The organism is Pseudomonas sp. GW821-FHT04D07 (assembly GCF_059420225.1).
The window spans coordinates 57,672-110,684 of record NZ_JBWKTH010000024.1 but is presented as its reverse complement, the minus strand read 5'-3'; the positions used below and the strand labels follow the sequence as shown (position 1 = coordinate 110,684).

Genomic DNA, 53,013 nt, shown 5'->3' with positions numbered 1-53,013 from the left:
GATCTTCCAGGTGGCCGATTACGGCCTGGTGGCGGACTTGTTCGAAGCTATCCCTGAGTTCGAGAAGCTGGTCTGATCACCGACCGACAGGAGCAATGTGTATGAGCAATATCGATTTTTCGGCCTGGATCGGCCGTCGTCAGGAAAGCCAGGATCAGATCAGTTTCAACTTGGTCAAACGAATAGCCGCGACCTTGGACGAAGAGGTTCCCCTGCCGGGCGAACCGCTGCCGCCCTTGTGGCACTGGGCGTTCTTCCAGGAACCGGTTGTCGCCGGCGAACTGGGCCCTGACGGCCATCCGGCGCTCGGTGGTTTCTTGCCGCCGGCCCATAACCGTAATCGCATGTGGGCGGGTAGCCGACTGGAGTTTTCCCAGCCATTACTGGTAGAGGCCAAGGTGTCTTGCATCTCGACCATCACCCATGTTGAAGAAAAACACGGGCGTACCGGTTCCTTGCTGTTTGTCACCGTACGCCATGAGTATTTCCAGAACGGCCAGCGCGCCCTGCAGGACGAACAGGACATCGTTTACCGGGAACCCTCGCCGCCCAAGCTCAGCGGCACCGAAGCGCTGCCCGAAGGGCAATGGCAGGAACCGGTCGAGCCCTCCCCGACCTTGCTGTTCCGCTACTCCGCGGTCACCTTCAATGGCCACCGCATTCACTATGACTGGCCTTACGTCACAGAGACTGAAGGTTATCCGGGCCTGGTGGTGCACGGCCCGTTGATCGCTACCCTGAACTTGCGCGCTTTTACCCGAGCGCACCCGACCGCGCGCTTGAAGCGCTTCACCTTCCGTGGCGTCCGACCATTGATTTCACCACAACCTTTCGAGGTAGGTGGTCGTCTGATCGACAGCGGCAAGGCGCAAGTCTGGGCAGGCAATCAGGGCGGCACCGCACAGACCGGAGAAATCGAGTTCAGCGAGGAAGAAGCACCATGAGTACGTCGATTGTCCGCTCCGCCCTGTTTGTGCCGGCCACACGTCCAGAACGCATCCCCAAAGCCATCGCCAGCGGCGCGGACCGGGTCATTGTCGATCTGGAGGATGCCGTGCAGGAAACCCTCAAGGAACAGGCCAGAGACAACCTCGAACGATTTCTGAGCGACAACCCCGAAGTACGGATTCTGGTTCGTGTGAATGCCCCGGGGCACTGGGCACACGCCGCGGATCTGGACCTGTGCCGACGCCACGCCGGCGTAATCGGAATCTTGCTGCCCAAAGCCGAAAATGCGGCACAAGTGCTGACTGCAGGCAGAACCGGGAAGCCGATCTGGCCCATTATCGAGAGTGCCAAGGGTCTGGCTGCACTCCGGGAGATCGCCGGAACCCAGGGCATTGAGCGCCTGTCATTCGGCAGTCTCGACCTGGGCCTGGACCTGAACCTGAGCACCGGCAGCCCTGCCGCCGAAGAGTTTCTCAGCCATGCCCGCTATGCTGTATTGCTCAGCACTCGGGTCGCCGGACTCGCACCGGCACTGGACGGTGTATTTCCGTCCATCGAGGACACTGCGGGGCTGCACGGCGCCGTCCAATTTGCCCGAGACATGGGCTTCGGGGGGGCGCTGTGTATCCATCCAAGCCAAGTGACGATCATTCATCAGGCGCTAAAACCCGCACCTGATGAGTTGATCTGGGCGCAACGCATCATGGAAGCGGCCGGCTCAGGTGAAGGCGTCTTCGTGCTGGATGGGCAAATGGTCGATGCGCCGGTCATAGGTCGTGCGCAAGCCATTCTGGCGCTTGCGAGCTGATCCAATGGCGGCACCATGACTAACGAAAACTGACAGCTTCTAATCTATTGGTCCAGCGTATAGCACTCATCTGCTATTCAGAATATACCGGATGAAGGCCATCTGAAACAATCGTCCAACAGAACCCCATTACAAGCACAATAACGTGAACGACAAGTCCTATCAGCCAACCAAGATAGTGATTTTCCCAACGCGCGGGGGTATTGATAAAAAACCGGGCCATACCTGTTAGCGCAGCAGCAACAAACCCAAGCGCCAAAGTACTCCTCATTGAAAGCCTGCCAGCGTTAAATCAACATTTGCGAAGCTCGGTGTCGTCTAACGCCGAGCGGGCAAAGGCCTGGGTCAGACAAAGACCTGACGAAACAATCTGAGGTGTTCATGATGTGGATTATCCCAAGACTACTGAGTGGTGCGATTGCCGCGACTCTTATATGTCCAACGCTAATGGCCACGGAGCTCACCGGTACCCTTCAAAAAATCAAGGAGTCCGGCATCATCATCTTGGGTTACCGCTACTCATCTATTCCTTTCTCCTACATCGCTGATGCCTCGGGCACTCCTATCGGTTACTCTCAGGACATTCAGTTAAAAATCGTGGAGGCACTCAGAAAAGAGCTAAACTTACCCACCCTTAACATAAAATACAATCAAATCACCTCCCAAACCCGTATTCCACTCATGCAAAACGGCAGCGTGGACTTAGAGTGCGGTTCAACCACGAATAATGCCGAGCGCGGACAACTTCTTGACTTCTCGGTTGGCATCTTCGCAATCAGCACACGCCTTTTAACCAAGAAATACTCGCCCTATAAAGACTTCGCAGATCTGAAAATCGAAAATGTAGTGACCACGGCAGGTAGCACTTCAGAACGGTTGCTAAAAGCCATGAATGCCAAGCAGCAAATGGGCATGAATGTCATTTCAGGCAAAGATATTGGTGAATCCTATCAGATACTTGAGAGTGGACGCGCCGTGGCTTTCATGCTAGACGACGCCCAGCTTGCGGGAGAGATGGCGAAGGCAGAAAAACCAGACGATTGGACCATGACCGGTACCCCGCAATCCAATGAGATCTACGGCTGTATGATGCGCAAAGGCGAGCCTGCATTCAAGAAAGTGGTGGATGACACTATCAAAGCAATCTTTTCATCGGGCGAAATCAAATCGCTCTACGATAAGTGGTTCAATCAACCAATCCCGCCAAAGGGGTTGAATCTAAAGTTTCCAATGAGCCCAATCTTTAAAGAAATAATTACAAACCCCACTGACAAGCCCATTTCTGACTAAACGCTCCAAACCGCTACCATCAGCCTCAACGTCTTGGTATCACCGACTGACGTGCCAGGCCGCGCGACGCCCGGAAAAGACACAGTCCGCAGCGGAGAGCCCGCTCACATAAAGATTGGACGGTAGACCAATGGCCGTTCTGCCGGCGGCATACAGCCCACTGATCACCGAACCATCCTCACGCAGCACCTGGCCGGTATCTTCAGCAACCCGCAGCCCTCCCACGGACATCGCAGGACAAGGAAACATCTTGCTGCACTGTGATACATCCACCGCATAGAACGGCCCGTTTCGCAGAGCATGGCACTCCAAAGGGCTCTTGCCGAATTCATCAGGTTCAAGGCCATCCGCGCCGCGGTTATAACGCGCGACCGCCTCCTGCAGTGCCTCGCTCGGCATGTTGAGTTTGCGCGCCAGCTTTTCGAGCCCTCCCAACAGAATCGACAGCCGCTCCCTGAAACAACCCTGGACCCCAGAGAATTTCGACAAGCGCTGGGAACCTTCACCACCGGCGTCACCATCGTCACCGCAAGGGGCCCGGATGGCGCCCCCGTGGGCGTGACGGCCAACAGTTTCAACTCCGTCTCCTTGAACCCACCTTTGGTACTTTGGAGCCTGGCGCGTAAATCACAGAGCCTGGCTGCCTTTGAGAGCGCCAGCCATTGGGCGGTGCATATTCTCGCTCACGACCAGAACGATCTTTCTGGGCGCTTTGCTCGAAGCACCAGTGGTGCGGAGAAATTCGAAGATATCAAGTACGAAGATGGCCTGGGCGAAGCACCACTGCTCTCCGGGTGCACCACTCGGCTTCAGTGCCGTACCGCACATATTTATGACGGCGGCGACCACGTCATTCTGGTCGGCGAAGTACTCAGGTTTGATAAATGCGACACACCGCCGCTGGTGTTCCAAAGCGGCAACTACGCCATCGCAACCAGCACTACCCAGACGGTCATGCCTCCTGATGGCGAGGATCCACGCAATGTCAGTGAAACCAGTTCGCTGGGTTATCTACTGGCCAGCGCCTATTTACACTTCTCTGCAAAGTCGCGCGAGCACGCCAGCGAGTTGGAATTGAACGACATCGAATACCTGATACTCAACGCACTTGGGGCACGAGAGGCGCGGACCTACCACGAACTGATCACATTGGCAGCTTATACAGGCCGCTTCGTGGGACGCGAATCGATCAACGACCTGGCCGCCAGAGGCCTGATCCGTATTGATGATGAGATTGAAGAGACAACCAACCCACCAGAGCACATAGACCATTCACATATTTATCTGACACAGGAAGGCAAAGTACTGGTTACCCGGATAACCAGCCAAAGCCAGCAAGTCGAGGAGAATATGATGCGCCAGTTGGGTATCCCTGAGACGATTGCATTACGTACCCTGCTGAGCCGGTTCGTGAGAATTCACAGTCCATTGATCCCTTATCGCTGGTTCTAGGTGTTCAGTCTCGGAGGATCATGGAGCTGAACAACACTATACCTCAATGATGATCCGGCCCGCCGATGATTACGCAGCACGTTGATTAAGTGCGCGTCAGAATGGGTCACCATTGAGAGAAGAATAAATTTCTTGATCCTCTGTATTTCACCTAACAGCGCCACTGAACCGCATGTGGAGCATCGTGTTACCCTTTGACGAATCAACATATCAAATTGATCGGATTTCCGTCATAGAACCCCATAACATTAGCAACAATGATATCGTCCAGCCTAGCCACACTGCTAGTGCTCGCCCATGCGATGTGGGGTGTAACAATGAGATTGGGATGATCAAGCCCTATCAATCGATGGCCCATGGCGGGCGGCTCTGTATCCAGAACATCGATCGATGCGCCAGCAATGAGTCCTGATGTTAATGCATTTTTCAGCGCTTCCAGCTCAACCAATGGACCTCGAGCTGTATTGATCAATAGAGAGGAGGACTTCATAACTTTAAATGCCTTAGCATCGAGTAAATTATGTGATGCGGTCGTTAAAGGGCAGTGGAGCGTAAGGATGTCAGCTTGACGCAAGACATCCTCGAAAGCCGTATAACCTTTCCGTATGGTGTGAGCCTCTCGATGCTCGGCGAACAGAACTTTCATTCCCAGCGCACTGGCCAGCTCTGCTACAGACTGACCGATAGCCCCGCGGCCAACGATACCGAGAATTGCACCACGGACGTCCCGAATGGCTCCACCATGTACACAAAAATGTTGAGAGGAATGCCACTCTGTTTGGGCGAGGCGCTGGTATTCGAAGAAACGGCGTCTAAGCATAAAAATCGAAGTCATCACGTGCTCTGCCACACTTAACGAAGAGTATCCAGGCGCATTGCTCACCTTCACTCCTCGCGCCTGACAGGCCGCAATGTCAACGCAATCATAACCCGATGCCGCCACGCATACATACTTCAATTTCGGCAGTTGTTCTAAAATTGATGCCGTGAGATTGACCTTGTTCGTGATCGCAATCTCAACATCCAGAAGCGCCGACACAACCTCGAACGGCTTTGTGCTGGATCTTAATACCCATTGAATTGGCCCCTCGCGCTCAAACGAAAGGGGCATAGTATCGCTATCGAGAAATACAGCCTTCATGTCAACCTCTTTCCTGACAACTGCGCGGACCCATGCTGTTGGTCCAGACGATGTTAGTGATCATGAGTGAACGCTCGGGACCATCCAACTCAACACCGGGGTGGATTGAAAGAAAACCAGAACGCTCATGATCATGATCATCAGCAGGGTCCAACCAATGACCTTGCGAAACAGCACCCCCTCCTTCCCTGATATCCCCACAGCTACAGCAGCAATAGTCAAGTTCTGAGGTGAAATAGCCTTGCCCACCACGCCACCAGAGGAATTCGCGGCGGCAAGCAGCACATCTGACAGGCCGGTGTGATGGGCGGTTGTGATCTGCAACACCCCAAACAATGCATTGGCGGAGGTGTCAGATCCCGTCAAGCTAGTAGCAATCCATCCCAGGATTGGTGAAATAAATGCAAATGCGGGACCCGTTTGAGCAGCCCAAATACCCAGCGTTACTATCTGACCGGACAGATTCATCACATAGGCAACACCGACAACAGAGCAAACAGTGAATATCGCCCACTTCAGCTCACCAAGATTTTTCAGATAGACCTTTAAAGCTTGTTTAGCGCTTAACCCCAATACCGGAATGGTCAAACAACCAGCAAACAGTACAATTGAGCCTGCAGAAAGCAGCCACTCAAATTTCGCATTGACGACGCCAAGCGGCCTTCCTTCGGGCGTGACGACGTCCAATAGCGGCCAGTGGAAAGTACTCGTACCTAGTTCAAGTAACTCTTTCAACACTTTTATTTGACTGAGAGCCACCAGTGCAATGACGATGGCATAGGGAGCAAAAGCCCGAAAAAGTTCGATTGTCTCCCGAGCCACAACGAGTGTTCGACCAGAATATCGTCCTGACCCAGAGCTTGTGCCTTGCATAATCCCGGCGCCGCCTCCGCTATTCAAGGTTGAAGCTGATTGCAGCATTTCGAAACGCTCATTTTTCGCGGGAACAAAAATCGCGGGGCCAAAAACAGCTGAGCTTTCAGTTTCGCGGACGCGTTCCGGACTCCAGATTTTGAGGAAAGTTACGACGGCCCCAATACACAGTAATGCGGCGCTGATATCCACTAACTCGATCGGTAAGTACATTGAACCAACGGCCTGGCCGGTTGCGAAGCTAATACCTGCGACGAGCGCTAAAGGCCAAATTTCCTTCAGCCCCCGGCGTCCGTCCGCGATCACAATCAGAATCAATGGGATGAAAAGCGCGAGAATTGGTGTCTGGCGTCCAACCATCACCCCTAACTCATGGACGGGCAAGCCAGTCACTTTTGATAATACTGAGATGGGCAGACCAAGTGAGCCAAATGCAACAGGACTGGTATCCGCGATGAGGCAAATGGCCGCAGCTTGCACCGGCTTTATGCCAAGTGCAATCAGCATCACCGCACAAATGGCAACGGGCGCGCCTCCCCCGGCCAAGGACTCAAGCAGTGCTCCGAAGCAAAAAGCAATGAGTAACGTCTGTACTCGTAAATCGGGGCTGAGCCTTGCGAGTGCCCCTCGAATGACCTTGTCGTGACCGCTTAGCTGCGTCAGGCGGAATAACCAGATTGCATTGATGCCAATCCAGATGATGGGAAAGAAGCCCGTTGCCGCCCCCTCCAGCGTCCCGCTCGCGATTTGAACTGCTGGCATTTCGTAGACCCAGAACGCAATTCCGATCGCAGCAATCAAGGCAGACAACGCCGCCCAGCGAGCGGACACCTTGAGGAGCCCTAGTAAGACAAAGAGAACAAAGAGTGGGATCACTGCGCTTAATGCTGAGAGGCCTAAAGACCCCGTAATGGGCGTGAAGTTCTGTGTGTACATTTTTCACCTACCGGTTCTGAAGAACACTTTTTATTGATTAATCAACATTAGCCAGATCAGCCCAAGCTTGGGAAATACTAGTTTCCATGATGGGGTGCAGGTTCTGCCTATAACCAGCCACATAGGCCAAACCTTGAAGGGGTATCTAAAAAAACTACTTGTGAAGGGCGGCCAGCCTACATAACTTTAATGCATACCACGCTGCATCCTTAGGAATTCGCAGATATGAAATATGATAAAAATAACGTCGGACCGTTGAACGATATCAGGGTGCTAGACCTCTCTCGACTGGTGGCGGGCAACATGCTCAGCGTGTACCTCGCTGACTTTGGTGCCGACGTCATTAAAATTGAGCGGGCGAATACCGGTGATGATTTGCGAGAGTGGAAAGAAAAAGGAATCGATGTTTATTGGAAAATCTATGGTCGCAATAAACGATCACTGGCACTTGATCTGCGATCCTTTGAAGGCATGGACGTGGTGCTGAAGCTAGTTAAGACGAGTGATGTTTTCATCGAAAATTTCGTGCCCGGGACGCTGGAAAAAATGGGGTTGGCGCCGGAAACCCTGCTCGAAATCAATCCCAAGCTGATCATCGTTCGAATCTCCGGATGGGGACAGACCGGTCCTTACAAAGAAAAACCCGGCTTCGGCACGCTGATTGAGGCAATGTCCGGATTCGCGGCCTTAAATGGATTCGCCGACAAGCCCCCCTCACTTCCCCCCCTTGCGCTTGCGGACATGATTGCGGGGGTTTACGGGGCCGCAGGGGTACTCACAGCCCTGCATCAAGTGAATCGTTCGAAGAAAGGTCAAGTCATCGACCTGTCGCTTTTTGAGCCCATCTTCTCGGTTATTTCCTCGGAAGCCGCGAAAATCCAACTAACAGGTATACCTACCGAACGCACCGGAAATCAAGCAAGTCATGCCGCACCCAGAAATATATATATGTGCAGCGACGGCAAATATGTGGCCCTTTCGGGCTCCATGCAGTCGATGGCCATGAAAATCTTCGACACTATTGGCAAGCCCGAACTGAAACGTGACGAGCGCTTCATTGACAACAACGCCAGGGTCAAAAACCGCGAACAGCTCGATGCAATCATCGGCCGATTCATGATGCAGCACACACGGGATCAGGCACTGGAGATCTTTGAGCAGGCAGCAGTGACCGTCGGCCCGGTTTGCACGGTAGCCGATCTGATTGATCACCCTTACACAATGGGCCGTCAGACGATCGTACATTTGCCTGATGAAGACATGAATACAATCCCGATGCATAACATTGTTCCTCGACTTGTGGGAACGCCTGGCGGCTTCAGACGCCCAGCCCCCAAGGTCGGGGAGCACAACGAAGAAATCCTCCGTGAACTCGGCCACTACCCAGCCAATAAGAGTTAAAGCCATGATCCGTTCATTTTTATTCGCACCTGCTGATAACGCCAAAATTATCGAGAGCGCACTTGGTCGCCCTACCGATGTGATCATCCTGGACCTGGAAGATGGTGTTCATGAGAGTCGGAAGTCAGCTGCCCGCCATTCGATTAACGATAACCTTCAACGGATCAAAGCTTCCAAAAAGCTGGCAGCTGTCCGGGTGAATGGACCTCTTAACACCGCTGTCTGCGATCTGAGAGCAGTGATCGGAGAAAACCTGGACATCATTCTGCTGCCCAAAGTCGAGCACTATCGTGATGTCCAGCTCATCAGCCAATTGGTTGGCGACCTTGAAAGAGAAAAGCAGCTTGCTCCGGGCCGGATTCGATTCCTTCTTCAGATTGAATCGTCGATTGCGCTACCCGCACTTCATCAGATCGCCGCTGCCGACCCGCGCATTATGGGAATGATGCTGGGAAGCGAAGACTTTTCCCTTGATTGCGGTGGAAAACCTATCCCATCACTACTGATGGGGCCGAGCATGATGGTACTTTTCGCCTGTCGCGCCGCCGGCATACAGCCCATTGGTTTCATCGGTTCAATCGCGGACCTTGGGGACAGTACCGGCTTCAAGGCAAAACTGGATGAGGCCAAATCTCTGGGGTTTCGTGGAGCGGTAGTCGTACATCCTAAATACCTGGACGCAATTAACGAATGTTATACTCCAAACAGCGCTGCGCTAGCTGAGGCTACCACCATTGTCGATGCATTCCATGAAGCAGACCGCAAAGGGCTGGGCGCTATCAAGGTCGGTGATCTAATGATCGACAAGCCTGTTTACCTGCGTGCAAAGCGCCTGCTTGACGAGTCATCAAATACTCGCTGACACCTCATCACGAACTGGAAGGACTGCTGTTGAACCTGAAGCAAATCACATACTTCATGGCTGTGGCTGAACAGCGGTCTTTCCAGAAAGCCGCTAATAATCTCCATATTTCTCAGCCTTCAATCAGTGCACAGATCAAGCTGCTTGAAGAGGAAATTGGAGTGCTCCTATTCGAACGTCGTTTCGATGGCGTGACCCTCACCCCCGAAGGACGTGACTTTCTTGGACATGCGAAGAATGTCCAGGCTGCTTTCCAAGGCGCAAAGCAGGCAATGCAGCATCTGAGGTCGGCAGAGCATGGCTCTGTCGCGGTCGGGCTGCCCGGTTCCTTGACGTCTTTACTGGCAGTGCCATTGATCAGGGCGGTCAAACGCGAGCTGCCTAACGTTAAGATGCGAATTGTCAGCGGCCTGAGTGGGCATCTTCGGGAGTGGTTGATAACAGGTGAAATTGATCTAGGGTTGATATTCTCGACCCATCAGACAGAAGATCTGGTGACCACGCCTCTAATCACAGAGGATCTTTTCATCGCAGGCCATACGGACAGCTTCCGTCGAGACGCACTTAACAGCGACGGTGAGCTAAGGGCCTCATTGCTGAATCAATTCCCACTCGTGTTACCTGGCGCCGGACACGGGCTGAGGCGTGTTATCGATGATGTGGTAATCGGCCATGGTGTGAGTCTGGATATCATTGCCGAAATTGATGCTCATGAACCATTGCAGCAAATGGTCATCGACACGCAATGCTACACCATATTATCGCTCGCTGCGGTTCACCGCCATCCGGAACACATCTACACAGCTCGCATTGTGTCGCCAACTATCAAGCGCACGATCTACTGTGCCACTCACTCCAAGCGCCCGTTGTCCGGCGCAGCAAGGCGTGTAGAAACGCTACTGAAAATGCAACTATCCAAGGCTTTGGCAGAGGGTTGGTGGAGAAATGCCATCGATATCGGGCTAGGCTAATGCCGTGCAGCGGTTGACGTGCCACACACCAACTGCTCTTGTTGCGGTCCATCTGCAATCCTACAAACTGAAAAATTCAAACTACAGCCACCGCTCCTACTTGCGAGCGCCAAGTACCTCACGTGAGACGACCCACCAAAAACAACTCAACAAAAACAATCAAGCGAAAAATACTCATCAAAAAATATCACTTTTGGAAATGTTGTTTTCGGCACACGATAATTTCTAAAAAAAAATCAACCCCACATTCACAAAACCTTCAGATACGATCCATGCCGCCGATAATTTAGTTGCACCGACATCCCGGCGGTAACACTAATACAGGACTAGACATGAATCTCCGTTCTCTTAAAATAGCCCCTCGCAGCACGTTATGTTTTGGGCTGATAGCCGTTGTAGTCGCCGCACTGGGGTTTTTCGGCCTCCATCAACTGTCCAGCATACGTACTGAAAGTGAGCTGATTGAAAGAGACGCCATACCGGGCATTGTCTCCATTGATAATCTGGCCCTACAGCTGGCAAGGGTTCGAGTAGAGACGCTCCGGTTGGCAGCTGTCCCCTCGGCCGTGGATACCACTCGGGAGTCGATCAAGAAAATTGGCCAGGGCGTTGACGCAGAGTTCGCCAGATACGAGGCCCTGGGCGTTACCGGAGAAGAACGCGCCACCTTTGACCAACTGCAGGCCGCTTATCGTGACTATCTTATTCAAGTAGACCAGCTTACCGCACTCGTCAAGCAAGGCAACCTGGACCAAGCCCGCATTCAGATCATGTCGACCATGGCCAATAGCGGCAACCGGATGAATGAATTCGCCAAGCGGCTCCAGACGCACAGCCTCGACCTCACGGCCTACCATACCCAAGTGGGCGCTACACTTTACAGCGAATCCAAAACGATCACCGCCATTGTAATTGCACTCGCGCTCTTACTGACCCTCCTACTTTCCTGGCGCCTGACTCGCAGTCTGACAATCCCCCTTGATGCTGCCGTGCAGGCGGCTGAAACCATTGCGTCGGGAAACCTGACACAGCACCTGGACACCACCGGCGTAGATGAAGCCTCACTACTCCTCAGGTCAATGGCCTCCATGCAAACCACTCTACGCGAAACACTCGACCGCATTGGTAAATCTGCCGAACAACTCGCCTCCTCGACGGAGGAAATGAGCGCTGTCATGAATGAAAGCGCCCAAGGCCTGCATCAGCAGAACGCCGAAATAGATATGGCCGCGACAGCCGTCACGGAGATGAGCCATGCCGTTGAGGAGGTGGCCTCCAACGCAGTTGCGACCTCCAACGAATCCAGGGCCGCCTCCGACACTGCGCGCCAGGGCCAAGTACAACTGGCCGATACGTTAACGGCTATCAGCGCCCTCACCGATAACGTGGTCGACGCATCGGATCAAGCGCGGAACCTGGCCGAGCAGACACGGAACATCAGCAAAGTTCTGGACGTCATACGGGCTGTAGCAGAGCAGACCAATCTGCTGGCGCTCAATGCGGCGATCGAAGCAGCACGTGCAGGTGAGGCTGGCCGCGGATTTGCCGTTGTTGCGGATGAAGTCCGCTCGTTGGCTCATCGTACCGGAGAGTCGACTCGCGAAATTGAAACCATGATCAGCACCATTCAACAAGGTACCCACCAGACGGTGGAGGCCCTACTCACCAGTGCGGACCAAGCCCGCCAGACGCAGGTGCAGGCCCAGGCGGCCAATGATGCTCTCAGTACCATTGCGCATGCTGTATCAGGGATTAACGAACGTAATATGGTAATCGCCAGTGCGGCCCAAGAGCAGTCGGAGGTCGCCCGAGAGGTGGATCGCAATCTCGTCCGTATACACGACCTCTCGATCCAGACCTCGGCAGGTGCGGAGCAAACGCATACAGCAAGTCAGGAGCTCTCAAGGCTTGCAGGCGACCTCAGTGATTTGGTCAATCGCTTTAAGGTTTGATTGAAGAGTCCCCAGGCGAGTCCTTGATCTCTCCACCCAGCTCGGGTCCACGGCGCCGACCTGCAGGATCACGCGGCGCCAACTCAACGACGAGGTCATGGATCAACTACTGAGATACAACCATGAACGCTTACATTCGATACTTTCTTGCGTAAGCCCTTTGTAATGTTCAGATCCAGGATTTGACCGTCTGTATATTATTACTGCCCTTCCGCGAACTGCTCTAGTAGGGCGATGCCTACCAAATCCACAAATCCGCCTACCCAAAAAATCAGCGCCCCCTGATAGTCAAACGCAGAGCATGGCCTGTAGCATTTAACGCCAATAGCATGTTGCTTCCACTCTTTGGAAACAGAATTAATGACTCCGACACCCACCAGAAAATCCACCATCGAATGAAGAATATGCCATAACAATCACGCCACCAACCCACCCTCAGAAGGCGTAGCTGTGATGTTACTGATTCTGTCAGTTGAGTGCGACTGCCGATGAGCGCCGGAGGGTTTTACAGCCTGCCTAATAGTCAATGGAGTACTAAACGGTCAGTGTTGACTTTCGTACTTTAAACGACTCTGCTCCGCCTCTGAGAACAAAAAAATGCGAGCAAAAATATCCCTGACATTGAAATTGTCGATTATGCCAGCAGTGGCACTTTTTGGACTGTTAGTTTTTGTCGGTTATACATCCTTGCAGTTATCAAACACCGATACTCGTCTGTTCGAATTGGAAAACGGTAGCTATCCAACACTTGAAAAAACAGATGCCGTGATCTTCCAGTTTTCCCGCTTACCGGGCTTGCTCAACAGCGCGGTCACCGCCGGTGAGATAGAGGCCCTCAACGAGGGACATAAAATAGTTGATGACATCGTTGCCAAGCAATCTGAGCTTAAACAGCTTTCCGAGCAGCAGCCGGCACGCAATCAAAAACTGACGACCTGGAACGAGGCGATCAAACGCTACGCGGATAACGCCTTCTCGACGTCCGAGCAACTGATAAAGGGCTCCGGTACCTTCGAAAGCTTACACTCCAACATTGACCGCATGAGCATTGATCTGAAAACCGCCCAAGGGCTGGGTGACACCTTCCGGGCCAATGCCTACCAGGACTTTCAGGCCAACCTGTCGCTGACCCGCACGGATAACGCCACCACCACTCGGGTTGGATACATTCTGACGATGATACTGGTGTTGCTGGTGAGCACAGGTTCAGTGCTTGTCATTCGGCGAATCATGAACAACGTTCATGGCGTGATTGACTCCCTCACAGCAATTGCCAGCGGCGACGGTGACCTGACACGAAGAGTCGATGTGCGCTCGGACGATGAAATTGGGGAAATGATCAAGCTGTTCAACAGTTTTCTCGATAAATTGCAGGCAACGATCCACCAGATCGTCGAGGCGGCGAGCCCATTGGGTGCAATGTCCACGCACCTCTACCGACTGACTCAGAGCTCAGAAGAAAACACTAAGTCCCAGCAAGGTCGTATCGATTCGATCAGTAGCGATATCCATACGATGACGGTCAGCATCCAGGAAGTTGCCCAACGCTCCCAGCAGGCTTCACAGAAGGCCGGTGCGGCGTTCAAGCAGGCCGACTCCGCTCGCCAAAACATCGGCGGGCTATCGAACCATATCAGCGACCTGGGTGTCAGCGTGCTTGAAGCGGTTCAGGCCATGCAACAATTGGAAGAAGAAACCCAGCAAGTGGGTTCGGTCCTGACCGTCATCCGCAGTGTGGCCGAACAGACCAATCTGTTGGCACTCAACGCCGCCATCGAGGCTGCCCGCGCCGGTGAACAAGGACGTGGGTTTGCGGTGGTAGCCGATGAAGTACGCAACCTTGCACAGAAAACCACCGCGTCCACTGCCGAAATCCAACACATCATTCAGCGCTTGCAGAACAGTGCAAACAGAGTGCTCGACATCATGGTGCTCAATGGCGAAAAGGCCCAGGCCAGTATCGAGCGCTCAGTGCAGGCTACCCAGACGTTGGAAGCCATTGCGGGGGCTGTGCACCAGATCAATGAGTTGAACGCCGGTATCGCTCAGTTCACCCATGAGCAAATCGGTCTGTCGAACTCTATCCAGCGAGAGACTGAAGTCCTCAAGCTCGATTCACAAGTATCCGCTAATGGTGCCGACGCCACGGCTCGCCTGGGCGAACAGCTGGTCGGCACAGGCGACGACCTAAGAGCGGCAACCGCTCAGTTCAGCGTTTAACACAACACCAAGAGAGCAATCCGAATGATCAGTACTCGAGTCTTAAGTATCGCTGCGCTGTGCGTGGCGAGCAGTCCGGCGTTCGCGCTGGATCAAGGCGACTATCGTTTTAATGGTTTTGGCACCTTGGGTGTTACGCACCTGGGCGGTGCGGGCGACAGCCATGGTTACGGCATCACCGGTCAGACGAATGATCATTGGCGGGGTGACCAGCTATCGAAACTGGGTGGGCAATTACAGTACGGCATTACCGATACTGTCGGTTTGACCGCTCAAGCGATCATCAAGCCACAACAAGATGAGTGGCAGGGGAATCTGGAGTGGCTATACCTGTCATGGCAGGCAACCGATAAATTGAAATTCCGCGCCGGCCGCCTTGGCGGAACGGCTTATATGTACTCGGACACACTCAATATTGGTTTTACCAACCCCTGGATTCGCCTGCCAGACGAAGTCTACAGCCAGGTCCAAATCACCAACTACGAAGGCGCCGACTTCATCTATACCGAGCCGTTATCGTTTGGTTCACTGACGGTTCAGGCCTCCGGTGGTGCCGCCAACAATCGTAAACTGTTCATACTCGATGAGCTTTACGATGTGAACTACAAGAATTTTTTTGCCGCTAACGCTACGTTGGCCGTCAACAACTTCGGCTCCTTGCGCATTGGTTATGCCCAGACGGATGTAACTTCCGATGACCATGCGCCTATCACCACCCCATTCGGAGTCGTTGATCAGACGTTGGTTAAACTTGATAACACCCACGCGACTTTTACCTCAGTGGGTTACCAATACGATAACGGCATATGGATCACCAGCGACGAATGGACCCGTCGCACTATAGCCGAAGGCTCGAGTCCCGTTGAGGCAATGTACTTCATGGCAGGACGCCGCTTCGGCGACTTCCTCGCTCACGTCACCTATGGTCACATGAAAGATGATTCCGGGTGTGAAAACTCTTGGACCTACGGCCTGAACTACAGCGTTACTCCGTCGGTTATAGTGAAGGGCGAGTTCAAGCGAGTCGACACTCATGGTGGCACTTCGGGAGTGTTCGTCAAGAACGCCCAGGAAACTTTCAACAATGCTCTGTTTTCCCAAACTTCAGGCGCCCTCGGCGCCCCCTCACGAAACTTCGAGGGTGACATCATTAGTATCGGCGTCGATTTCGTATTCTAAGGAGAGCAAAAATGAAACTGATCATTAGCGCTCTCAGCGCCTGCACGTTACTGACCTTCGGCTCGTTAGCAAACGCCGAAGTGGCGGTGATCGTCAATACAGGCGCAAGTTCGGCGCCCACCCAATCGGACGTAGCAAACATTTTTCTTGGCAAGGACAATTCGTTCAAGGCGGTGGATCAGACCGCTTGGAGCCCCACCAAGGATAAGTTCTACCGTGCTGTCACCAATAAAAATGAAGCGCAGTTGAAGTCCTATTGGTCAGGTGTGATATTCACCGGTAAAGGCCAACCGCTGCCCAGCGTAGTGGACGACAACGCCGTCATTACTCGAGTTTCTTCACAGGCAGACGCTATCGGTTATGTGGATAAATCGACGGTGAATGACAAAGTCAAAGTGCTGTTCACCTTACCTTGATCTCTGAAGTTTAATCTAAAGCTTGGCGCCGCACGCCAAGCTGTTTTATATACCCCAAACCGAGCACGCATTGGCCTCCGGATTACATCGACTCGACGGTACTCGTTCAGCCAATTCTAACTAGAGGCGTGAATGCTCAGAGCGACGGCTGGGTCATGGCATAGCGAACGATATCGGCTGTACTGGTGAAGCCCATTTTTTCCATAAGGCGGGCTTTGTGGGTACTGACGGTCTTATGGCTGATGACCAGTTGCATGGCAATCCGCGAGACGCTTAGGCCACAGGACAGCAGACGCATGACTTGCAGTTCCCGGTTGGTAAGCGCGTCATGTTGGCTGCATGGTCCCGGGCCACTGGCGGCAAAAACGATTTGTTCGGCCAAACCGGCGTCGATATAACGCCCGCCGGCAGCCACTTTACGGATAGCCGTAAATAGGGCTTCAGGGTCGCTATCCTTGGTCAGATAGCCGCAGGCACCCGACCAGAGCGCCCGCTGGGCGATCTGTACTTCATTGTGCATACTCAGCACGAGGATCGGTAATTGCCGATAACGGATACGGATGCGCGCAATCAGATCTTCGCCACAGATGCCCGGCATGTTCATGTCAAGCAGGAGAAAGTCTACGTCGTCCTGACGCAGCCGTTCGAGCAACATGACACCGTTTTCCGCCTCGGCCACAACTTTCAGGTCGCTGGCCAAGGCGAAGATCTGTTTCAGGCCTTCACGCATAATTGCGTGATCATCAGCGATCATCAATCGGATCATGGGGCCTCCGGGGCCGGCTGAATAGGGATATGCACCCGAACACGAACGCCCTGTCCCGGGATACTGTTGACGGTAGCCTTCGACCTGCCGCCCACAGAACCGCCACCGATAATGCACACCGCGCCAGCGCAATCGTAGATCTTGTTTTCGTTGTTCACTTTGCACTCCTCGGGATCTATAACCAGAAGCCTAAGTTAGCCAAGAAGTGCAGGAGCAAGCAGGGGCGAAGTGGACGTAAAAGGGGTCGTCAACGGACTTTATAACGAACGCCTTAAGCGCCCTCCCTGTCGCTGACTGATTATGCGATTCACAGAGCAACCTGCTGGTATGCAGGACAATCACCCGGCTGGGGGATGATGGTCTGGGTCTACGGGTCGGCCAGTGCCAGACGGCGGTATCCGGGGGGATCATCAGCGCCTCCCGGCGAGTCGAGTCCTCATCGTTACACAACCCGACTTGAGCTGAGCACATCAGCTGACTTTTCTGAGCGTTTACGAAACAACAACCCATAGAGCACTGGAATCAGCCCCAGCGTCACCAGAGTCCCCAGGGCGAGTCCTCCCATGATCGTAATGGCCATGCCTTTCCACAGCGGACCAGCGAACAGCATCAACGGAATCAGACCAATGATACAGGTCAACTTGGTCATGATAATGGGTCGCAGCCGCTTGACCGCAGCCCCCACCACGGCTTCGTGTAGGGGCAAACCCTCTCTCCGTTCGACCTCGATACGCTCCAACAACAACACCGCATTGTTGACGATGATGCCGGCCAGGGATAGCAAGCCAAAGGTTGCCATGAATCCGAACGGGTAACCGGTCAGAACCAAGGCCGCCGACACACCGATCAAAACAAATGGCACGCTGGCCACCACGATCAACAGCTTTCGAAACGAGTTGAACTGCCAGACGAACAGCAACAACATCGCAACCAGGGCATGCGGCAGGTACTGCAGTAACGCCTGGTTGGCCGCGGCAGAGTCCTCGATCTCTCCGCCCAGTTCGATCCGGTATCCAGGCGGCAGGTCCATGGCATCGACCTGCGGCGCCAGGCGCTCGACAATCGAGCTGGCTGTCAGCGACGGATTGTGCCCAACCACCGTGATCGTCCGCTCCAGGTTGCGACGCAGGATAGTCGACGCTTCGACCTCGGCGCGCACTGTCGCGACAGCAGCCAGAGGTAACGCATCGCCCCCCGCAGCCGGATGGATCAGGGTGCTCCCCAGATCGTTCGTCGGGGTACTGGCGTTCGTGGGTTCGCGCAAGACAATGGGTACGCTCGTCTCGCCATCCTGCATCGAAGACGCCAGCAAGCCCCCGTTGCGCAGCTGCAACGCCTGGGCAATGTCCTGGGTGCTGGCCCCAGCCCTTCGCGCCTGGTACTGATCGACGACGACGCTGTAACGCAGTTGCCGTGAGCGCCAATCGTTACGCACGTCTTGCGTACCAGGCAGCGCCATGAGCGCTGCTTCGATCTTGCCCGCGATACCTCGCAGTACGCTTTCATCCGGTCCGATCACCCGATAGATGGCGACGCCAGCTTCGGTGGTGCCCATTGAAAATCGCTTGGGCTGCGCTTGAACCTCCGGGTACTGGGACAACAGATAGCGGTTTGTACGCGCAATCACTGTATCGATATCAACGTCATCGCGCACACTGACGGTGAAGTAGGCAACATCCGGCGCCGGCAAGGTCGGATTGAGTCCCAGCACAATCCGCGGCCCTCCCTCGGCCGCATAGCCGATACTGTTGACCACATCTTTATCGGCGCTCAACCACTGACTGATATCGCGCACGGTTTGCAAGGTCACACGCGAGCTCGTGCCCGGCTCCAGAGTGATGGGTATCTGAAACTGCTTGCGGTCCGATTTCGGCAAAAAGTCATAGGGCACATGGGTCAGCACGACAATCGCCACGGTTAGCAACGCCAGCATGCTGCCGAGAAAAAGCCAGGGATGCTGCAACAGTCCCTCAATCACTCGGCGATAGCCACGGTAAAATAGCGAGTCGTAGCCGTGTGAATGGGCATCCTCCTTTCCCGGCACCGGCGCCTTGGCAAAGCGCAAACACAGCAATGGCGTCACCGTCACGCTCAGCAGCCAGGACCCAAGCAACGTGATGGCCAGCACAATAGCCAAAGACCGCAGGTATTCATTGGTGCTGGTCTGACCGAGAAAGAAGGGTGAGAACGCCAGGATGATGACCAGAGAAGAGGTTAGCAACGGGATCATCAAACTGCGTCCAGCGTCCTCACAGGCGCGCTGACGCTCTTCCCCCGCCTGCAGCCGACGCTCGATATCCTCGGCGATGACAATGCCGTTATCCACCAGCAAGCCCAATGCGAGGATGATCGCGGCGATCGAAACCGTCTGCAGCTCTACACCCAGGGCACGCATCACGATCAGAGTTCCGAGGATGGTCAGCGGTACGATCACCCCCACCACCAATCCAGTTCGCCAACCGAGAAACAGCATGACCACGGCCATGACGATCACTACGGTTTCCATCATCACGTGTTGCATCTTGGCCATTTCGTGATGCACAACATCGGCCTGGAAGGTCACCACATGCATCGAAAAACCCAGCGGCAACTGTTGCTCCAATTGCGCCAGGCGCTCGCGCAAGGCCTGCCCAAAAGACTGGATATTGAGCCCGGCCTTCATTGAAACAGCCAGCACCACCGCATCCTGTGCCTGGTATACCGCAGCACTGTCCGGCTGCTCGTTGGCTGCTACTGAAATTGTGGCCAACTTCTCCAGTGCCACCGACTGCCCTTTCTCCAGCCGAATCGGCAACTGCTCCAACTGCGCAGCAGAGAGCACCTCACCTGTCACCGTGACCGTGGTTTTCTGCTCGCCCAGCAAGGGGCTTCCCGACGACACAATGACATTCTGTCTCTGAAGCTGCTGCAGCAATTGTTGAATCGAGAGGCCAAACCCCGCCAGGCGTTGGCGATCAAAATCGAGGTAGAGCCGCTCCTCCTGCAAACCGTACAAAGAGATCCGGTCCACACCCGGCAAGGCATACAGCTGGTTACGCAAGCGCTTGATCGGTCCGCGCATTTCATTCATGGCAAATCCGGGCGCGGTGACGGCAATTGACGCCACCGCAACCTGTCCGAAGTCGTCGTCCACGAAGGGCCCCAGGGTACCGGGCGGAAAGCTCGCCCCGGCATCAGCCGCTTTGGCCCTGACCCGCTGCCATAACACCCCCAGGTCCTTGACCTCGTCATAGGCGGTGATCTGGATGATCACGCTGCCCGGCCGTACGGTTGTGATCAGGTTCTTGATCTCAGGCAGCTCCCGGAGCTTGTCCTCCATTGGCTTGGCCAGCAGTTCCTCGACCCGTTCCGCCGGCAACCCGGGAAATGCCACGCTGACCAGCGCGTCACGGATCGTCACCGACGGCTCTTCCTGGGAAGGAAAGCTCCAGAAAATCAGGACACCGGCCACCAGCACCAGGAAAGCGGCAAACAAGGTCAAGCGGCTGGCATCCATCGCACTACGAGTAAGGTTCATGATCTAGTTGTTCGCCAGCCGAGTAGAAGGTTGATACAGGCTCACCGCCTGACCGTTGGACAGAAAGGCGACACCGGCAGTAACTACCTGTTCGCCGTCGGTCAGTCCGCTGTCGATCAAGGCACGGCCTTGCTCGACACCCGTGATCGATACGCTCCTGGTCGTTACGCTGCCAAGCGTTGCGTTCGTCGCGGCTGGCTGGTAGACGAAGACTTGAGCGTTGGCACTGGTCAGCCCCATCGACAGCGCCGACACCGGAATGGAAAGTTGAGGAGGTGTATCCGCGTGCAGTTGAACAAGTACGGTCAAGCCACTGGACAGCGCGACTGATGGATTGCGCAGACGAAAAATACAGGTTTGTAGCAACCCATTTTCCGCCCTGGGCGAGACCCCTTCGAGCACCAGGTCCAAGGACGTGGAGGGTTGCGCTGCAGCATAGGCCTGCGCTGCATCACCTGGCTTCAGTCCTTGGGTCAGCGCGGCGGGCACAGCCGCCACCACCTGCCAGTCATCACTAGATTCCAACTCAAGCACCACCTTGCCGGAGATCAGTTGCGCATAACGATCAGCGAGGCGCGCCACGATGCGCCCACTAAAAGGTGCGACCAACTGAGCGTGTTCAACCTCACGCTGCGCCAAAGCCAGATCCGAAATAGCTCGACGTTGCCCAGCCTCTGCCTGCCCATAAGCCACTGCGGCCGACTCAACAACGCTTTGCGCAACACTGCCGGCGGCATACAATCGCTGTTGGCGCTGATAATTGCTTTTTCGCTCAGCAGCCTGCGCCTGGCTCGCACTGACGCTGGCCCTGGCCTGCTCCAGACGCAGCCGCGCAGACTGAGGATCGAGCGCAGCAAGTACCTGACCTTGTTGAACCCTGTCCCCGACATCAACGCGCAAACTATCCAATCGCCCCGCGGACTCAAAAGCCAGGCTGGCGCGCTGGCGCTGCCGGACTATGCCAGTGAAGCGTCCGCCCACCCCTGCCACAGCCTTTGCCGCTTCCACCTTGACGGCGCGCGTGACAGGCGGTTCTGTGGGCTCGGTGCGGGAACAGCCACTCAAGAGCAAAGCGACAAGGCAGACTACATAAAAGCTGCCGATAAGCGATTCAGTTGCCCGGTAAATCCCCTCGAAACGATGACACATCGCGCTCCCCAACTTCATCAAAGGCTGTCGTTCAACGCCCCCCTTCATCCAGAAAGTTTCGGGTTGTTCAGGGTGACGGTTCATTGCGAAGACTCATTGTCGGAAAGGAGTTGGGCAGGTGCGGTGTCAACACCACAAAGCACGCGATAAATGTCCAGCCGGTTGAGCAATAGCGCCTGACGAGCCTGTTGCCAAACCATGTCCGCCTGAGCCACACGAATCTGCGACGCCAGCAAGAGGGTGCGGTCGGCACCTCCCGCCTCAAGCTCAGTGAGCGTTCGCTGCGCCTTGCTCTGCGCGAGAGCGCTCAGCACCTTTTCGCTACGCACACGTTCCAGCACATGCTGACGCTCGGTCAGTACGTCAGCCATTTCGCGGAACGCGGTTTGCACGGTTTTTTCGTATTGAGCGACGGCAATTTGCTTACGAACTTCGGCCAGATTCAGGTTGGCGCGATTGCGCCCGCCGTCGAACAACGGCAGCGAGAGCTGGGGGCTAAACAACCACGTGCCATTGCCGCCTTCAAACAAAGTGCGCAAGCTATCGCTGGCAATGCCGATACCGGTGCTGAGTTTGATCGAAGGAAAAAAAGCCGCCCGGGCGGCGCCAATGTTGGCGTTGGCGGCTTTCAAGCGTTCCTCGCTCTGTCGAACATCAAAGCGCTCCAGCAGGCGTTGAGAGGGCATATCAACCAGCCACTGTGGAGTGCCAAGGTCAGCAGGCGCCACCTCGACAGACTCAACATTATTCATAGGTGGCAGTGGCTTCGCGTAGCCTGTCACCAACAACAACGCCTGGAGTGAGCGCGCATGCTCTGCCGTTGCAGCGGCCAGTCGCAGGTGTGCGTCTTGTGCCTTTGCATGCTGGGAGGCGACATCGTCAAACGACGCGGCACCTTCGACCTGCAACCCCTCCGCCCTACCCAGTATTGTCTGTTCAGCATCGTCAATCAGCCGCGCATCGACTTGCTGCGCTGCCGTCAGCCGTTCAAGCAAATACAACCGGGCGACTTCAGCGATCAGCGCACTGCGTGCCGATTGCTGGCCATAAATCGTGGCTAGGTAGTCATGTCGCGCTGCTTCGGAGAGACTGCGAACCCGACCGAAAAAATCCAGTTCGAAGTTCGAAATACCGACCGAGGCGAACGTCAGGTCCTGGCCATAGCGTTCGTTGATCGCGGCGTTGTCGAATTGCTGACGATCACGTTCGAAGCCGGCGACCACAGTGGGCGTGCGATCAGACCGGGCCGTACGATAAAGAGACTGAGCTTCCTCGATACGTAAAACCGCCACTCTGAAATCGCGATTGAAGCTCAGAGATAACTGCACCAGTGGCCGGAGCCCCCCTTCGGGTGAAAGCTCTGCAATCAGGTGTTCTTCGTTCTGAGAAAGGTTGATCTCAGTTGGCGTGGACGACAGCCCAAAGCCCTCTACCAGAACGCTCGCCTGCTGCGTTTTCGGCACGGGCAATGCCGGTCGTTCATAGCTGGGCGCCAGGGAACAGCCTGTTAAGCCCAGCGTCAGCGACAACACCACCCAGTAGCGTTGACGCAATCGTATAGTCTTGGACAGCGGTGCGTTCTTCGACATAGGATCAGTTCGTGCTGTGAGGTCTGGATGTGATCCTAGGCGCCGACTATCAATAAACCGTTCGCCAAATATCAAGATTTGATCAAGAGGCCCACCGTGTCAGGAAAACGTATTCTGGTCGTCGAAGACGATGCCGACAGCGCCAGCATTCTCGAGGCCTACCTGCGTCGAGACGGCTTCGAGGTGATACTGGCCGAAGACGGACAACGAGGCATTGAGCTACATCGCCAATGCAAGCCCGACCTGATTCTGCTGGATGTCATGCTGCCTCGGGTGAGCGGCACCGACGTGCTGACAGCTGTCAGACGCTGCGGCGATACCCCCGTCATCATGGTCACAGCGATGGGCGATGAGCCTGAAAAACTGGGTGCCTTGCGCTATGGCGCGGACGATTACGTCGTCAAGCCTTACAACCCCAAAGAAGTGGTCGCACGGGTTCACGCAGTCTTGCGTCGCTCAGGCGTAAGTGCAGTCGCTGAACAGCACCTGCGGTACAAAAACCTGCGGGTTGATCTCAATGCAGTCACTGCCAGTATCGAGACCGTCAATCATGAACCGCGACTGCTGGACCTGACACCTACCGAATTCAAGATTCTGGCCACCTTACTGAGAACCCCCACCAAAGCCTTCACCCGTGAAGAGTTGCTGGAAACCTGCCTACCTGAAAGCGAGGCCCTCGCCAGAGTCGTCGACGCGCATGTCCATAACCTGCGTCGCAAGTTGGAAATTCAGGGCATCGAAGGTGTCTTGGTGACTGTCCGCTCAGTGGGTTATCGATTCAAGTGAACCCATGTTCGATGCTTCAAAAACTCGGCAAAAACCTTCATCCACAACCCGGCCGTTCTCCAGCACAAAAGCGTACTGAGCATAATCCAGGGCGATGTTGAAGTTCTGTTTGGTCACCAGCAGGCTCAAACCCTCATCATGCGAACGACCACCGCCATTGGACAATACCCGTCGCCCGTTGATGAAAAGTCTATCCAGGCAATTCGCCCCTCTTCCAAGGACCGTTTTTTGACGCCTAAAAGTTAAACCGAGTTGCAGCCATGCTGTATCCCAAGCCGACAATCGCTTACTTGGTCTGCGGGACAATCCCGTGGCGCGAGAACAGCAGCCACTTTCCATCCTCTGCAGCAAGTACCGCAGTCAGTGACTCCTTGCTGGGAGCTGTGGCCTCTTGAAACGTGCGCCCACCGTCGAGGCTATGTTTTTGCAGACCGTCCAGACCCACGACCATCACCTCAAGACCGTTTGCATCGATGGAGGTAAGTGAACTCTTACTGCCAAGAGGCACCCGCACCCAACTCTGCCCGCCGTCTTCACTACGCAGCAATGTTCCACGTTGCCCTCCGACCAAAAGCGTCCCGTCGCTTAACTGCACCCCGCACCACAGCGACCCTTCATAACCCGTACTCAAGTAGTCCCACGTGCGCCCAGCGTCTGCAGAGTGCAGCAAGCGCCCTCGTTCAGCTGTCGCGAAAACACCGCCTTTAGCGTCAGGAAATAGATTGATCAAATTGAGGTCAGACAGCCCTTGGTCTTTAGGACTGATCTTCTGTTCAGTCCAGCTCTTGCCACCGTCCTGTGTAACCAGCACGAGCGACCACAATCCAACAGCGACACCACGCTGAGCGTCGAAGAAATGCACGGCGAACAGTGGCCGATCCTCCGCCATCGCGAGCCGCTGGACTCGCCATTTCTCACCACCATCAGTGGTTGCCAGAATGGCACCCCAGTGTCCTACCGCCCAACCGTTCTTAGGGTCGGCAAAGCTGACACCAGTCAGCATGGAACTGACTGGCACCCCTTGAGCCTGGCGGAAGGACAAACCGCGGTCGTCTGACAGCAGAATGACGCCATTGTCCCCAACACTGACTACGCGTGGGCCTGCCCAAGTGGCAGCCAGCATGGCAGCGTCAGTTGCTATAGGTGATATTGCGGCCGGGGTTGGCTGAAGTTGAGCAACGAGCTCAGAGGCTGAAGCTACAGAGGCCATCATCGCCGCCGCAATGATCGCAAGAGCGCAGGCCAGCCGCTTAAACAACGTTTTCATATTTTCTGCTCCGGACATCAATGCACCAACAGGCCAGGTGCGCGCACAGGACCACTGCGCGGGAAAAGCCGTTCAAGCCAAACCGCGAAAGCAGGCAGGACAGTAATCGCCATTACCATGTTTACCAGGAACATAAACGCCAGCAACTTACCCATATCGGCTTGAAACTTGAGCTCTGAAAAGGACCAAGTTGCAACGCCCACGGCGAGGGTGATGGCGGTAAAGATTGTGGCGGTACCAACCTCGAGGATAGATTGCTCCAGCGCCTTGACAATACCAACACCGTTGGCCATATGAAGCTGCAGCCGGTTATAAATATAAAATGCGTAGTCAACACCAATGCCGACCGCGAGCACCATCACAGGAAGCGTTGCGACGGTCAGACCTATTTGCAGCTCCTTCATAAACCAATATCCAATGAAGGTTCCGATCGTGAGCGGAAAACAGCACGCCAGAACGGCACGAAGATCTCGGTAGGTAAAAAGCACCAGCAAGATGATCGTCGCATACACGTAAAGCATCATTGGCAGTTCGCTATGCTCGATCTCTTCGTTGACCGCTGCCAATACTCCCGCATTGCCCGAAGCCAGGCGAATCGTGACACCTGCCAGTCTGTCCTCACTGCGGAATTTCTTGACCGCAGCGATCACGCGATTGAGGGTGGTTGCCTTATGGTCAGCCAGGTAAATGTGTGCGGCGATCATGCTGCAATCTTTGCGCATGATGCCTGGTACTCGACCAATCTCAACACCCAACGCTGCGTAGTTTGCCGGGGCAATCGGCACCACCGACATCTTCGGATTTCCCTCGTTATAGCCTTCGTTGTACTGGCGCATCAGTGAAGAAAAGGAAAGGACCGACATGACCCCTTCAACTGGCTGCATGGCCCAGACAAACCGATCTTGATAGGCACCAATCTGGACATTCTCGCATGACCCAGGAGGCGCCTCGAAAACGACGGTCAACCAGTCCAGCCCAACGTCATAGCTTGAGGAAATCGACACCGCATCCTTGTTGAATCGAGCCTCGGGTCGTAGCTCAGGGGCGCCCGCTTGCAACGTTCCGACTACCCGATCTCGACTCTGCCAAATAGCCGTGGCAAACACCGCAAACACAATAAACAGAACCGCCGCGGCGTTTCGAGGCACTGCGACGCGCGCCAACACACGCAACCAGCGCGCACGTTGCGCCGCCTTCAGCTCTGCGCCCTTTGCATAGCCCTGGCCCATTCGTAACATGGATGCTGCCACCGGCAGCATGATCAAATTGGTGACGATCTTGTATGCCACACCAAGCGATGCGGTGATTGCCAGCTCTCGGACCATAGGGATGGGCATTAAGATCAACGTGACAAACGAAACAAACGCGGTTACTAACGCAAGTGTTCCGGGTATCAAGAGGCCACTGAAACTCGATCTGGCCGCTGACTCCATTGACTTACCGCGTGCGAGTTCACGAACGATGAAGTTGATCTGCTGAATACCGTGTGAAACCCCAATCGCGAACACCAGAAAGGGAACAAGGACACCTAGCGGGTCAAGCCCGAAACCAAGCAAATACAACGTGCCGAATTGCCAGACCAGTGACACAAGAGAGCAGGCTAGCGGCAACAGCGTCAGACGGATCGAGCGGCAATACCAGTAGACCGCCAGGGCTGTGAGCAACAACGCTATGATGCAGAACTCAAGAACCGATGAGGCGCCCTCAGCAATGTCACCAATCTGCTTGGCGAACCCGATAATCTGAATCTCGTATTCGCTGTCCTCAAACTTTGATCGAAGCTTTGCCTCCAGCGCCCGGTCGAATTCAACATAGTCAATATGCTCGCCTTTCGCGTCAATCTCGTTGAGATCCGCCGTCACCATCGCGCTCGTCTGATCACGAGCGACCAGATTGCCAATAAAACCGCCCTGCACCGCAGATCGGGAAATCATCGTGATGGTTTCGGCATCCAAACCATCCGGGGTTACCGTACCCGGAATAATTGGGTCGGCTCTAAAACCGTCCTCAGTGATCTCACTAACGAAAGAGTTTGGGGTCCATAGGGATTGAACACTGCTGCCCGCCACGTTCGGTAAAAACGTGAGGGCCTGCGTGACATCGTAAAGCCGCTTCAACCCGTCCGGCGTCCAAATGGTGCCGTTCCTAGCCTTGACCACAACGATCAGGCGATTAGCACCCAGTAAATCTCCACGATACTGTTTGAACGTTGCGACGTACTCATGACCAATCGGAAGCTGCTTCTCGAACCCCGCATCCATTCGTAACTTGACGGCAAAACAAGCCATCACAAGCGTGAAGCACATAAGCAGTCCGAGCACAAGTCGCTTGTGACCGAAGAGCATATTTTCCAGCATTTTCAATATCCGAATTAGCACCCCGGAATGTGCTAATTCAGCGTCGGGTAATGCCTTCATATAACGCCTCAGAAGTTACGAGATACATTGATGCCAACAAAATCGCGGTCGCGTAGCGGATTAGTCAGAGGATCAGAGGGCCCTAAGAATTTCGTGATATTCATACCCACCTGCCAATTAGCCGGGTTCTGTATGAAGTTAATATACATATTCACCGAGGTAACACCTTCCATAAACTGCTCATTTATATTAGGTGTATAGCCGAACATCCCCCTGCGTACATAAATACCCGGATTAACCTGCCATCCGCTAATGAGCGATCCATCGTAAACCCAGTTGAAATCGATGTCGATCCCACCTGAGTACTTTGTCCCCTTGGAGTCACCGGGGGTATTGAGCCCGCCTGTAGTCACAAGATCGTTCTTCTGATTACCCCAGACCCATCCACCTGAGGAGATCGGTGAACCATCATAACTATCATGCAAGCCAGGATAAGCGATCACAACGGTTTCAGTCGTCAGCGTCGCGGTGTCTGCACCCAGCGCATTCAAGATTCCCCTGGCGTTAGAGGGCTGAAGCGCAAAGAGCGAAGTCAGATGCCATTGAAATTTCTTCTCGTCGACCCAGCATTTCCCATTCTGTGCCACGCAACCGCTCGCTGGATTCAGAGGAACTGCATCCTTGGGGCGATACGAAAGCTCGGTTCCAACAGCCCAGTCACCCACAGGAAAATTGGCACTGACACCGAACATATGGCGATCTTCCGGGAACTGGTAGACCGTCAGACCATTGCTATCCAGCGAAGTTTGTGGAAGCTTGTCGTGGTAGGTAATAGTGTACAAGCCCAAATTCAGGTCGGTACCCTCCGGTTGGTAACGCAGTGCTAGACCATACTGCCCACCTTCGCGCGCATCCTTAGTTCTCACGTTATATGCACTACTTCCCGCACCAACGATGGAGGTGGAGAAGTAACTACCTACCGGTGGCAGGTAGTCCTCATTCCACTTAGTTTGTACGTAAGCCTCTGCGTTAAAACCACCTCCAAGCCCCGTAGCTACGCTGATGATTGGAGCTGGCAGCACAAACTCCTTCACTTGCGCGCCAGGTTGCGATGACCGATTGACATCGATAGCATTCGTCGCGTTGATACCTCCGACCTCGAAAATGCTTTCACCCCAACTGATAACCTGATTGCCCACTCGAACCCTGGTTTGCTGATCGCCAACGTTAAAAGTCTTGCTCACCCATAGATCGAGCAGACGCGTTTGAAAACGCAAATCGTCTTTCGCATTTGAAGCCAGACCATGACTTATATCAGGAGGCGTCGAGTTGAAAGCATCTTGCCCACTCGCCTGCCCGGTCGTTTCAGCCGCCGAAAAATCACGTAACCAAGTGCCGCGCGCCATGAAGGCCAGGCCTTCCGAAGGCATTTTTAGCAACAGTTCGTGACTACCTTTCAAGTAGGTCGTGAATGCATCACCTTTATTGTAGTTAATGTTACCTTGGTCGCTAACTCCACCAGCCTGACCCAGTTGCCCCCCGCCTGTCCTCGTCCCAGTGGCCGAATTATAAGTTGGCGACACCAGGTTACTACTTTGAGACTCCGTACGAATGCCGGTACCCGCCGACACTGTAGAGTCAAAACTACCGTGAATAGTGTCCGTATCATTTGAGAACGTGAAAGCACTTGCACTACCGCTGACGATGCTAAAGATAGCCATCAGTGGAAGTTGAAGAGACAGCCCATATTCATTACTGCGGCGCGCTGAAAAAATTCTCATCATCATTCCCCTCACCGTCCTATTATCGTTCGCTCATCGCCCGGAGGTTTTCAGCTGTATAGTAACCCGGCTTCATACGTGGATCGCTGGCGCCATCAACAATCCACCTAACATCTTTACCACTTGCAAGTGGTGAGTTATCCATAACATATCGACCTTCCGACAAGTTGTACTGAACGAAGGCGAACGAGTCACACGTCCCGGTTTCATACACGGGAATTCCATACCCCTCACGAACTTTCGAGATATTGCCTTGCGCGTCATAGTCGACAGCACCAAGGAGAGTCCAACTGTCTTCGTCGATATAAAAGATCCGCTTCGGGGCGGAGTGACGCATGCCTTGTTTCACTGTCGCTTCAACAACCCATACACGGTGAAGCTCGTAGCGGCGTTGTGAGGCGGCGACAAAGTCAGGCTGCATTACATCCTCATACTTGGCTTTGAAGTCGTATATCCCCAGTGAGTTGTAGGGAACAATCATCTCCTTCTTACCAACCAACTTCCAATCGAAGCGATCTAGCATGCCTGAGAACACGTTCGTTTCGTCAATATTATATTGATTTTCAAAACCGATCTGAGGGGCGTCGTAAGCATAAGCAGGCATACGTCGAGTGCGGCGTTGTCCCGGGAAGTAGTAAAAAACCTCCATTGGCTTGTCAGCCATACCAGTAAACGTTGCGGCTTGACCTGCCACTGCCGTCGGCGACATGTAACTGATATTCACCATACCCTCTACACGGCCGTTCTCAGCGAAGGTTGTTCCGGCCTTCACCGCCCAAGGCATATAAATGCTTTGATCCCCCGTGAGCCTGATCCAGTCCGAGCCCCCTTTTCGCGGCGAAATCGAAGTGATCATGCTGTAACTTTCTATACCCACGCCCCGATAGCGCATTTTTACATTCCACATCGCTTCGGCCCCGGTTTTCGGTTCGATAAACGGCAGACCGGGTGTGTAGGCATCAGCTAGGGCTGAACCGTCTGCGCTTATCTTTGCAAATCCGACGTTCTTCTTTGTGTTCTCCGCAACGAAGTCTGGAACACCGCACGTCCGGCGTGACGGATACACGGGCATGCTGTAACCCTTGATATTCTTGACGACAGCTATCTGACCGGGATTAAGCTGGCCCGCATACTTATCAACGTTGCTGGCGTCAATGGAGTACAGAGGTGCATCAGACTTGTATTGGAAAAAATCTTTCCGCAACTGACCATAACTCCATCCCGGCGTCATCGGCTGTGGTGCCGACCACGCCGGGATGCCACTTGCGGTGCCTGCCTGCTCTGCACCAGACGGGGTCAGACCAACGCCCTGCGCCAGCACCGACGATGTCGCCAGAGCGAAGAGAGTAGCGAGCAAGTGAGTCGTCGCAATTTTATGAGCGGCTGCGAACTGATGAAGGGGTTTGTAAGTTATTGTTATCATGACAATCTCCTCGGGAACGGACTTAGCTAAAGGCCCTTCAGCAACGACAGAAGCCGCAGCAGTTGAGCCAGGTTTGTGGCAGCACGAGAAAGTCTCTTTAAAGTTCGATTCAAATCAGCCCTACCCACGACCGAAATATCCTTCACCACATTCCATGTATGTGTATTTATGGGAGCAACAGGGCGATATGCTGCACAAATCAGCATAGTGAAAACCTCTATGCTAACCAACATCGCATTTAGCTCGATCGCGGTAAACCACGCGTAAAAAAAGCAAACACTCCCTGAAACTCATACAGAACACGCTTTGAACGCTATGTAAGGACATCAAAAACCCTTGGCTTCCCTACTTAACTCTTAAGACCAGGGAGAATACGGTGCAAAATAAAAATCCTAAACTGCCCCTATAGCATTAGTTTCAAGAGTTTCAAACAGCCCCCGTAGCAACTGCGCTATGCACGGGTGCTCACTGAATATCGAGCAGTGGGCCACCGAACACTTGGCGCAATAGGAACAACGCCATGCAAGTATCGCCCAGAGCTTCCACCGAAGGCGGCGTGGATAAGACCACCGCTGCCCGTCAACTAATCCAGCTCACGGGAAACCACATATGCAGAGATATTCCCAGTCAACGTTCTTGACGGTGAAATACGTGCCAGCCATGTCACAATATTATTACTGACTCCGGGCATTATTGCCGTGCGCCCAGCGAGCATGGCCTGGTAGCCGATTGATGCAATTTCATCCGGCTGGCTATAACCAAGTTTGGCCATTCTTCGCTCATCAACGAGCCCCGCCGCGATATAAAAATTTGTTCGTGTCGGCCCTGGCGCCAGGTGGGTACACGTCACCCCGGTGCCTCGCAAGTCATGAGACAACGATTCGGACACGCTTATGACGTAGGCTTTGGAAGCTGCATAAGCGGCTTCCAAGCCATGGGGTACCACGTAGCCAGCCGAGGAACTGAGATTAAGTACTCGACCGCGACCTCGCTCAATCATCGGTTTGACGTAATGCAATGTGAGCTCTGAAAGCGTCACGACGTTTAGGTGCAGCATCGCTGTGAGCTGCACCGCGTCGTAGCTCTGATAAGCGAGGCCTACTATACCCGCGCCCGCACTGTTGACTAGAAACTCAATCGGTACACCGAGCGCATCAACTTGCTTGATCAGACGATCCGCCGATCCGGGCAACGACAAATCCTCACATAGTCCATAAGCATCAATGCGGTACAACGCCTTTAACTCGGCCACCAGCGCATCCAACTTGTCGCGGCTGCGCGGACTGGAACACAACACCAAGCCTACATCGTCTCGGGCGAACAACCTTGCCAAATTGGCCCCTATGCCACCCGATGCTCCTGTAATCAATGCGTAGCGCATGACATCACCTTTCTTCTTATTTTTGAATATACATAGCGGTGTCTGGAGTTTAGAAGCTGAGCCAGTCAAACACGTATAGGCCTAAAGGCCATCTTTGGGTCCGTTCCGGCCATCCATCCGTGAGACCCGCTGACCAGTTCGCCCCCCCCTGCAACCGGTCAACCAGACTACTCTAGCTTCACTCACCAGCCCCCCGTCTTCACGACTGAAGGTGGTCTCGATAATATCTCGGCGGAGATATATGGTATTTACATGCAGCGTCTGGACCTGAACAACCTTACCAGTTATTGGCCAAATCCCTCTGTCACCCTTGGTCATAGACCGGCCAAGTTTCGACGATCTTTCCACCTCGCACAGCGAGCAAATCACCAAACTGCAACAACACAAACTCAGTTTGGGTAGGACGCAAAAACACCTGATCCTCCACATTCAGTGCCACTGCTGGCGAGCCGTTGATCATTTCCTGGTTGGAGCTGCGACCATAAAGTTCATTACTCTGCAGCCCTTTTGGAGATTCAGGTTCGGCCATCCAGTTGCCGCCGTAGATAAAGAAGGTGGCGCGCTGATTGGGATCCCACCAAGAGAACAAGCTGGACTTTCCATCCAACGCCGGAAAGTTTACCGGACCAGTACTTTTAATGACGGGCGTGGCAATGTAGACCGCTGGTACATGTTCACTGAGGGAAGGCAGATCGTAATGGGTGGGCTTGAGCAACGCGGTGCCTACCGAGACTTCACTGCTCAGATGTTCCTGCTCATGAATGCGATAGCTTGGGCTGCCGGCCGTATTAAGCGTGAGCCCATCGTTCCAAAGCGATGCGAAGTTTTCGCGGGCATAATTCACATGACCGGTGTAAATGGCCATGACCTTTTCGAACAGAGCCTGGTGTGATCCTAGAATCCCTGGCACCCCCATACCGACAAAGGGGTCATACCCCATAAAACCAGAAAACTCCAGATGTTGCCCATTAGCACTGATCAGCGTGAGCATCTGATTCAACTGCTCTTTATCGCTGACACCACCACGATGCAAGCCTACATCCAATTCAATATTAACTCGCAATCGAGTTCCCAAGCCCTGGGCGAGTGAAAGGTACTGCTGCAATCGTTGTGGTGTATCCAGCAGCCATTGCAACTGCTTTGATGGGTCAAACGCCCCTTTGTGGCGCTGATAAAACAATTCGGCTGAACGCACTGGTAAAGGTTTGCCCAACAAAATGTCAGCGCTGGGAAACGTCTGTGCATCGTGGTTGAGAAAGGGTTGATGAAACGACATCAGACGCCGGGTATCGGCACGTTTAGCGATGTACGCCAGTAGCCCCGGTGACGGCAGGGACTTCTCCACAAGCCTTAAGTGTTTTCCACCACGGCGCACTGATTGCAAGACCACATCAATATTCTGATCTAACCGATCAAGATCAATCAGCATCACTGGGCGCATAGGCCCGTAGGCCTTGAGCTCCTTGTTCAGCATGCGGAAATATTCGCTGTAGGGACTGCCACGATCACCAGGGCGCAATAATGCAGCGCCGCCTATCAGCAGCGCACTCATCCCGGCAGAACCAAGCATAAAGGTTCTGCGATTCATCAGGCGACTCCAAAAATCGAAGACAAGTGGGCGTTGATAAATTTTCCGCCGGGATCCAGCGCCTGTCGCACCCGCGCGAATTCCTGCCAGCGGGGGTAAACCTGCTCCAGGTTGCGTGCATTCAAGGTATGCAATTTCCCCCAGTGCGGACGCCCACCGTATTTCCAGAAAATTGGCTCCACGGCGGCAAAGTAGTTATGGTGGTCCATCTGGTAATGCTGATGCACCGATATCGAGCAACTGTCACGCCCCTCGAACATGCTCAAGGGAATGTTGTCGGCCTTAACGTAGCGGTATTCGAGAGGAAACCAGGTACGCAGGTCCTGCTCATCAATCAACTTGATGATCTCCCGCAAACAAGTCGGTCCATGCTCCGCCGGCACTGAGTATTCCATCTCGTTAAAGCGCAGAGTGCGCGCGCTCGGGTAGATCTGGAACGATTCCCCCACCCGGTCTTTGAAATCGGCAATAAATCGCAGGCTGTTGAGCAACATGCGCCGCGCCTCTGGAAAGTCACTGCCATACTTATCAAGCTTTTCGACAATCGTCGCGAATTGGTTACCGTTCGCCTCCGCCAGATCGATGGGGGGCGTCTCTTGATCGCTGGTTTCGTTAAGCGCAGTCGACAGTGCGTAGTCTGAATGGGGCAGCACCAGCATTTCCCAGTGTTGGTTTTCTCGGGTGTTTTTTTCTAAATCTTCCAGCAACTCTTCAGTCTTGGCGATCCATTGCCGCTCCCGCAAACGATAGGGTGCGCGGTTTTGCATACGTACTTTGGTCACAACCCCCAGAGCCCCCAGGGAAACACGCGCAGCGTTGAATACCTCGGCGTTACGCGTGGCGTCGCATTCCAATACTTCACCTTGTGCCGTTACCAATTGCAGGCCGGTGACAAACCCCGAGTAAGAGGTAAACCCCTTCCCGGTGCCATGGGTCGAAGTCGAGATCGCCCCGGCGAGCGTCTGATAGTCGATGTCGGCCATATTCTGCAGCGCCTGGCCGACGTCCTTGAGTACTGGTCCCATCTGAGACATGGGTGTACCCGCGCCGAATTCGGCCTGCAGGCTATTGCTGTCATGATCCAGTAAGCCGGTGAAGTTGCTCAGCGACACAATCGTGCCGTCGGTGGGTACTAACGCGCTAAAAGAGTGGGCCGAACCCACCGGGCGAATCTTGCCCGAAGCCTGGCGAATTACCTGAACCAAGTCATCCAGGTCGTTGGGGGCAAGGCGCGCCAACGGCAAGCAGCTTTGCCCACCGGACCAGTTATGCCAGGGTATCAGCCTCGGTGCGCGAGTCAGTTGCGCTAGTGCCGGGTTACTGCTTAGCGCTGCGAACGCACCGACAACCGCCGTGCGTTGCAAAAGTTGGCGTCGCGAGAGATCTATCATCATGCGGCTGACTCCGTCATTCTTATTAAATTTTTTGACCAGACATGAAGGCTGCCAATCCCAAAAACTGCTCTTCTGAACACTGCATGCACAAGCCCATGGGCGGCATACCCTTGTGTCCGTTTATCATGTGATCCAGAAGGGTGTCAGAGCCTTGAGCAACTCTGGGTAACCAAGCCTGCGCATCGCCAGTAAGGGGAGCACCGGAGGCCGGATTGGAGTGACAGAGCTTGCAACTGGTTTCGTAAATCCGTGCAAGCGCTTTATCACCAGGCATCGCGTCGACTGATGCGGAGTGTGTCAGATTTTTATGGTGCTCATCGCCGCAGGCACTGAGCATACCCAGACTGGCTGCCAGCAAACCGATGCGAAGTACAGGGGCGTGCAGCGGGATCTTTGACCACATGGCGGTCCTCTCTTAAACGCCTGTCAGGCAGGCTTTTTTTATGTGACGTAGTCTATGCAATACCAGGTCAAGATTAAGGTAGCAGGCACGATCAGATAGGGTTATTCGGGGCCATAAAGAGGGCTTTAACGGCCATTCTTTGCCACCGAAAAAATATGGATTCGGAGCCGGTGGTTACCGACTTGACGAACGCGGCATCTCAAGCGGTAAATAATTACGTGAGGTCTCAAAAAAGCATTAGGATAAATTGCGATGCCTACCGGTGGTACCCGTTGAGAATCGATTGGGCTGTGCCTGAACCTCAGGTGTTGCAATTATAGGTAACGCCGGATTCGTTCAATCGCTGCATTCAGATCCGCCCCCTCGTGCAAGCTGACGGTGAAATAAGTAACATTCGGAGAGGACAATGGTGAATAAATGCTGTCGCGTATTCTCTGCAGAGTCGTACGTGAATCGGTGCCGGATTCAAGGGTGGCAGGAATCTGAAACCACATGCAGTCCGATTTGGGCGGAAAGCCGTAGGGCATATGAGCCAATACAACGATCGCACCGGCGAATACCCCCCAATATGCTGCCCAGGAAAATGAATGGATGCTTGAGCGAGCCCTCGATCAGACGACGATAGCCACGTCCGCTCCGCTGGCTACCAATTTAGGTGAACCGCATGCTGCACCCGTCAAAACTCAAAAATAAACCCTTGTGGCACTGGGTTGGCATTCGTATGAGCATGCTTGCAATCGGAGCCGTGGTCGTCATCGCGTTCTGTATGTGGTTGCAAGTCACGATGTCAGATCGAGTAAGACTGCAGAAGATTCCTCCGGAAATACGTATCGAGTTCGAGCGATTGCAAACTCAGCCCTCTCTCGATGAGGCCAAACTTCGACAATTATTTGTGCGTTACTACCCCATCGAAAACCTCTCGCCGGGCATCGACAACAAACAATGGTTGATACTGGCAAGCCTAGTGGCTGGCGCGATCCCGATCGTGATCTTGTTTGGCTTCCTGTTTTCACGCCCGTTGTCGAGTCAGTTTTCCTCCATTGCAAAAGGCGCGCGCCAAGTCGCACAAGGCGACTTCAAGACGCGCCTGCCCTCCATCGATAAAGGTCCGGATGAACTTCAAGCTCTCGTTAGCGATTTCAACACCATGACAACCCAGTTGGAGCGCTATGAGCTTGAGGTCATCGAATCCAGCGCAATAATTGCCCATGAGCTTCGCACACCGCTAAACGCTGCAATGGGCCGCGTTCAAGGGATGATTGACGAGGTTTTCCCAACGGACGTGAAGCAACTGGAAATGGTCGGCAGACAGCTTGAACAATTGAATAAACTTGTGAACGATCTTCACCTTCTTTCACTCGCCAGAGCCGACCAGCTTGTCTTAGACAAAACTCGATTTCCCCTCCACAAGCTGGTCGACGAGCGCTTGGCTTGGTTCGGCTCTGCACTCCAAAACGCCAAAGTTGAACCCTCAATTGACGTTCCTTTTTATGTGAACATTGCGGCAGATCGCGATCGAGTTGGTCAACTGATCAACATCTTGATTGATAACTGCCTTCGCTATGCGGCACAAGGGCAAGAACTTCACATTCAGGCGACTCAAACCGATCGGGCAGTCGTGCTGACCTTCTCGGACAGAGGCCCCGGCCTCAATGAGAATTATCTGGAAACCGTGTTTGATCGCTTCTGGCGGGCTGATAACTCCCGAGCACGCTATTCTGGAGGTAGTGGTCTAGGATTGTCTATCGCCAGAGCCATTTGCCAAGCTCATGGCGCAACGATATCCGCACATAACCGGCCGGGGGGGGGCGCCATTATTCGCCTGGAAATGCCAATCTGACTCAACATTATCCGCCATGCTGGCGAGGCAACGACATGAACAAAAAAACATACTCCTTGGCCGCTCCAAGCCCTCTACTCACACTAACCTCGAGCTGTCACGAACGCCTTTATCTCTCAGAGGACCTTCGTGCCATTGTGTGCAGCCACTTGAATCGCCCCGGGTTTCGTAGACACCTCTATGCCTCAGATAACCCGGGGCAATTCAACCTTCACGAGATGGTCCTGCGGATGAATTCATCAACGTCAGACAGGACAGTTTACACAGGACCTGCACAATATAAGTTGCAAAACACCGGGTAAATACGTGAGTTAATCCAACTCACGGGAAACCACATACGCCGAAATATTTCTGGTCAGCGTTCTGGAGAGTGAAATGCGTGCAAGCCAAGTCACGATGTTATTGCTCAGCCCAGGCATCACTGCGGTACGACCCGCATGCATGGCCCGGTAGCCGATCCGTGCAATATCATCCGGCTGGCTGTAACCGAGCTTGGCCATGCGACGCTCATCAACCAACCCGGCGGCCGCGAAAAAATTGGTTCGTGTCGGCCCGGGAGCCAAATGGGTACAGGTAACACCCGTGCGTCGTAAATCATGGGACAACGATTCGGATACGCTGATGACATAAGCCTTGGAGGCGGCATAAGCAGCCTCCAGACCATGGGGCACCACATACCCGGCCGAAGAGCTGAGATTCAGGATGCGACCGTGACCTCGCTCAATCATCGGCCTCACGTAATGCAGGGTGAGCTGCGATAGCGTGACGATGTTGAGTTGAAGCATCGCAGTGAGTTGTGTCACCAACGCCTGCAATTTGTCACGACTGCGCGGACTGGAACACAACACCAGACCGATACCATCACGGGCGAACAACTTGGCCAATTCGGCCCCAATCCCACCAGATGCTCCCGTAATCAATGCGTAGCGCATCACTCTCACCTTTCTTCTTATTGGGGGCCAGTCGTTGGATTCGAGTGTAAAACCAGAGCCTCTTATATCCGCATAGGCCCAAAGGCCAGTTTCGGGTCAGTTCCGGCCACCAGATGCCGAACTCGCTGGCCTGTTCGGACCCCTAGAACGGCCTCGTTTACCCTTGGTAATGGTTACCCGCCCCTCCTATCCTCCTTCCACGACAGCGAGGCATGCCCGCGCCCCCTCTTCGATGATCATGCAGAGAAAGCCCAATGAGCCGTGTAGCCACAAAAACAAAAAAATCCGTTGAAACGCCGATACACGACTACCCCTACTACCGCGCAGCCCTGGCTGATCATCGACTGCCAGCGGCTTTTATCGACCTTGATCACTTCACCATCAACCTGGAACACCTGCGCTTGCGCGCCGGCAACCTGCCAATACGGCTGGTCACCAAGTCGGTTCGCTCGGTGGAGATGATCCGCAGAATCATGTCTGCCGGATCGTTCATGAGAGGCCTGTTGTGTTACTCGGTGGGAGAAGCGGCATGGCTGGCGAGCGAGGGGTTTGACGACATTGTGGTGGCCTATCCAAGCGTGGAAATCACCGAGATCAGAGCGGCGGCGACACAGATTCGAAACGGCCGCTCCATTACGCTGATGGTCGACAGCTTCGAACAAGTGATTCAGATCAATCAAATCGCGTTGAGCGAAGGCGTGGTTATTCCGCTGGCCATCGACTTGGATATGTCCTCATCTTTTCCAGGCATCTACTTTGGCGTACACCGTTCTCCCGTTCATGACGTCTCGACCGCCATCAAGTTGGGACGGGAAATCGCCGAACGTAAAAACGTCGTCCTGCAGGGACTGATGGGCTACGAGGGGCAGATCGCCGGTCTGATGGACGATGTACCGGGAGAAGCCATCAAAAGCGGCGTCATTCGCTACCTCAAGGGCAGGTCGATCATTGAGGTCAATGCCCGGCGCCAGGCCGTGGTGGAAGCCTTGAAAAAGGACGGGCATCTGCTGCGCTTCGTCAACGGCGGTGGCACGGGCAGCTTTGAAAGTACCCGCCTTGACCCTTCGGTGACAGAACTTGCAGCAGGTTCGGGTCTCTATGCGCCGACGTTGTTTGATCACTATAGAGGGTTCAAATTACTGCCCACCGCCGGCTTTGCCTTACCGGTGACACGCGTGCCAAAAGATGGCGTCGTGACCTGTTCGGGAGGCGGTTACATCGCCTCGGGCCCCATTGGTAAAGACCGTTTACCGCAGCCGTGGCTACCGGCCGGGTGCAGCTTGATCGATAACGAGTCCGCCGGAGAAGTGCAGACCCCCGTGCGTCACACACTGGTGAAAACACCGGCCATTGGCGACCCTATCCTGTTTCGCCATGCCAAAGCCGGAGAACTCTGCGAGCGCTTCAACGAGCTGTTGCTGATTCAGGACGGTCGAGTAATCGACAAAGTTCGAACTTACAGAGGTGAAAGAAAGAGCTTCTTCTAACCAATGCCCTGAACGCCTCTCGTGCTCCAACCTTGCGATCCACCGATGGAAAATAAAAATGAGCCACTCCACGCATTCAGTGACACCGCTATTCGACTCAGTCAACGAGCTGCAGTCCCTTTTCGACGCTCAGCGGCACGCCGTTCGACACAACAGCGCACCGTCCTATGTGCAACGTATTCACGCACTGGATACGTTGGCGCAGATGGTCAAGAGCAACCGTCAGAAGCTACTCGAGACGATCTCCATGGACTTTGGCAACCGTTCGTTTGCCGAAACTGAATTGGGCGAGTTGATGCCCATACTGAACAGCATCAAGTATGTGCGCGCGCACCTGAAAACGTGGATGCGACCCCACAAGCGCAAGGTCGGCATGGCCTTCAAACCAGCCAGTGCCTGGGTGGTCCATGAGCCTCTAGGGGTCGTCGGCATCATGGCTCCTTGGAACTACCCTCTGACACTGACCTTGGTACCCCTGATCGAAGCACTGGCAGCGGGCAATCGAGTCATAATCAAGCCTTCTGAGCTCACCCCGCGCACTGCCGAATTGCTGAAAGACCTGATCGGCTCAGCCTTTCCCAAGAATCAGGTCACCATCGTCACCGGCGGCCCGGAAATAGCCGCGCACTTCAGCACCCTACCCTTTGATCACTTGCTGTTCACTGGTTCAACACGGATCGGCCGACAGGTAATGGCCGCGGCCGCCCCAAACCTTACCCCAGTCACCTTGGAGCTCGGGGGTAAATCACCGGTGGTACTTTGCCGTGACTACTCGCTGAAGAAAGCCGCACGAATTATTGCCATAGGCAAGTTCTTCAACGCCGGCCAAACCTGCGTTGCTCCCGACTACCTGCTGGTCCCCCGCGACCTGACCGAGCTATTCGCAGCAGCTTTGCTCGATGAGGCAAAAGCCCTATACCCAACCATAGCGGGCAACAAGGACTACACCTCAATCATTTCCCCACGCCACTACGAGCGCCTGGATGACATGATCGAGCAAGCCAAATGGGCCGGAGCCAAGGCTTGGCAACTGAACCAGGAGGGCTCGGCGCAAGAGCGCAAGATTGTGCCGACGATTCTGACCGAGGTTTCTCTGGAGACCACTGTCATGCGCGAGGAAATCTTCGGCCCCATCCTGCCGATTATTGGCTATGACACCCTCGAACAGGCCATTGAACTCATCAACGACCGGCCCAAGCCACTGGCGCTCTATTGCTTCTCCCATGACACGCAGATCATTAAACAGGTCCTCGAGCGGACCCGCTCCGGAGGCGTGACGATCAACGGCACCATGCTGCATGCCACTCAGGAGGATTTGCCGTTCGGGGGCGTCGGAGAAAGCGGCACCGGTGCCTACCATGGTTATGATGGGTTCGTGCAGATGTCCCATGCACGTGGTGTATTCAAGCTAAGCCGCTTCAATATGTCCCATCGAATCGCAGCCCCTTACGGAAAATTGACCCGTCTCATCACTCACCTGATGCTCGGAAAGTAATTCGTCCTCCCAGAATAACAAGCAAGGTGAAACGATGAATTCAGTTCTCACAGCAACGCCCATGCGTCCAGAACTAAGTTTTGGCGCCGTCATACGACTGGCTCTGGCTTACTCTTTGGCCACCAGTGGACTTGTTCTGACGCCCTTTCTCGTCGCCGCCGTCATGCTGCGATTTCAGCTCGACGAGAGCATCGCCACGCAAATAGCCGGGGTTGAAATACTCGGGGTGGCTCTCAGCTGTGCCTTCATGCCGCGCTGGATTGCCCGTGCATCGCGCAGTTTTACCCATGTCGCCATCTTGGGGGTTATCGCTGGCCAACTGTTCAGCGCCCTCGCCACAACTATTACAGCCATCAGTATTGCTCGCGGTTTTACCGGTATTTGCGAAGGTGTTCTGTTCGTCATTGTCGCTGCTGGTATTTCCCAACGCGTCGCTGCTGATCAACTCTGGGGCAAGATCAATCTGCTCGCAGGGATCATCAACGGCAGCATTCTGGTGATCATTTCCTACCTGCCTCAAGACTGGTTGGGGCGCTGGCTGTTTCTGTTGTTGTTCAGCGTCGCCGTGCTCGCGGCCCCAGCGATCCATGGGATTGGCCGGTTTACCGGTCAAGCGGTTCAATCTCGCCCCTGCAGCCGTATGCCGATTCGCCTGGTACTGACCATCTGGATCGTTACGGTACTGGTCTATGGCATTCAGGCTTCCCAATGGGCGGTTTCCGGCATCGTCGGAAGTCACGCCGGGCTCTCGCCATCAATGATTGGCATCTTGTTGTCGGTGTCGTCCTTACTGGGATTCGCCGGTGCGGTCATCCCCTCGCTGCGTGTCAGTCACCTACATCGATTGACCATCATCTGGCTCGCACAACTGGGTCTGATCGGCTCGATCATCTGGTTCTTTCGCGCTACCGACGGCTGGTCGTACTTCCTGAGTCAGTTGACTCTCAACTGCTCCTTCTTCGTCATCATTCCGTTTATGACGGGCCTGCTTTCCGAAGTTGACCCCGACGGTTCACTGGTAGCCCGCAGCGTTGTGGTCACCTTTATTGGTGCAGGTCTCGGCACGGCAGTGGCCGGATCACTGTTCGCTCAGTTTGGTGGAGTCCAACTCTCCTACGGCCTGGGCCTGGGAATCGCGGCTGCGCTGCCCTTTGTTTGGTTGGCACTGCGCGGCAGCGACCTCCATCTCGCGGGAACATCGACACAACAACTGCCTGACTGATCCGCTCTCTCACTCCATCAGGAAGACTGAACCGTGGACATTATTGAACCCTTGATCACCGTTTGCACAGAAGTACCTTTTCAACTCGCAGAAAGCCCCTTATGGGATGCGCACCGCGAGGTGTTGTGGTTCGTCGATATCGATGCACCTGCCCTCTTCAGCTTCCACCCGGTTACCCGTGAACTGACGCGCTTCGACATGCCGTCTCCTATCGGCTGTATTGGCCTGACCCACGATAATCGGATTATTACGGGTCTTAAGTCGGGCGTGCATATATTCGATCCACAGACCCGTAAGCTGCAGTTTCTGGTCAACCCGGAACCCGACCGCCCGGACAATCGCCTCAACGATGGCAAGATTGGCCCTGACGGCTGCTTCTGGGTCGGTAGCATGGATCAAAACAACATCAACACCACCGGCGCACTGTATCGCGTGACTGCCTACGGCCAGTCCACTCGGGTGCTGGACAACCTGTTCGTCTCGAACGGGCTGGCATGGAGCCCGGACCACCGCACGATGTATCACACCGATGGCATCAGCGCGGCGATCAACGCCTACGACTTCGACCCTGTCAGCGGCGAAATTTCAAACCCGCGGGTACTCATCACACTCGACTTCGAGGAAACCGGCTGGCCTGACGGCGGCACCGTTGATCTTGAGGGCAACTACTGGAGCGCGGGCATCTACCGAGGAAAGATCAATCAGATCTCGCCGCAGGGCGAGTTGCTGCGCAGCCTCCAGATGCCAGTGATCGGCACGACCATGCCCTGCTTCGGCGGTATCGACGGTCGTACTCTGTTCATCACATCGCTTACGACCGAAGTAGACGACCAGGAGCAAGCCGGCACATTGCTCTCTTGCAACATCGATATTCAAGGCGCCCCAATCTTCAAGTTCGGACAGCCCGCCCCATCACCCTCCCACTGATCTGTCCCACCCAGGTGGTGACCACAGGAACAACATCATGAAGAAGAAAAAGCCGCAGGTTATCTTGCTGACCGGTGCCGCCAGCGGTATTGGCGCGGCAAGTGCCAAACATGCCATTTCGCTGGGCTACAGCGTGATGCTGGCGGATATCAACCTTCAAGGCGCCAGCGAACTGGCCGCCTCTCTGGGCGAAAAAGCTTGCGCCATCGGACTGGACATCTGCTCGGCGACTCAGTGGGATCAAGCGATCGAAAAGACCTACGATCACTTTGGTCAGCTCGACATTCTCATCAACAATGCGGCCATCGTTTGCACCGGTTACGCTCGGGACGTAACACTGGAACAACACCAGCGAACCTTGAACACCAACTTCATGGGGCCCCTCACCGGCACCCTGGCGGTACTCAAGCGCTTCAATGAGCAAGGCCATGGCCATATTGTCACGGTGTGCAGCATGACCTCATTCATGCCTTTCCCGGGAATCGCCAGCTACGGTGCCTCGAAACAGGCGCTGCGTGCCTTCCATCACGCGCTCGCCCTGGAAGAGCGTCACGGACCGGTGAGCTTCACCATCCTTCACCCAACCTCCACGGAAACCCCGATGTTGGAACAGGAAGCACAAGATGACGCCGCGTCGTTTGCTTTTGCCAGCGAATCGGTCACACCTGAGTTCGTCGCTGAAACACTGTTCAAGGCCATCAAGAAGAAAACGGTAGAGGTGTTCATGCCACCCGAACAAGCACGTGCAATACGCATGCTCGGAACGGACCCGAAGAAAATGCGCACCCTGTTCGACACCATGGAGGAAATCGGTAAGCAGGCACAACAGACAAGACGGATTGAAAGCCCTCTGTAGGCCCGATGAAACACAGTCCCTTCGGCAAGGGTTTCGGATCACGACAACGAAATGCCGTGCAGGATCGAGTGACACCCTGTCACTCGATCCTGGATCTTTTACACTATTGCGTTACAAACATTCCTGAACGGTTCAAACGAATTCAACGTCAGCCCCTGTTACTCATTTTTGCTGGAAAATACTTGCCGACTATTAACCCCGCTGGAAAACGGGCAACCATTGCAAGGCGGCCCCTGGATCACCCTTGATCTTGATTTTACCTTGCATAAACGCCACCGGGGCATTCAACTTACCGGCAACCAGACTTTCGAAATCCTTACGAGAAATAACAATGGTGGTATCGGCATCGATATCGTCGTTAGTCACTGTAGTCCCCGACACGGAAAGAAAGCCGACGTCCTTGAGACTGACTTTCAGGCTGGTGACAGGAATGGGACCGCTCGTGACGGAAATTTTGAATTTTTCGGTAATTTCGGAAAGATATTCCATTTTAAGAAACTCCACTGCTAGATGCTCCATACTGAGAGCGCTCGGGGTTAACGAACATATTTTCCGGATCGCAACCCGGCTATTGAAATTGCCCATCGGGTGGAGGCACGAATCAGGTCTTGTAATCGGCGTCCAGACGATCCAACTTGCGCAACAGTGCCGGCCAGACAAAACCGCCCCCCAAACCTTCAGTCTGTACACGCGCCGCATCAGCGACGCCTTCGAGGATGCGCGGATCAATAGGAAGCAGGTCACCACCACCAGCCTGGGCAGCAATCTGGATCTGACAGGCACTTTCAAAGATGTACATCGCCAGAAACGCATCCGCGATGGTTCGCCCGACTGTCAGCAATCCGTGATTGCGCAGCAGCAGAAAACTGCCCTGCCCCAGGTCCTGTTGGAGACGCGGCTTCTCCTCATCGTGCAGAGCGACACCTTCGTAATCGTGATAACCAAGGCCGGTAAGCACGAAGGAAGACTGCTGCGATATCGGTAGCAGTCCGGCTCGCTGGGCACTGACGCCCACACCCGCACGGGTGTGGGTGTGCAGCACGCACTGGACATCCGTACGGAGTGCATGGACAGCACTGTGAATCACGAAACCCGCTCGGTTCACAGTGAATCCAGTCTCACGGACTTGATGCCCCTCCTGATCTACCAGCACCAGGGAAGAGGCCGTGATCTCCTCGAAAAGGAGCCCGTAGGGGTTGATCAGAAAATGATGCTCCGGGCCCGGGACACGGGCACTGATGTGGGTGAACACCAGATCCGTCCAACCATACAAAGCAACCAGTCGATAACACGCTGCCAGATCACATCGCAGCTGCCACTCCTGCTCACTCACTTGCGCCTTGAGCGAAGGCATCTCCATTTGAATCTCCTTACCGTTTGGGTTCTTATTGTGTTGCTCACATAAATCCTGCACGGTAAGCATAAGGCGAGACAACGGGCTTCCCTGTTGCTCAAACGGACAGCCGAGAGTCATTTCAGGTCAGCGTTGACAACTGAAATGGCCGCATTGAGCAATACGACTCGGCAAACCGTAAACAGGCGCGTACAACCCTGCGAATAGCTATAGAATTAGAAAAAAGGATAACCAGATGGATGGTTCAGCACGTTATACAACAGCCAATCTGCATGTTTATCTACTGCGTTGTCTTGCTGGCATGAGCAACGACTTTGGCATTGATCCCGCCCGCTTATGCCTGGGCCTTGGATTTGAAATAGCAGACCTTTCAGATCCTGAGTGTCGTGTTTCCTTTCGCCAGGCCAGTTCCATGATCAGGCGGGCTCTGGAAATGACCAAGAGTCGGGAGCGAGGGCTGGGGCTTGATATCGGCCTCAAAGAAACCATCGGCTCCATTGGCCTGGTGGGATACGCGATGCTCACCAGCCCTACGCTGGGAGAGGCCATCAGCCTGGGTGTAAAAATGCAAAGTCATGCCGGAACGCTACTGCAGCTCGACCGAGTCGATAGTGATGCGCATGTGTCGATTCGGGCTACCAGCCTATTCCACGAACCCGATATACAGGTGTTTCTAGTTGAGGAAACCTTCGGTATCTTCCTGAATCTGGTGCGAACGTTGGTGGGCGATGCCTTCAACCCGACCTCTATCGAATTGACCTATCCAAAGCCGTCCTACGCGACACAGTACGACCAGGTTTTCAAATGCCCGGTGCGTTATGAACAAAAAGACAATCTGTTTACGTGTGAAGCCCACTGGGCTGACAAAACGATCGCCACCTATGATCCGCTAAGCCATCGACAGGCCCTGGAGTTTCTACAGATGACTGTCGCTCAACAATCGACGGAGAATGAATTCATTGAATCCATCGAGCGCATCATACGCCGTGACCTTCGCCAAACCCCGGCACTGGCAGCAGTTGCAACGCAACTGTGCATGAGCGATAGAACCTTGCGTCGACGCCTGGCTGACCAGGGCCAGTCTTATCAGAACGTACTCGACCAGATCCGCAAGGATCGTGCGCTTGCCCTCTTGAGCAACTCGCGCCTGAGCATTGAAGAAGTGGCCTATGAAGTGGGCTTCAGCGACGCCCATAACTTTCGCCGGGCCTTCAAACGATGGACGGGGCATGGGCCACGACAAACGCATTGAAGCCGGCCCCTCTCCAACAGGAAACGACGGCAACGCTCCAGCCATTAGCCAGCCTCGCGGTGACAATCAGTCGTGGCATTTGGGAAGCTCCTCCGGTCCCCAGGTTATAAGCCAGTCACGAGGCTCTGCCTTCTCCACTGAAACCTGAAATACCAAAGCTTGGAACCACGGGTGGGCACCACGAGCGAAAGGCCTCGGCCATCACACAGGCAGTAGCCACATTTTTGAGATCTGGCCTGCCGAACTGCAGTATCGGTTAAAGACATACGGCACCTCCGTCCAGGTCTCGCCCACCACTGAGCCAACTCGGGACTGATGACATGAACCCCTCAATTGAAGGGGGGCAGTGTGATCAGCGAGGTGAAGCGTACGAATCGTTTTTGAGAGGCCGGAGCTGTCCGTTTTCGATGACAAAATTCTGGACAAATTTTTTCTGGCTACCAGGAGTTCTTGATGGAACTCCATAAACAAAAAAAGCGACCCGAAGTCGCTTTTTCAGAGGCTTAAGGACCAGCATCAGATTTTGATGGAAGTCCTTGGAACCATAATTTGAAGAGGGAAACGGGCTACCGGGCCCCAATACAACCCACTGATTCCGAACGCCTTTGTCGTGCAACAACCCTGCTGATAAGCGAAATTATGGACGGCGGGATTGGGGCTGGCAAGTGCCCGTCAGTTCATGGCCGCAGCCGCTCAATTACCGCTCTCCTTCCTAGATCATAACGCCAATACGTACACTGTGATTTCCGCGGGAATAAGAAAGCCTCCCCCGACTTTGTCGTTATTAATCTGGCCGTGACGTGCCGTCATTGCTGTCAAAATCGTGCAACCGTCAACAAATCATCCAGCTTCCCCTTCGATATAACGAGCGCGCGCGGATTTCACACTGAATCAACCTCTCAATCCCCTCCATCATGAACTGCTCAACGGCTTCGTCTACCAAGCGCCCAACCTATGGTGGACGGGACCCAACTGATAAAATCAATCTTTTGACGTAGCCGTTCGCAGCTGGCAGTCGCTCCAAACCCCACGCATCAGCGCCTTCAACATCAACGCCTCCTCCCAGCGATCCGTAATGTCACGCCCATCAGCCCCCGTGATCGCATAAGGTGGTGGGCCAAGTTCGCAGGTGAAGGACAGGCTGGCGGGTGTGTTCGGCCGAGCCAGCCAATCCTCGATCCCGTAGCGCCACCAGCCCAGGTATCGCTCCAACCAGGGTCGATGCTGGGCAAAGCTCAAGGGCACCTGGACCTGTTCGCCGTTGCTGGCACGACCATGGAAACCCCAACTACGGCGCAGGATGGCATGGATCTGCTCGTCGTCTTCGGCGTTGGCCGACTCAGGCAACTCCCTGCCCACGACGTAGTGGGACAAGTCAGCCAACAGTTTGAGATCAGGCATTTGCGCAAGGAGATCAAGCGTGAATAACAGGTCGCTGGTGAGACGATAACGATGGGTTTCCAACAGGATCGGAAAGTCCACCTGCTCGGCCAGACGCTGCCAGCCTTCGATCAGTTCCATGGCTTGCGCCAGTGTGCGCGGCCGGACATCGGCCTGCAGCGTCAGGTGGTGGCAGCCGTGGCGGGATACCACATCGAGCGCGGTCGCCAGGTCATCCACGGTTCGGGGGAACAGTTGACCTTCGATTTGCAGGCCCTGCGCCTTGGCGGCGGCACTCAGGCGTGCAGCCTGTGGCGCAAGCCAGAAATGCTCGGTGATCCCGTCGAAGCCGGCGGCGGCGATCTTTTCCAGCTGCGCTTCAATGGACAGATCGCAGTGGCCACGGTGATCTTGCATGGCCCACAAGGACTGAAACACCAGGAATTCGCGCATGTCAGTTCCTCAGCAGTTGTTTGAGCGATACATCGGCATCGGCTAAAGCAACCACCGAGAGAGGGCAATGGTTGGCGATCAGCCGTTCGCACAACTTGATGTCCTTGGCGATGCTATTGCCCTGGCCCCAGCCGCAAGCCCCTAGCAGACGTTGTTCGGCATCGAGGTAGAACAACAGAAAGCCTCCCTCCGGGGTTGTCCGACTCGTCGTCGATTCAGTGTTTGCGATTACGCCCGAGGTTTGCAGTCCCCAGTTGTACTGATCAGACCAGAAGCCGGGAATGACGTCGTAGGGCTGCTCGCCGCCCAGCAAGTTCAGGGCGGCAAGACGGCCCTGGGTTTCGGCGTTGCGCCAGGTTTCCTGACGCTGGAAAATCCCTTGCGGATGCAGGCGAAATTCACAGACGTCACCTGCCGCAAAGATGCCCGGTGCACTGGTGCGCAACCGTGCATCGACGCGAATGCCCTGACCGACCTCAAGCCCGGCAGCCACGGCCAACTCGGTGTTGGGTTGCATGCCAATACCCACCACGACCAGATCGCAGGGCAACAACTGGCCGTCGACCAGTTGCACCACCTCGGCGCGAGTGGCGCCCAGCACCGTTTCAATGGCTACATTCAGTCGGACATCCACGCCCTGACGGCGATGCAATTCCAGCAGGACACTGGACAATCGCTCCGGCAGGACTCGACCCGCCAGGCGCGGACCGGCTTCGAGCAAGGTCACCGTGCAACCCAGGGCACGGGCGGTCGCGGCGACTTCGAGTCCGATAAAGCCGCCGCCGATGATCACCAATCGAGCGCCGGGTCGTAGCGAAGCGCGCAGTGCCATGGCTTCGTCATGGGTTCGCAGATAAAGCACGTTGGGCAGATGCACCGGCACCGAGGGCAACAGTCGCGCCCTGCCCCCGGTTGCGAGCAACAGGCGGGTGTAATGCAACCAACTGCCATCGGCCAGCTGTAATCGATATTGCTGCGGATCGAGGCTTTTCACCGGGTTGCCAGCCAGGTGCTCGATGTCCAGTTCAGCGAGCCGAGCCTTGTCGCACAGGCTGCAACCCGCCAGATCTATCGTGCCCTGCAACAGCCCCTTGGACAGCGGCGGACGTTCATAAGGCGGGTGGGACTCATCGCCGATCAGAATCAGGCGACCGCGATAACCTTCGCCGCGCAGGGTCAGCGCCGCGCGGCCACCGGCATGCCCGGCGCCGACGATGACCAGTGGAGCATTGGCAGAATTCATGGCACAGACTCCGTGCAGTTAAACCGTAATGGCGAGCAGGACACGCCCCGCCTCGACCCGGACCGGATAGGTCTTGAGGTTGACGCACACCGGCGCGCCAAGGGCTTTGCCGGAGCGGTAGTCGAAACGCCCGTTGTGCTTGGGGCACTCGATGACATGGTCCATCACCAGGCCATCTGCCAGATGGATGGATTCGTGGGTGCACAGGCCCGCCGTGGCGAAGAACTCGTCGGCGGCGGAGCGGTAGACGGCATAGGTGTGCGGACCGTGGTCGAAACGAATGACATCTTCTTCATTTATTTCGCCCACGGCGCAGACGTCGATCCATTGATCGGTCATGGTGCTTTCTCGTGTAGTGGTCAAACCGGGAAGGTGTCAGGCCGGCGTTGCGTCAGCTTCTGACTGGGCGCTGGTGGCCGGCGTTGCGCGTTGTGGCAAAGGGCGACGGATGAAATACGTCGGGTCTTTGCGCTGCTTCCAGATGGTCGGGAGGATTTCCTTGAAAGCCTCAAACAGGCCGGCGTACGGCGGCGGGCAGTCGTGACGGATTTCTTCGTGAAGCTGCGCCAGCGCATGAAACGGCACCATCGGATACATGTGATGCTCAAGGTGATAGTTCATGTCGAGGTACAGAAAACGCAGCAGCGGGTTCATGTAAATGGTGCGGCAGTTGCTGCGGTGATCGAGCACGTCCTCGGCCAGGCCGACATGCTGCGTCAGGCCGAACAGGTAGGATAGCCAGCCGCCGTACAGGGTTGGCAGGCCGATAAACATCAGCGGCAACCAGCTCTGCAGATACAGCGCCGCGCCTACGGTGAGTCCATAAATCACCAGCCAGATACGCGCCGCCGTAAAGACCTTGGGCCACTCGGATTCGGGGATGAAGGTCTGCTCTTCTTCCGCCATCCGTCCGCTTGCATGCCGGCAGACTGACCACATCGTCTTGATCGCGTAAGGCATCCTGAACAGGCTCAGCACCATATTGATCAGGCTGGGCGGACGCGGCTCGACGATCTCCGGATCGCGACCGACGATGATGGTGTCGGTGTGGTGCCGGGCGTGGCTCCAACGCCAGACATGGGGTTCGAACATGAACATGAAGCTCGACAGTTGATAGACCGCATCATTCATCCAGCGGGTTTTGAACGCCGTGCCGTGACCCGTTTCGTGCCAACGAGCATTGGATGCGGTGCCATAGAGCACCCCGTAGGCGAAGAAGAACGGAATGCAGGCCCAGGAGCCCCAGAACCAGTACCCCCCGAATCCAGTGACGACCATCGATAGCAACCAGATGGCGATGTCGCGCAAGGCCGGGCCGTCGCGGCGCTGCATCAATTCCTTCATGCGTTTACGGGAAATCGGTGATTGGTACCAGCGGGCTGACACCAGGCCTTTTTGCGCCGCCTTGGCGGCTTCCGGACCGATCAATCGATAATCCCGAGGCCCGGGTTTATCGGGGTGTTCAAAGGCTGCGTGTTGTTCAGGCATTTTATTGTTCTCCGCAAGCTTGATGGTTTTGGGCACTTTTCGACGCGGGATCACATCGTTGTGAGAAACGATAGAGAGCCCACTGATTACCCTCAAGCCCTTGAATACATTTCCTATCAAGCTATCATCCAGGCCCATTGAAGCTTGATAGTTTTCTATCAAGGCGCCGCGGGGCCTGCCATGAACACCACTAAACGCCCAACCATTGCCACCGTCGCCGAACACGCGGGCTTGAGTGTCGCCACCGTGGACCGGGTGCTCAACGCCAGGGCGCCGGTCAACCCGGCGACCGCCGAACAAGTGTTTCAGGCCGCTGAAGCGGTCGGTTATTTCGCCGCCCGGCTGATCGGCCAGCGGATCCGCGAATGTCGTCCCAGCTACCGTTTCGGCATCCTCTTGCTTGGCACCGCCCAGGCGTTCTACGGTAACGTGGCTGCCGCCATCTCCGAGACGGCGCAGCGCCAGGCGGGCGTCAACCTGAGCCTGCAATTCGAGTACGTCTTCGATCGCACACCCAGCGCGATCATTGCTCAAATCGAACAGCTGGCGGTGCAGTGCGACGGCCTGGCAGTGGTCAGCTTCGCGCATCCGCTGATCCAGGCCGCCATCGCTCAGATCAAAGCCGCCGGCGTGCCGGTGATCGCGCTGCTCTCCGACATTTATGAAGCCGCGGATGAGCCTTACGTCGGCCAGGATAATCATGAGGTCGGGCGCACCATGGGCTGGCTGATGGCTCACACCTGTGGCGCGCGCAAAGGCAGTGTCGGGGTGCTGCTCGGCGGCCACCGCTTCCTCGGTCATCAGGCGCGGGTCGAGGGGTTGCGCAGTTACCTGGCGGAACGCGCACCGGGGTTGCGGCCGCTGGAAGCGGTGATCAATCTGGACAACAACGACATCACCGAAGAGGCGACGCTGGACCTGCTGGCGCGGCATGACGACCTGCGAGGGCTGTGCGTGGTCGGCGGTGGTGGCGACGGCATTATCAGCGCCCTGTCGCAACTGCCGAAGCGGCCGTCGCTGTGCTGCATCCTGCAGGAATCGACCGAGCTGTCGCGCAAGGCCCTGGCGCAGGGGTTGATCAGCCTGGTCATCGACTCCCAGCCGAAATTGCTGGCAACCGCGCTGATCGACCTGCTGATTGAACTGCAAACCACGTCCGACTTCGATCCGGTGCGGCATCGAATCCACATTCCACTGCAAATCCTGACCTCAGAGAACGCTCGAAGCTGAACCT

43 protein-coding genes and 2 pseudogenes are annotated in these 53,013 nt (G+C 55.0%); 21 read left to right on the top strand and 24 right to left on the bottom strand.

Annotated features, from left to right (window positions below):
- The 4 genes and pseudogenes from AC07T0_RS23950 to AC07T0_RS23935 form a co-directional block, all read left to right on the top strand.
- Positions 1-76, top strand: a pseudogene (locus AC07T0_RS23950) (electron transfer flavoprotein subunit alpha/FixB family protein); the annotation flags it as partial.
- Positions 77-101: 25 nt separating this feature from the next.
- Positions 102-944: an HTD2 family dehydratase gene (locus AC07T0_RS23945; protein ID WP_495003504.1), complete on the top strand. Its 843-nt coding sequence runs from the start codon at positions 102-104 to the stop codon at positions 942-944.
- Positions 941-1,756, top strand: a complete 816-nt coding sequence (locus AC07T0_RS23940; RefSeq protein ID WP_495003503.1) for an HpcH/HpaI aldolase/citrate lyase family protein — start codon at positions 941-943, stop codon at positions 1,754-1,756. The genes AC07T0_RS23945 and AC07T0_RS23940 overlap by 4 nt, the downstream gene beginning before the upstream one ends.
- Positions 1,757-2,140: 384 nt before the next feature.
- Positions 2,141-3,046: a transporter substrate-binding domain-containing protein gene (locus tag AC07T0_RS23935; protein WP_495003511.1), complete on the top strand. Its 906-nt coding sequence runs from the start codon at positions 2,141-2,143 to the stop codon at positions 3,044-3,046.
- Between the two features lie 39 nt (positions 3,047-3,085).
- Here AC07T0_RS23935 and AC07T0_RS23930 read toward each other — a convergent pair whose 3' ends face one another.
- On the bottom strand, positions 3,086-3,535 hold the full coding sequence (locus tag AC07T0_RS23930) for an FAD-binding protein (protein WP_495003502.1): 450 nt from the start codon (positions 3,533-3,535) through the stop codon (positions 3,086-3,088).
- Here AC07T0_RS23930 and AC07T0_RS23925 point away from each other — a divergent pair.
- Complete coding sequence (locus AC07T0_RS23925) at positions 3,425-4,498, top strand: flavin reductase (RefSeq protein ID WP_495003510.1); 1,074 nt, start codon at positions 3,425-3,427, stop codon at positions 4,496-4,498. The two genes, AC07T0_RS23930 and AC07T0_RS23925, sit on opposite strands and share 111 nt — an antisense overlap.
- A gap of 202 nt (positions 4,499-4,700) precedes the next feature.
- On the opposite strand, the gene AC07T0_RS23920 is transcribed toward AC07T0_RS23925, so the two are convergent.
- Together AC07T0_RS23920 and AC07T0_RS23915 are read right to left on the bottom strand one after the other, a co-directional pair.
- Positions 4,701-5,639: a D-2-hydroxyacid dehydrogenase gene (locus AC07T0_RS23920; RefSeq protein ID WP_495003501.1), complete on the bottom strand. Its 939-nt coding sequence runs from the start codon at positions 5,637-5,639 to the stop codon at positions 4,701-4,703.
- Positions 5,640-5,699: 60 nt separating this feature from the next.
- Positions 5,700-7,448: an L-lactate permease gene (locus AC07T0_RS23915; RefSeq protein ID WP_495003500.1), complete on the bottom strand. Its 1,749-nt coding sequence runs from the start codon at positions 7,446-7,448 to the stop codon at positions 5,700-5,702.
- A gap of 225 nt (positions 7,449-7,673) precedes the next feature.
- Between AC07T0_RS23915 and AC07T0_RS23910 the strand changes: the two genes are divergently transcribed.
- The 7 genes from AC07T0_RS23910 to AC07T0_RS23880 all read left to right on the top strand — a co-directional run bounded on the left by AC07T0_RS23910 (position 7,674) and on the right by AC07T0_RS23880 (position 16,449).
- The gene (locus tag AC07T0_RS23910; RefSeq protein WP_495003499.1) at positions 7,674-8,849 is read left to right on the top strand and encodes a CaiB/BaiF CoA transferase family protein; all 1,176 of its coding nucleotides are present in this window, start codon (positions 7,674-7,676) and stop codon (positions 8,847-8,849) included.
- A gap of 4 nt (positions 8,850-8,853) precedes the next feature.
- Positions 8,854-9,711, top strand: coding sequence for an HpcH/HpaI aldolase/citrate lyase family protein (locus AC07T0_RS23905; RefSeq protein WP_495003498.1), 858 nt, complete (start codon positions 8,854-8,856; stop codon positions 9,709-9,711).
- Between the two features lie 29 nt (positions 9,712-9,740).
- Entirely contained in the window at positions 9,741-10,682 is a 942-nt protein-coding gene (locus AC07T0_RS23900) for a LysR family transcriptional regulator (RefSeq protein ID WP_495003497.1), read from the top strand.
- 332 nt (positions 10,683-11,014) lie between these two features.
- Entirely contained in the window at positions 11,015-12,634 is a 1,620-nt protein-coding gene (locus AC07T0_RS23895) for a methyl-accepting chemotaxis protein (protein ID WP_495003496.1), read from the top strand.
- 597 nt (positions 12,635-13,231) lie between these two features.
- Positions 13,232-14,854 (top strand): methyl-accepting chemotaxis protein, encoded by a 1,623-nt coding sequence (locus AC07T0_RS23890; protein ID WP_248798156.1) that lies wholly within the window; start codon positions 13,232-13,234, stop codon positions 14,852-14,854.
- A 24-nt stretch (positions 14,855-14,878) separates the two neighbouring features.
- Complete coding sequence (locus AC07T0_RS23885) at positions 14,879-16,033, top strand: hypothetical protein (RefSeq protein WP_495003495.1); 1,155 nt, start codon at positions 14,879-14,881, stop codon at positions 16,031-16,033.
- A gap of 11 nt (positions 16,034-16,044) precedes the next feature.
- Entirely contained in the window at positions 16,045-16,449 is a 405-nt protein-coding gene (locus tag AC07T0_RS23880; protein WP_248798158.1) for a phosphate ABC transporter substrate-binding protein, read from the top strand.
- A gap of 136 nt (positions 16,450-16,585) precedes the next feature.
- Here AC07T0_RS23880 and AC07T0_RS23875 read toward each other — a convergent pair whose 3' ends face one another.
- From AC07T0_RS23875 to AC07T0_RS23860, 4 genes are all read right to left on the bottom strand, one after another.
- Positions 16,586-17,215: a response regulator gene (locus AC07T0_RS23875; RefSeq protein ID WP_248798159.1), complete on the bottom strand. Its 630-nt coding sequence runs from the start codon at positions 17,213-17,215 to the stop codon at positions 16,586-16,588.
- Between the two features lie 442 nt (positions 17,216-17,657).
- A complete protein-coding gene (locus tag AC07T0_RS23870; protein WP_495003494.1) occupies positions 17,658-20,732 on the bottom strand; it encodes an efflux RND transporter permease subunit in 3,075 nt (1,024 codons plus the stop codon).
- Between the two features lie 3 nt (positions 20,733-20,735).
- On the bottom strand, positions 20,736-21,965 hold the full coding sequence (locus AC07T0_RS23865; protein ID WP_495003493.1) for an efflux RND transporter periplasmic adaptor subunit: 1,230 nt from the start codon (positions 21,963-21,965) through the stop codon (positions 20,736-20,738).
- Complete coding sequence (locus AC07T0_RS23860; RefSeq protein WP_495003492.1) at positions 21,962-23,470, bottom strand: efflux transporter outer membrane subunit; 1,509 nt, start codon at positions 23,468-23,470, stop codon at positions 21,962-21,964. The genes AC07T0_RS23865 and AC07T0_RS23860 overlap by 4 nt, the downstream gene beginning before the upstream one ends.
- Positions 23,471-23,566: 96 nt before the next feature.
- On the opposite strand from AC07T0_RS23860, the gene AC07T0_RS23855 reads away from it, so the two are divergent.
- Positions 23,567-24,256, top strand: coding sequence for a response regulator (locus tag AC07T0_RS23855; RefSeq protein ID WP_495003491.1), 690 nt, complete (start codon positions 23,567-23,569; stop codon positions 24,254-24,256).
- Here AC07T0_RS23855 and AC07T0_RS23850 read toward each other — a convergent pair.
- The 9 genes and pseudogenes from AC07T0_RS23850 to AC07T0_RS23810 form a co-directional block, all read right to left on the bottom strand.
- Positions 24,233-24,400, bottom strand: a pseudogene (locus tag AC07T0_RS23850) (ABC transporter ATP-binding protein); the annotation flags it as partial. The gene AC07T0_RS23855 and the pseudogene AC07T0_RS23850 sit on opposite strands and share 24 nt — an antisense overlap.
- Positions 24,401-24,542: 142 nt before the next feature.
- Positions 24,543-25,523: a WD40/YVTN/BNR-like repeat-containing protein gene (locus AC07T0_RS23845; RefSeq protein ID WP_495003490.1), complete on the bottom strand. Its 981-nt coding sequence runs from the start codon at positions 25,521-25,523 to the stop codon at positions 24,543-24,545.
- A gap of 17 nt (positions 25,524-25,540) precedes the next feature.
- Positions 25,541-27,868 (bottom strand): efflux RND transporter permease subunit, encoded by a 2,328-nt coding sequence (locus AC07T0_RS23840; protein ID WP_248798346.1) that lies wholly within the window; start codon positions 27,866-27,868, stop codon positions 25,541-25,543.
- Between the two features lie 80 nt (positions 27,869-27,948).
- On the bottom strand, positions 27,949-29,667 hold the full coding sequence (locus AC07T0_RS23835; protein ID WP_495003489.1) for a DUF1302 domain-containing protein: 1,719 nt from the start codon (positions 29,665-29,667) through the stop codon (positions 27,949-27,951).
- Positions 29,668-29,683: 16 nt separating this feature from the next.
- Complete coding sequence (locus AC07T0_RS23830; RefSeq protein WP_495003488.1) at positions 29,684-31,084, bottom strand: DUF1329 domain-containing protein; 1,401 nt, start codon at positions 31,082-31,084, stop codon at positions 29,684-29,686.
- Positions 31,085-31,667: 583 nt separating this feature from the next.
- Positions 31,668-32,465 (bottom strand): SDR family NAD(P)-dependent oxidoreductase, encoded by a 798-nt coding sequence (locus tag AC07T0_RS23825; RefSeq protein ID WP_495003487.1) that lies wholly within the window; start codon positions 32,463-32,465, stop codon positions 31,668-31,670.
- A 304-nt stretch (positions 32,466-32,769) separates the two neighbouring features.
- Complete coding sequence (locus tag AC07T0_RS23820) at positions 32,770-33,984, bottom strand: DSD1 family PLP-dependent enzyme (protein ID WP_248798348.1); 1,215 nt, start codon at positions 33,982-33,984, stop codon at positions 32,770-32,772.
- Positions 33,985-34,052: 68 nt separating this feature from the next.
- Entirely contained in the window at positions 34,053-35,447 is a 1,395-nt protein-coding gene (locus tag AC07T0_RS23815; protein ID WP_495003486.1) for a D-arabinono-1,4-lactone oxidase, read from the bottom strand.
- Positions 35,448-35,469: 22 nt separating this feature from the next.
- Positions 35,470-35,850, bottom strand: a complete 381-nt coding sequence (locus tag AC07T0_RS23810; protein ID WP_412548620.1) for a c-type cytochrome — start codon at positions 35,848-35,850, stop codon at positions 35,470-35,472.
- Between the two features lie 664 nt (positions 35,851-36,514).
- Here AC07T0_RS23810 and AC07T0_RS23805 point away from each other — a divergent pair.
- The gene (locus tag AC07T0_RS23805) at positions 36,515-37,690 is read left to right on the top strand and encodes a sensor histidine kinase (RefSeq protein WP_495003485.1); all 1,176 of its coding nucleotides are present in this window, start codon (positions 36,515-36,517) and stop codon (positions 37,688-37,690) included.
- A 311-nt stretch (positions 37,691-38,001) separates the two neighbouring features.
- Here AC07T0_RS23805 and AC07T0_RS23800 read toward each other — a convergent pair whose 3' ends face one another.
- The gene (locus AC07T0_RS23800; protein ID WP_495003484.1) at positions 38,002-38,622 is read right to left on the bottom strand and encodes an SDR family NAD(P)-dependent oxidoreductase; all 621 of its coding nucleotides are present in this window, start codon (positions 38,620-38,622) and stop codon (positions 38,002-38,004) included.
- 254 nt (positions 38,623-38,876) lie between these two features.
- Here AC07T0_RS23800 and AC07T0_RS23795 point away from each other — a divergent pair, with 254 nt between their 5' ends.
- Genes AC07T0_RS23795 through AC07T0_RS23775 form a run of 5 tightly spaced genes read left to right on the top strand, consistent with a single transcriptional unit; the run spans position 38,877 to position 44,609 of the window.
- Complete coding sequence (locus AC07T0_RS23795; protein ID WP_495003483.1) at positions 38,877-40,109, top strand: amino acid deaminase/aldolase; 1,233 nt, start codon at positions 38,877-38,879, stop codon at positions 40,107-40,109.
- Positions 40,110-40,167: 58 nt separating this feature from the next.
- Complete coding sequence (locus tag AC07T0_RS23790; protein WP_495003482.1) at positions 40,168-41,604, top strand: coniferyl aldehyde dehydrogenase; 1,437 nt, start codon at positions 40,168-40,170, stop codon at positions 41,602-41,604.
- A gap of 34 nt (positions 41,605-41,638) precedes the next feature.
- Complete coding sequence (locus AC07T0_RS23785; protein ID WP_495003481.1) at positions 41,639-42,826, top strand: MFS transporter; 1,188 nt, start codon at positions 41,639-41,641, stop codon at positions 42,824-42,826.
- A 33-nt stretch (positions 42,827-42,859) separates the two neighbouring features.
- Positions 42,860-43,753, top strand: a complete 894-nt coding sequence (locus AC07T0_RS23780; RefSeq protein ID WP_495003480.1) for an SMP-30/gluconolactonase/LRE family protein — start codon at positions 42,860-42,862, stop codon at positions 43,751-43,753.
- Positions 43,754-43,790: 37 nt separating this feature from the next.
- Entirely contained in the window at positions 43,791-44,609 is an 819-nt protein-coding gene (locus tag AC07T0_RS23775) for an SDR family NAD(P)-dependent oxidoreductase (RefSeq protein WP_495003479.1), read from the top strand.
- 192 nt (positions 44,610-44,801) lie between these two features.
- Here AC07T0_RS23775 and AC07T0_RS23770 read toward each other — a convergent pair whose 3' ends face one another.
- Together AC07T0_RS23770 and AC07T0_RS23765 are read right to left on the bottom strand one after the other, a co-directional pair.
- Positions 44,802-45,098 (bottom strand): SCP2 sterol-binding domain-containing protein, encoded by a 297-nt coding sequence (locus AC07T0_RS23770; RefSeq protein ID WP_495003478.1) that lies wholly within the window; start codon positions 45,096-45,098, stop codon positions 44,802-44,804.
- A 112-nt stretch (positions 45,099-45,210) separates the two neighbouring features.
- Entirely contained in the window at positions 45,211-45,969 is a 759-nt protein-coding gene (locus tag AC07T0_RS23765; RefSeq protein WP_495003477.1) for a class II aldolase/adducin family protein, read from the bottom strand.
- A gap of 229 nt (positions 45,970-46,198) precedes the next feature.
- Here AC07T0_RS23765 and AC07T0_RS23760 point away from each other — a divergent pair, with 229 nt between their 5' ends.
- The gene (locus tag AC07T0_RS23760) at positions 46,199-47,215 is read left to right on the top strand and encodes an AraC family transcriptional regulator (protein WP_495003476.1); all 1,017 of its coding nucleotides are present in this window, start codon (positions 46,199-46,201) and stop codon (positions 47,213-47,215) included.
- A gap of 104 nt (positions 47,216-47,319) precedes the next feature.
- Here AC07T0_RS23760 and AC07T0_RS23755 read toward each other — a convergent pair whose 3' ends face one another.
- The 5 genes from AC07T0_RS23755 to AC07T0_RS23735 form a co-directional block, all read right to left on the bottom strand.
- Positions 47,320-47,481 (bottom strand): Arm DNA-binding domain-containing protein, encoded by a 162-nt coding sequence (locus AC07T0_RS23755; RefSeq protein ID WP_495003475.1) that lies wholly within the window; start codon positions 47,479-47,481, stop codon positions 47,320-47,322.
- A gap of 715 nt (positions 47,482-48,196) precedes the next feature.
- On the bottom strand, positions 48,197-49,048 hold the full coding sequence (locus AC07T0_RS23750; RefSeq protein WP_495003474.1) for a sugar phosphate isomerase/epimerase: 852 nt from the start codon (positions 49,046-49,048) through the stop codon (positions 48,197-48,199).
- A gap of 1 nt (position 49,049) precedes the next feature.
- Positions 49,050-50,291, bottom strand: a complete 1,242-nt coding sequence (locus AC07T0_RS23745) for an NAD(P)/FAD-dependent oxidoreductase (protein WP_495003473.1) — start codon at positions 50,289-50,291, stop codon at positions 49,050-49,052.
- An 18-nt stretch (positions 50,292-50,309) separates the two neighbouring features.
- On the bottom strand, positions 50,310-50,630 hold the full coding sequence (locus AC07T0_RS23740; protein WP_495003472.1) for a MocE family 2Fe-2S type ferredoxin: 321 nt from the start codon (positions 50,628-50,630) through the stop codon (positions 50,310-50,312).
- A 36-nt stretch (positions 50,631-50,666) separates the two neighbouring features.
- Positions 50,667-51,779, bottom strand: coding sequence for a fatty acid desaturase family protein (locus AC07T0_RS23735; protein WP_495003509.1), 1,113 nt, complete (start codon positions 51,777-51,779; stop codon positions 50,667-50,669).
- Between the two features lie 180 nt (positions 51,780-51,959).
- Here AC07T0_RS23735 and AC07T0_RS23730 point away from each other — a divergent pair, with 180 nt between their 5' ends.
- Positions 51,960-53,009: a substrate-binding domain-containing protein gene (locus tag AC07T0_RS23730; protein WP_495003471.1), complete on the top strand. Its 1,050-nt coding sequence runs from the start codon at positions 51,960-51,962 to the stop codon at positions 53,007-53,009.
- The last annotated feature ends 4 nt before the right edge of the window (positions 53,010-53,013 follow it).

Coding starts and splice junctions, on each gene's coding strand:
- AC07T0_RS23730 (WP_495003471.1), top strand. CDS start 51,960: ATGAACACCACTAAACGCCCAACCATTGCCACCGTCGCCGAACACGCG.
- AC07T0_RS23860 (WP_495003492.1), bottom strand. CDS start 23,470: ATGTCGAAGAACGCACCGCTGTCCAAGACTATACGATTGCGTCAACGC.
- AC07T0_RS23810 (WP_412548620.1), bottom strand. CDS start 35,850: ATGTGGTCAAAGATCCCGCTGCACGCCCCTGTACTTCGCATCGGTTTG.
- AC07T0_RS23845 (WP_495003490.1), bottom strand. CDS start 25,523: ATGAAAACGTTGTTTAAGCGGCTGGCCTGCGCTCTTGCGATCATTGCG.
- AC07T0_RS23935 (WP_495003511.1), top strand. CDS start 2,141: ATGTGGATTATCCCAAGACTACTGAGTGGTGCGATTGCCGCGACTCTT.
- AC07T0_RS23905 (WP_495003498.1), top strand. CDS start 8,854: ATGATCCGTTCATTTTTATTCGCACCTGCTGATAACGCCAAAATTATC.
- AC07T0_RS23895 (WP_495003496.1), top strand. CDS start 11,015: ATGAATCTCCGTTCTCTTAAAATAGCCCCTCGCAGCACGTTATGTTTT.
- AC07T0_RS23915 (WP_495003500.1), bottom strand. CDS start 7,448: ATGTACACACAGAACTTCACGCCCATTACGGGGTCTTTAGGCCTCTCA.
- AC07T0_RS23885 (WP_495003495.1), top strand. CDS start 14,879: ATGATCAGTACTCGAGTCTTAAGTATCGCTGCGCTGTGCGTGGCGAGC.
- AC07T0_RS23945 (WP_495003504.1), top strand. CDS start 102: ATGAGCAATATCGATTTTTCGGCCTGGATCGGCCGTCGTCAGGAAAGC.
- AC07T0_RS23875 (WP_248798159.1), bottom strand. CDS start 17,215: ATGATCCGATTGATGATCGCTGATGATCACGCAATTATGCGTGAAGGC.
- AC07T0_RS23785 (WP_495003481.1), top strand. CDS start 41,639: ATGAATTCAGTTCTCACAGCAACGCCCATGCGTCCAGAACTAAGTTTT.
- AC07T0_RS23865 (WP_495003493.1), bottom strand. CDS start 21,965: ATGAACCGTCACCCTGAACAACCCGAAACTTTCTGGATGAAGGGGGGC.
- AC07T0_RS23870 (WP_495003494.1), bottom strand. CDS start 20,732: ATGAACCTTACTCGTAGTGCGATGGATGCCAGCCGCTTGACCTTGTTT.
- AC07T0_RS23795 (WP_495003483.1), top strand. CDS start 38,877: ATGAGCCGTGTAGCCACAAAAACAAAAAAATCCGTTGAAACGCCGATA.
- AC07T0_RS23840 (WP_248798346.1), bottom strand. CDS start 27,868: ATGCTCTTCGGTCACAAGCGACTTGTGCTCGGACTGCTTATGTGCTTC.
- AC07T0_RS23890 (WP_248798156.1), top strand. CDS start 13,232: ATGCGAGCAAAAATATCCCTGACATTGAAATTGTCGATTATGCCAGCA.
- AC07T0_RS23835 (WP_495003489.1), bottom strand. CDS start 29,667: ATGATGATGAGAATTTTTTCAGCGCGCCGCAGTAATGAATATGGGCTG.
- AC07T0_RS23760 (WP_495003476.1), top strand. CDS start 46,199: ATGGATGGTTCAGCACGTTATACAACAGCCAATCTGCATGTTTATCTA.
- AC07T0_RS23805 (WP_495003485.1), top strand. CDS start 36,515: ATGCTGCACCCGTCAAAACTCAAAAATAAACCCTTGTGGCACTGGGTT.
- AC07T0_RS23790 (WP_495003482.1), top strand. CDS start 40,168: ATGAGCCACTCCACGCATTCAGTGACACCGCTATTCGACTCAGTCAAC.
- AC07T0_RS23920 (WP_495003501.1), bottom strand. CDS start 5,639: ATGAAGGCTGTATTTCTCGATAGCGATACTATGCCCCTTTCGTTTGAG.
- AC07T0_RS23750 (WP_495003474.1), bottom strand. CDS start 49,048: ATGCGCGAATTCCTGGTGTTTCAGTCCTTGTGGGCCATGCAAGATCAC.
- AC07T0_RS23910 (WP_495003499.1), top strand. CDS start 7,674: ATGAAATATGATAAAAATAACGTCGGACCGTTGAACGATATCAGGGTG.
- AC07T0_RS23880 (WP_248798158.1), top strand. CDS start 16,045: ATGAAACTGATCATTAGCGCTCTCAGCGCCTGCACGTTACTGACCTTC.
- AC07T0_RS23825 (WP_495003487.1), bottom strand. CDS start 32,465: ATGCGCTACGCATTGATTACAGGAGCATCGGGTGGCATAGGGGCCAAT.
- AC07T0_RS23770 (WP_495003478.1), bottom strand. CDS start 45,098: ATGGAATATCTTTCCGAAATTACCGAAAAATTCAAAATTTCCGTCACG.
- AC07T0_RS23745 (WP_495003473.1), bottom strand. CDS start 50,291: ATGAATTCTGCCAATGCTCCACTGGTCATCGTCGGCGCCGGGCATGCC.
- AC07T0_RS23800 (WP_495003484.1), bottom strand. CDS start 38,622: ATGCGCTACGCATTGATTACGGGAGCATCTGGTGGGATTGGGGCCGAA.
- AC07T0_RS23765 (WP_495003477.1), bottom strand. CDS start 45,969: ATGGAGATGCCTTCGCTCAAGGCGCAAGTGAGTGAGCAGGAGTGGCAG.
- AC07T0_RS23755 (WP_495003475.1), bottom strand. CDS start 47,481: ATGTCTTTAACCGATACTGCAGTTCGGCAGGCCAGATCTCAAAAATGT.
- AC07T0_RS23775 (WP_495003479.1), top strand. CDS start 43,791: ATGAAGAAGAAAAAGCCGCAGGTTATCTTGCTGACCGGTGCCGCCAGC.
- AC07T0_RS23830 (WP_495003488.1), bottom strand. CDS start 31,084: ATGATAACAATAACTTACAAACCCCTTCATCAGTTCGCAGCCGCTCAT.
- AC07T0_RS23735 (WP_495003509.1), bottom strand. CDS start 51,779: ATGCCTGAACAACACGCAGCCTTTGAACACCCCGATAAACCCGGGCCT.
- AC07T0_RS23815 (WP_495003486.1), bottom strand. CDS start 35,447: ATGATGATAGATCTCTCGCGACGCCAACTTTTGCAACGCACGGCGGTT.
- AC07T0_RS23940 (WP_495003503.1), top strand. CDS start 941: ATGAGTACGTCGATTGTCCGCTCCGCCCTGTTTGTGCCGGCCACACGT.
- AC07T0_RS23740 (WP_495003472.1), bottom strand. CDS start 50,630: ATGACCGATCAATGGATCGACGTCTGCGCCGTGGGCGAAATAAATGAA.